The organism is Flavobacterium segetis, from assembly GCF_900129575.1.
GTDB lineage: Bacteria > Bacteroidota > Bacteroidia > Flavobacteriales > Flavobacteriaceae > Flavobacterium > Flavobacterium segetis.
The window spans coordinates 1-57,671 of sequence record NZ_FQWE01000006.1 but is presented as its reverse complement, the minus strand read 5'-3'; the positions used below and the strand labels follow the sequence as shown (position 1 = coordinate 57,671).

General features: G+C 32.6%; 41 protein-coding genes (1 of these 41 running past the window's edge). 29 read left to right on the top strand and 12 right to left on the bottom strand.

From position 1 onward, the window contains the following. From BUA99_RS09845 to BUA99_RS09820, 6 genes are all read right to left on the bottom strand, one after another. Window positions 1-125 carry the 5' portion of a glycosyltransferase family 2 protein gene (locus tag BUA99_RS09845; protein ID WP_159430942.1) on the bottom strand. 757 nt of this gene lie to the left of the window's left edge, so only the first 125 of its 882 coding nucleotides appear in the window; its start codon is at window positions 123-125; its stop codon lies off the left edge, out of view. Between the two features lie 94 nt (window positions 126-219). Then, window positions 220-1,479 (bottom strand): ABC transporter ATP-binding protein, encoded by a 1,260-nt coding sequence (locus tag BUA99_RS09840; RefSeq protein ID WP_072991588.1) that lies wholly within the window; start codon window positions 1,477-1,479, stop codon window positions 220-222. 50 nt (window positions 1,480-1,529) lie between these two features. Further along, complete coding sequence (locus BUA99_RS09835) at window positions 1,530-2,378, bottom strand: ABC transporter permease (RefSeq protein ID WP_072991585.1); 849 nt, start codon at window positions 2,376-2,378, stop codon at window positions 1,530-1,532. A 1,804-nt stretch (window positions 2,379-4,182) separates the two neighbouring features. Further along, complete coding sequence (locus BUA99_RS09830) at window positions 4,183-6,639, bottom strand: fibronectin type III domain-containing protein (RefSeq protein WP_072991582.1); 2,457 nt, start codon at window positions 6,637-6,639, stop codon at window positions 4,183-4,185. Next, entirely contained in the window at window positions 6,636-7,373 is a 738-nt protein-coding gene (locus BUA99_RS09825; RefSeq protein ID WP_143151744.1) for a hypothetical protein, read from the bottom strand. The genes BUA99_RS09830 and BUA99_RS09825 overlap by 4 nt, the downstream gene beginning before the upstream one ends. A gap of 4 nt (window positions 7,374-7,377) precedes the next feature. Next, on the bottom strand, window positions 7,378-7,803 hold the full coding sequence (locus BUA99_RS09820; RefSeq protein ID WP_143151743.1) for a T9SS type A sorting domain-containing protein: 426 nt from the start codon (window positions 7,801-7,803) through the stop codon (window positions 7,378-7,380). A gap of 659 nt (window positions 7,804-8,462) precedes the next feature. On the opposite strand from BUA99_RS09820, the gene BUA99_RS09815 reads away from it, so the two are divergent. The 16 genes from BUA99_RS09815 to BUA99_RS09740 all read left to right on the top strand — a co-directional run bounded on the left by BUA99_RS09815 (window position 8,463) and on the right by BUA99_RS09740 (window position 37,302). Further along, entirely contained in the window at window positions 8,463-15,101 is a 6,639-nt protein-coding gene (locus tag BUA99_RS09815) for a polyketide synthase (protein WP_317045035.1), read from the top strand. An 18-nt stretch (window positions 15,102-15,119) separates the two neighbouring features. Beyond that, the gene (locus BUA99_RS09810; protein ID WP_072991572.1) at window positions 15,120-16,031 is read left to right on the top strand and encodes a cupin-like domain-containing protein; all 912 of its coding nucleotides are present in this window, start codon (window positions 15,120-15,122) and stop codon (window positions 16,029-16,031) included. Between the two features lie 206 nt (window positions 16,032-16,237). Next, on the top strand, window positions 16,238-20,227 hold the full coding sequence (locus BUA99_RS09805; RefSeq protein WP_072991569.1) for a non-ribosomal peptide synthetase: 3,990 nt from the start codon (window positions 16,238-16,240) through the stop codon (window positions 20,225-20,227). Between the two features lie 85 nt (window positions 20,228-20,312). Further along, window positions 20,313-24,311 (top strand): non-ribosomal peptide synthetase, encoded by a 3,999-nt coding sequence (locus BUA99_RS09800; protein WP_072991566.1) that lies wholly within the window; start codon window positions 20,313-20,315, stop codon window positions 24,309-24,311. Beyond that, window positions 24,289-25,092 carry a 4'-phosphopantetheinyl transferase family protein gene (locus BUA99_RS09795; RefSeq protein ID WP_084673521.1) on the top strand — a complete coding sequence of 268 codons (804 nt, stop codon included), beginning with the start codon at window positions 24,289-24,291 and terminating at the stop codon, window positions 25,090-25,092. Before BUA99_RS09800 ends, BUA99_RS09795 begins: the two co-directional genes overlap by 23 nt. Window positions 25,093-25,120: 28 nt before the next feature. Then, window positions 25,121-26,257, top strand: coding sequence for an acyltransferase family protein (locus BUA99_RS09790; RefSeq protein ID WP_072991561.1), 1,137 nt, complete (start codon window positions 25,121-25,123; stop codon window positions 26,255-26,257). A gap of 179 nt (window positions 26,258-26,436) precedes the next feature. Further along, on the top strand, window positions 26,437-27,777 hold the full coding sequence (locus BUA99_RS09785) for a sigma-54-dependent transcriptional regulator (protein ID WP_072991558.1): 1,341 nt from the start codon (window positions 26,437-26,439) through the stop codon (window positions 27,775-27,777). Window positions 27,778-27,938: 161 nt separating this feature from the next. Then, window positions 27,939-28,220 (top strand): DUF7674 family protein, encoded by a 282-nt coding sequence (locus tag BUA99_RS09780; RefSeq protein WP_072991555.1) that lies wholly within the window; start codon window positions 27,939-27,941, stop codon window positions 28,218-28,220. 139 nt (window positions 28,221-28,359) lie between these two features. After that, a complete protein-coding gene (locus BUA99_RS09775; RefSeq protein ID WP_072991552.1) occupies window positions 28,360-28,650 on the top strand; it encodes a DUF7674 family protein in 291 nt (96 codons plus the stop codon). A 75-nt stretch (window positions 28,651-28,725) separates the two neighbouring features. After that, complete coding sequence (kdpF, locus tag BUA99_RS09770; protein ID WP_072992107.1) at window positions 28,726-28,803, top strand: K(+)-transporting ATPase subunit F; 78 nt, start codon at window positions 28,726-28,728, stop codon at window positions 28,801-28,803. Between the two features lie 35 nt (window positions 28,804-28,838). Further along, window positions 28,839-30,527: a potassium-transporting ATPase subunit KdpA gene (gene kdpA, locus BUA99_RS09765; protein ID WP_072991549.1), complete on the top strand. Its 1,689-nt coding sequence runs from the start codon at window positions 28,839-28,841 to the stop codon at window positions 30,525-30,527. A 12-nt stretch (window positions 30,528-30,539) separates the two neighbouring features. Continuing rightward, window positions 30,540-32,549, top strand: a complete 2,010-nt coding sequence (kdpB, locus tag BUA99_RS09760) for a potassium-transporting ATPase subunit KdpB (RefSeq protein WP_072991546.1) — start codon at window positions 30,540-30,542, stop codon at window positions 32,547-32,549. A 13-nt stretch (window positions 32,550-32,562) separates the two neighbouring features. Then, on the top strand, window positions 32,563-33,123 hold the full coding sequence (locus BUA99_RS09755) for a K(+)-transporting ATPase subunit C (protein WP_072992105.1): 561 nt from the start codon (window positions 32,563-32,565) through the stop codon (window positions 33,121-33,123). A 70-nt stretch (window positions 33,124-33,193) separates the two neighbouring features. Then, a complete protein-coding gene (locus BUA99_RS09750; protein WP_072991543.1) occupies window positions 33,194-34,279 on the top strand; it encodes a porin in 1,086 nt (361 codons plus the stop codon). 150 nt (window positions 34,280-34,429) lie between these two features. Then, a complete protein-coding gene (locus tag BUA99_RS09745; protein WP_072991540.1) occupies window positions 34,430-35,557 on the top strand; it encodes a histidine kinase in 1,128 nt (375 codons plus the stop codon). 17 nt (window positions 35,558-35,574) lie between these two features. Then, window positions 35,575-37,302 carry an ATP-binding protein gene (locus BUA99_RS09740; protein WP_072991537.1) on the top strand — a complete coding sequence of 576 codons (1,728 nt, stop codon included), beginning with the start codon at window positions 35,575-35,577 and terminating at the stop codon, window positions 37,300-37,302. 102 nt (window positions 37,303-37,404) lie between these two features. Here the strand turns inward: BUA99_RS09740 and BUA99_RS09735 are convergent, their stop codons facing one another. Further along, a complete protein-coding gene (locus BUA99_RS09735) occupies window positions 37,405-38,448 on the bottom strand; it encodes an NAD(P)-dependent alcohol dehydrogenase (RefSeq protein ID WP_072991534.1) in 1,044 nt (347 codons plus the stop codon). A gap of 336 nt (window positions 38,449-38,784) precedes the next feature. On the opposite strand from BUA99_RS09735, the gene BUA99_RS09730 reads away from it, so the two are divergent. Together BUA99_RS09730 and BUA99_RS09725 are read left to right on the top strand one after the other, a co-directional pair. After that, window positions 38,785-39,219, top strand: coding sequence for a DUF6526 family protein (locus BUA99_RS09730; protein ID WP_072991531.1), 435 nt, complete (start codon window positions 38,785-38,787; stop codon window positions 39,217-39,219). Between the two features lie 71 nt (window positions 39,220-39,290). Further along, on the top strand, window positions 39,291-39,860 hold the full coding sequence (locus BUA99_RS09725; protein WP_072991528.1) for a pentapeptide repeat-containing protein: 570 nt from the start codon (window positions 39,291-39,293) through the stop codon (window positions 39,858-39,860). Here BUA99_RS09725 and BUA99_RS09720 read toward each other — a convergent pair. The 5 genes from BUA99_RS09720 to glyA form a co-directional block, all read right to left on the bottom strand. Further along, window positions 39,857-40,537 carry an ABC transporter ATP-binding protein gene (locus BUA99_RS09720; protein ID WP_072991526.1) on the bottom strand — a complete coding sequence of 227 codons (681 nt, stop codon included), beginning with the start codon at window positions 40,535-40,537 and terminating at the stop codon, window positions 39,857-39,859. The genes BUA99_RS09725 and BUA99_RS09720 overlap by 4 nt on opposite strands. Window positions 40,538-40,539: 2 nt before the next feature. Further along, on the bottom strand, window positions 40,540-41,796 hold the full coding sequence (locus BUA99_RS09715) for an ABC transporter permease (RefSeq protein ID WP_072991523.1): 1,257 nt from the start codon (window positions 41,794-41,796) through the stop codon (window positions 40,540-40,542). Beyond that, on the bottom strand, window positions 41,793-42,890 hold the full coding sequence (locus BUA99_RS09710; protein ID WP_072991521.1) for an efflux RND transporter periplasmic adaptor subunit: 1,098 nt from the start codon (window positions 42,888-42,890) through the stop codon (window positions 41,793-41,795). The genes BUA99_RS09715 and BUA99_RS09710 overlap by 4 nt, the downstream gene beginning before the upstream one ends. Before the next feature lie 155 nt (window positions 42,891-43,045). Next, complete coding sequence (miaE, locus tag BUA99_RS09705; RefSeq protein WP_072991518.1) at window positions 43,046-43,639, bottom strand: MiaE family protein; 594 nt, start codon at window positions 43,637-43,639, stop codon at window positions 43,046-43,048. A 117-nt stretch (window positions 43,640-43,756) separates the two neighbouring features. Next, on the bottom strand, window positions 43,757-45,031 hold the full coding sequence (gene glyA / locus BUA99_RS09700; RefSeq protein ID WP_072991516.1) for a serine hydroxymethyltransferase: 1,275 nt from the start codon (window positions 45,029-45,031) through the stop codon (window positions 43,757-43,759). Between the two features lie 108 nt (window positions 45,032-45,139). Between glyA and fahA the strand changes: the two genes are divergently transcribed. From fahA to BUA99_RS09645, 11 genes are all read left to right on the top strand, one after another. Beyond that, complete coding sequence (gene fahA, locus BUA99_RS09695) at window positions 45,140-46,423, top strand: fumarylacetoacetase (RefSeq protein ID WP_072991514.1); 1,284 nt, start codon at window positions 45,140-45,142, stop codon at window positions 46,421-46,423. A 146-nt stretch (window positions 46,424-46,569) separates the two neighbouring features. Beyond that, on the top strand, window positions 46,570-47,754 hold the full coding sequence (locus BUA99_RS09690) for a hypothetical protein (RefSeq protein ID WP_072991512.1): 1,185 nt from the start codon (window positions 46,570-46,572) through the stop codon (window positions 47,752-47,754). 465 nt (window positions 47,755-48,219) lie between these two features. After that, window positions 48,220-48,843, top strand: a complete 624-nt coding sequence (locus BUA99_RS09685; RefSeq protein WP_084673520.1) for a GNAT family N-acetyltransferase — start codon at window positions 48,220-48,222, stop codon at window positions 48,841-48,843. Between the two features lie 68 nt (window positions 48,844-48,911). Beyond that, window positions 48,912-50,105, top strand: a complete 1,194-nt coding sequence (locus tag BUA99_RS09680; protein WP_072991509.1) for an argininosuccinate synthase — start codon at window positions 48,912-48,914, stop codon at window positions 50,103-50,105. A 156-nt stretch (window positions 50,106-50,261) separates the two neighbouring features. Next, on the top strand, window positions 50,262-51,239 hold the full coding sequence (gene argC, locus BUA99_RS09675; RefSeq protein WP_072992100.1) for an N-acetyl-gamma-glutamyl-phosphate reductase: 978 nt from the start codon (window positions 50,262-50,264) through the stop codon (window positions 51,237-51,239). A 75-nt stretch (window positions 51,240-51,314) separates the two neighbouring features. Further along, complete coding sequence (locus BUA99_RS09670) at window positions 51,315-52,466, top strand: aspartate aminotransferase family protein (RefSeq protein ID WP_072991507.1); 1,152 nt, start codon at window positions 51,315-51,317, stop codon at window positions 52,464-52,466. Between the two features lie 138 nt (window positions 52,467-52,604). Then, a complete protein-coding gene (locus BUA99_RS09665; protein ID WP_072991505.1) occupies window positions 52,605-53,801 on the top strand; it encodes a glutamate-5-semialdehyde dehydrogenase in 1,197 nt (398 codons plus the stop codon). Between the two features lie 92 nt (window positions 53,802-53,893). After that, window positions 53,894-54,655: a glutamate 5-kinase gene (gene proB, locus BUA99_RS09660; protein WP_072991502.1), complete on the top strand. Its 762-nt coding sequence runs from the start codon at window positions 53,894-53,896 to the stop codon at window positions 54,653-54,655. Window positions 54,656-54,657: 2 nt separating this feature from the next. Then, window positions 54,658-55,605, top strand: a complete 948-nt coding sequence (locus BUA99_RS09655; RefSeq protein WP_072991499.1) for an N-acetylornithine carbamoyltransferase — start codon at window positions 54,658-54,660, stop codon at window positions 55,603-55,605. Beyond that, window positions 55,595-56,380 carry an acetylglutamate kinase gene (gene argB / locus BUA99_RS09650; protein WP_072991497.1) on the top strand — a complete coding sequence of 262 codons (786 nt, stop codon included), beginning with the start codon at window positions 55,595-55,597 and terminating at the stop codon, window positions 56,378-56,380. The genes BUA99_RS09655 and argB overlap by 11 nt, the downstream gene beginning before the upstream one ends. 105 nt (window positions 56,381-56,485) lie before the next feature. Then, on the top strand, window positions 56,486-57,556 hold the full coding sequence (locus BUA99_RS09645; protein WP_072991494.1) for a M20 family metallo-hydrolase: 1,071 nt from the start codon (window positions 56,486-56,488) through the stop codon (window positions 57,554-57,556). Window positions 57,557-57,671 lie beyond the last annotated feature (115 nt).

The following is a 57,671-nucleotide window of genomic DNA, read 5'->3' as shown; positions in this document are numbered from 1 at the left end:
CTTCCTCCGTCATATATTATATATTCTAGGTTGGGATAAAACTGCCCTAGCACAGATAAAATTGTATCTTCTAGAAATTGTCCTTGATTATAGGAGGGAGTAACAATTGAAATTTTCGGAAACATCATATATTTTTTAAAAAACATTTATATAATAGAAAATATTTTGGATTTAAATTACCGAACAACATTTAAATAAAAATTTAAATTACATTAAAATTCATCGATTTCTCCATTCACAGTCAATAAAAACACATCCATAATCAGCACCTGAATATTGATAAAAATCTGTTCCTGTTTCTTCAATATTGAACATTACCTTTTCTTCAAGTCGAGAAATATAAGAAACATTAGGAATATGGAGGGCTGTAGTTATTTTATAAGTATTTGGTACTAGGATTGATTTTGGAATGATACATTCAACGTGAAAATTGTTGTTAGCATCTGGTAGAAAACTAGCTATTTTTTTGTTATTAGAAAAAACGATCCGATCTCTGTGGTCAATAACTTGAAATCCAAATTCTACTTTATCAACATAATTGCTCAAAAGATTGAAACTGAATAATAATTTGATAGATTCATTGAAATTAAAATTATTTCGCAAATTATCATTGCTATCTACTATTTGAATTTTATGTATATCATTATTATTTTTTGTGATCACTTCATAAAAGCTGGAAGAACTATTGCCAGAAGACACATAAAAATCTAAAGCTTTCTTAGAAGCTCCTTGATAATTAATAAGTCCGTTTTCTAATACTAGTCCTTTGTTACATAGAGTTTGAACTGCCGCTAAATTATGACTAACGAACAAAACAGTCCTGCCATCACCTTTTGAAACATCTCCCATCTTACCTAAACATTTCTTTTGAAACTCACTATCACCTACAGCTAAAACTTCGTCGATAATCAAAATTTCACTTTCGAGATGTGCAGCTACTGCAAAAGCTAGCCTAACATACATTCCTGAAGAATATCGCTTTACGGGTGTGTCAATATATTTTTCAACACCGCTAAAGTCAACAATCTCATCAAATTTGCGAGTAATTTCGTTACGGCGCATTCCCAATATTGCACCATTTAAATATATATTTTCTCTTCCTGTCATTTCTGGATTAAAACCAGTTCCGACCTCTAGTAAAGATGCTATTCTTCCATTAATTTTAAAACTTCCGGTGGTTGGTTTTGTAACCTTGCTTAACAATTTTAACAATGTACTTTTACCAGCCCCATTTCTTCCGATAATTCCAACTGCGTCGCCCTGCTCAATATTAAAATTAATATCTTTTAACGACCATACATATTCTCTTGAAGCTGTCAAAGAACGATCATTGATTTCTCCAATTTTTAAATAGGGATCTTCATTACCCCTAATTTTATGCCAAAAACGATTTAAATCATGACTTATAGTGCCTGTACCAACTTCACCTAAACGATATTGTTTAGAGATATTTGTAGCCTGTATTGCTAAATATTTCATTGAATAATTTTATGCTGTTATATAAAAATTAAATACGCCACCGTTATAATTTAAACAGTATCCATAAAGCTTTTCTCAACTTTATTAAAAATTACAACACCCACAATTAATATAATTAAAATATTTATCGTGCTCATAATTAAACTACTGAATTCAAAACTACCTTTTCCTAAAAAACCATATCTAAAACATTCGAAAATTCCAGTTAAAGGGTTTAACTTAAATATCCATTTAAATTTTTCTGGTATCGATGTAATTGAGTACACAACAGGTGTAGCATACATCAAAAGCTGTATTCCAAAGGTTAATAGAAAAACTAAATCTTTATATTTAGTCGTAAGTGCAGAAAAAATCATTCCCATGCCTAATGAAAAGCTAGCCATTAAAAGTATGAGAAAAGGTGTGATCAAAACCCAAACATTGGGACGAATTGATTCTTCAATAAAAGTAAAATACAGAATAACAACGATAAAAAGTCCAAACTGTATTGCAAATTTCATTAATCCAGAAAAAACAATTGAAAGAGGCATAATTAAGCGTGGAAAATAGACTTTCCCCATTATCGCGGCATGATCCCTAAATACAGAAGAAGTTTTGGTCAAGCATTCAGAGAAGTAATTCCAAAGTGTAATTCCAGAAAGATAAAATGCAATTTGTGGAGTACCATCAGTTGACAATTTAGCAATTTGACCAAACAACAAAACATAAATTAAAGTAGTCAAAATAGGCTGTATAAAAAACCAAATTGGTCCCAAAATAGTTTGCTTATAAAAAGTAATATACTCTTTTTTAACAAACATTATCAAGAGATCCCTGTATGACCAAACCTCCTTGATATTAATTGAAAACAGCGAATTACTTGATTTTATTTCCTCTGTCCATTGTTGTTCAATTTTCATAAGATCGTAATAAGTTTTTCATTTTTTTAAAATTTTAATTTTTAAAATTTAAATTATTATTATCAAGCCACTATCTTGAAAATGATTTTCATCCGATAAATGATGTTCACGCAAAAGGTATGGTAAGAACTATATAAGATCATATATAGAGAAACAAAAAAATGCTTTTTCAAATTTTTAGGTAAACAATTAATTTATCGCATGGATAGTAAATAGATTTAATATTGATTATCAATTACTGATTTTTATTCGTGCCAACCATCAAAGCCTCTTTAGACTGCATTATTGGATACTTAATTTGTCTTTAACTTTAATTTCTTTTTAATACTATCGGTAAAGAACTTATTTTACAATTCCGAAATTTTATAAGAATTTTTAACATTATATGTCTGTAGAAGGTTAGTGCAGTTAATTTTTTTAATCAGTATCCATGAATAGTAATAATAATAATAATAATAAAAAGTTGTTTAATTATTTAACGCTTCAGTTTATGAAAACAGTTAAAAATAGTAATAAATTAAACCTTAAAAATTAAATCTGGTAATATTTACTAGGTAACACAATTAATAATTTAACTTTGAACCTAAATTTATTAACTGATTGATAATTAGTTTAATATTTTTTTATGCTAAAAAATTTCAAGGGTACCCCAGCAGATAGTCACATCTTAAAAGCAAAAGATTAATTTTTTTTTAGTTCAAAGACATCATGTTCTAGATGAACTAACTAAAGTAATATAAGTCGCTAGAAATTTAAAAAACAATTTTCTCATCTGTTCTTTGCTACAGCCAAAAATATAAAAGGTGTTCAAATTTCAATAATAAATCTGTCTAAAAGATTGTTAATCCGATTAAATACTGATTGCAGGATTTTAGACACATTTCAAGACTTTAGAGCTTACGATAAAAAAAGTATTTTTTTTACAAATTGAGGCTTTTAACAAGTATTATAATTTTTTATTGAGCACTCTACGTTTAAAAAATATTCTAACTACTTTAAAAAAAAAGTAAAAATAAAGCTTCTGTTTTTTTTTTAAACATTGTCAAATCAATATAAAAATATGTTAGAAATGGAGCAAAAAATAGACCGATTAATAAAATTGTCATTTGAAACCACGATACAATAATGCAAAATTTTTCCGTAGCAGATTTTTAAAGTCTTAGAAATCGACATTAAATATGTTAAGTTTGAAAAGTAAAAATTATTATTAAGTTTTGAAAATAATAGATACTTTCAAAATAGTTCTAGTGCAAGGAACGTTCGCTTATTTTTTTTAAGAAAGAAGGTTTTAATATACTACATGGTGTATTTATTAATTATGGAGAACCGAATAAATAATATTCACGGAATGTGAAATCTGAAATTCTCTATCAAAATTAAAGTCTACTTCTTTTATTTCATATCTTAAAAATATAAGTTTTAAATTTAAAATACGATCAAAACTTATCAGATGGCTAAATAATTAGCCGAGTGTAAAAAGCGATGAAATAAAATGGAAATCAGCATTCAAACTATGATTACGCAATAATTAATTATCGAGTAATTTACGTCCAAAGTGAAGTTAGATGTAAAATTTAGTGATTCTGAATTTTTTTACAAGACACAAGAAAAATATATGTAAATTAACTAATAAGGCTTGAAAAGTATCTTTAAAGTCGAGGCAAAATTCAACTTGATTCACTCTTGTAAAACAAAAATAATTATTAATACCCTCTTTTTATAAAACTTGAAATGTTAACACCACACTATTATATTATTGTACAAAAGTTTAAGAATATATATATCTTTTTAAAAATATTTATTTTTATTGAGTAACTAAAAATTGCGGATAAGGATTTGGAAGTGAGTTAATCAACACCGTTGGTACCCCTTCCTTTACATTAACCAATAATTTGCTTAATGCAGAATTTGATTCCAAAATGCTATTAACATAAATAGCGGAAGACGCATAATAGCCACCACCTGGCTTGGGCAAGGTTATGTCTCCCGCAATTTTAGAGTTAATAATATATTGAAAAGTAGGATTATACAAGACAGGAGAAAACACTTTAGATTTATCTAAAAAATTGCAACCTTCAATATTAGAATAAATACACTTGATTGTAGATTCAGTTACGTTATTATTATAAATAAAAGTATTGTGCATATTAATATTATTACCGCTAATAATATTTTTACCGTCAAAGTTTGTGAAATCACAATTTGCTACTATCGGACCGTTTTGGCCGCCTATACTTAATGCTGTTTGGCCTCTATCAAATTTACAATCAACCCACGCATTACCATTATCTGCTCTCGTAGTAATCAAGGATACTGCCGTCTTACAATTGATGAATTGATTCTTATAGAACATCGTTTTATCAACAAAGCTTGAAAAATCAATATCAGAGGTAGTTGTAAGCGCATCCTGAAAAAATCCAACATTACAATCGATAAAGCTTATATTATCAAGAAAATTATTATCAAATCCTCTAATGTTTTTTAAATGAATTCCATATTTTTGATTTCTAAACACTACGAATTTCATTTTTTGATATGAAATGTGTTGGGTTCCAAAATCCTGCGAAGAAAAGATTCCCGTGTTTCCTCCTTGTAACGTTAAATAAGCTAACAAGAAATTATCATCTTGCCCGCCTAATAGGGATATCAGAGGAAAATCGTCTGTTACCCCCACTAAAACTGTCTTTCCTGTTCCTTTACCGATTATTCCATGCTTCCGGTCAAGAGGGATCTTAAGTGTGGAAGTAATATAAAAAACTCCTTCGGGCAGATTAGCAACTCCTTCTGTGTCAATTAAATTTTGAATAAAGGTTGTACTGTCAAATTTACCATCTCTTTCCAATTTCCAATTAGCACCTAGTGGGTCTGGCAATATTTCCCAATTAGGTCGTGCCCACGGAGTAAATTGTTTTCCAAGAATCATACTAGAAAGCGAAGTAATTGCTGAGCTATTTTCTATCTGTGCTTGCTGTATGATTCCGTCATAAGTAAACAAATTATTAAAATTTAAATTACCATATACTTCAAAGCCAGTTGGAGTTGTTCCAGATTTTCTAATTATTTTCTCGCCATCTCCTCCACTATTTATTCCAAATAAATTAGTCTTAGACGCTATTATACTTGCAGGCGTGGAATTGAAAGCGTTTAAAAAAAACACATTATCAGCAGTTATATCAAATGCCGGAGTTCTGATGGCTGAATAAGAATTTCCCCCGCCTACAGAAGCAAGTTTAACATCACCCATATTTTGGGCATAAAACATAGCTTTTTTACCTAATCCGTTAAGATTCCAGCCCTCAGCATCTACACCTACAAAGGTGGTTGATTGCAAACCATCAAGTTCTGTCGTGTCGCCGTGAGGTGTTAAAAAATTAGTATGTAAATGAACATTACCAAAGCTTGGAGTGTTTATATTCCCTTTCATGACAAGGAGATTAGATATCGTTCCTGCTTGATGTTTAATTATCTTATTGTTCCTGATATAACCTAACTGACTACAATCTATTCTTATAGGTCCACCATAGTCTATAAGTAAATTGTTTTCAAACTTTACGCCAGTTCCTACTAAAGGTCCATTTTTTATTGACTTGAAAGTGTTACCTGAAATAGTTTCTCCTGCTTGTAAAATTATACTATTTCCATCGATTATAGTCAAATTCTCTAAATATACATTAGTACTTCCAGCAGCAATTGTTACATCAGGGACTAGAGTAAAACTAGGATCTCCATACAGTCTTTGATTACTGCGCATTATTATACCCACACCTGAATAATTTCCTCGTTCCAGGCGTACTGCGCCGTAAGTGTCAAGAGCTTGTTGCAATGTTGCTTTCTTTGCCACTGGTAATAAATAAGCCTTAAAATATTCTATTTCTTCTAATTGATTGTTTACTCCTGCGTAGATAATACTAGTAGTAATTTGCTGCTCGTTGCTACTAGCAGATATCTTGCTCGAATTATTGACTGCTCTTACTGTTAGCTTATATTGTGTCTTAGGTAAAAGACCTAACAACTTATATTTTGTTACTATTCCAATTGATGTTGCTAAAAAAGTATCATTATTATAAATTCTGTATTCCGTAATTTTAGCGCGATCAGATGGAGCGTTCCAAGATAGTTCAACAGTACTTTCTGAAACTGAACTGGCTATTAAATTAGTTGGCGCACCTGTTTGTTTAGTTTGAGCCTCCTCAATACCGTAGTGATAATTCTGCGAAAGAACTACAGTAGAAAAGAAAAAAACATAAATTACATACTTCATTGTCCTGATATTATATAAGAATTTAATCCTGATTTTCTGAGCAATCCAAATCGTACATTTCCAGCGACACTAGTGAACTTTGCAATAACTGTATTATAGTTAATTGTCACCCCTGGGGAAGGAAATATCGTTAATTCAGCTCCGTTGTGCGCTTCTAAATTGATTGTATCACCTATTGTCATAGTGGTAAATCCAGAAGTTAAAGTTAACGTGGATGATGCTGTACATTCTATTGTATTATTAATATCTCCTACAGCTACATCTCTAGAACTGGTAAATGAACGTATTGCCGCTTTTGTCGAATTTGTTGTCGATGAACCAACTAATCGCTCAGCAGTTTTCGCATGTAAAGCGTATGGAACGCTTAGTAATTGTGTTATTCCTATAATATTATAATTAGAGCCACCATTTAGATCCACTTGTGTCTCTATGAAATAAGATCCGCTCTGCCATGATATTGTACTAAAACTACCGGTTACATTTTTGCCCATACCTATTTCAAGCGAGACTAATCCGTTATTATTAGAAATAATGTTGTGAGTCTCTTGGTAAACCGCCGTTCCGTTAGGATTGCCTTGATGAATGATTATTTTTATGCTTACATTAGAATTAATTAATAGGTTGTTATCTGGCGCACGAATTATTGCTTGATAACTAATTTTTTCTGGTGTCTGTGCAGAAGTCGCAACAGAAATAAACAGAAATATGAATAAGGTGATTAATGATTGCTTCATCATTTTATTGTTTTATTATTTTAAATATATTTACAACTTTTTTACCGTCGTACACACGAAGAACATAGATAGAAGAGTTTAGATTACTAAGATTAATTTGAATTTCAGTTTGATTAATGGTGTTTTGCTTTATCAATCTTCCTTGCAAATCATATAGTTGATAAAATTGTTCTCCTGGCTTTATATTGATACCATTTAAACTTACATTCACAAAATCTATCGCTGGATTTGGATAAATCAACACCTGAACCTTTGATTGAATATTCTCAATTATAGGATTATTAATAGTTGCTTCCTGATGCTGAATGCCCTGGGCCACATTGTAAATAGATTGAATTCCAATATAAGTGTAAAATACTTGTCCTATTGAATAGGATATCGTTCCAGTACTCCCAGTTGAATTACTTCCAGAGGAAATTAAAGTTTCCATAACGCGATTGGTAAAGGACTGATTGTTTTGACTAAATCCTTGAACGAAAAAAAAAAACACGATAATTATTGACAATAGGTCAAGTTTACTTAAATACTTGAATTTCACAGTTTAAAAATCTTTTAAATTTATTTTACAAAAATATTTAATTGCAAAATATAATCGACACATATACCATTATATCTGATAAAATACATAAAATCAATGACTTTAGTGATTTTTTACTTACGTTAATTTTATTTTATAAATTTAAAGACACTATTTATTAATATTTATGACCTTAAATTATTTAGAAATTTACTCTTACAATAATTAGAATCCACAGCTAACGTAATTTTTTATTCTAAATTATGTAGTTACTATTAGCATTGCAATTTGCTTCATTGCTCTTACACAATTTTTTTTTATTTCACAATCTTAAAAATACTGCACTACGTCGACGATTATCGCTTTACAAAGAAGATGTATATTTATGTTCTTTTTTTTTACTTTTTTTGGTTAAACTTTTGATTATTGATTAATAGTATAAGTGTTTTTGAAACAATTCATGATTTTAACTTAAAATATAGTTTTTATTCAAAAGATATAAAGAACGTAATTAAATAATTACAAAATAAGTATTATATAGTTACTGATTTTAAAAAAAAACTTCAGTAACAATGTGTTTTATAAATCTACAATTAATTATAAAAACGTTAAAAATGTACGCTAAAAATAATACATATTTGCTTTTTGAAAAATCCGCCAGACTTTATCCGCATGTACATTGTTTATTTTGTGAGGATAAAATTATGACATATAGTGAACTAGAAAAAGAAGTATCAAAAGTGCATCTTGACGTTCTAGAATTTGCTAATAACGAAAGAATAATTGGATTATCGGCTACGCGAGGCGTTGATCAAATAATTTCCATGTTAGCGATTTTAAAATCTGGTAAAGCTTATCTGCCAATTGATTTTAGCTATCCAAAAATTGTGTTACAAAAAATTATTGCAAATTCTAATTTAAAGTTTTGCTTATCAAATAAAGTACAGGAGCCTATAGTTATAGAGATGGGACTTAGATTATTAAAAAAAAGCAACAAACCAAACATAACTGAAAGTAGACAGGATTTGATGTCTGAAAATGGAGCCTATATATTATATACTTCTGGCACGACAGGTGATCCAAAAGGTGTTTGCATGGGACAAGATGCGATTATAAATCTTATTCATTGGCAAAATGAAAACTCAATAAGTAAAAAAGGAACAATTACTTTACAATTTGCACCCCTAACATTTGACGTTTCTTTCCAAGAAATAATGGCTACTCTAAGTACTGGAGGCACTCTCGTATTGATTGAGGAATCCATCAGACTTGATATGCGCGCACTTTTATATTTTTTAAAAAAGCATCAAATCAATCGTATTTTTTTACCATTTGTTGCGCTACAAGCTTTAGCTGAGGCTGCAATAAATAATAAAGTTTTTCCATATTCACTTAAAGAAATAATGACTGCAGGAGAGCAACTAAAAATTACACCTACAATAAGATCATTTTTTGAAGCTTTGAATAATTGTATTCTTTATAATCAGTACGGTCCTACAGAATGTCATGTGGTAACTCAATTAAAATTAGTGGGTAATCCTGAATTGTGGCCAGCATTGCCCTCGATAGGTAAGCCAATTACAAAAACCTCAATATTTATCCTTAATCAAAATCAAGAAATTGTGGCTGATACAGAGATTGGAGAACTGTATATTGCTGGAGTGTGTTTAGCCGAAGGATATTTAAATAACAAACAACTAACCGAGAAAAGCTTTATTGACTGGAAATTACCTGAAGGTAAAAACATTCGATTATATCGATCTGGAGACATCGCTCGCTATTTAGAAAACGGAAACATAGAATTTCTAGGTAGAAAAGATGATCAAATAAAAATTAGGGGACATAGAATCGAGTTAGCTGAAATAGAATTAATAATAAATTCTTTAAACTCTGTTAAACAAGCAGTTGTATTATCCTCTAATCATTTAGGAGAAAGTCAAATAGTAGCCTATATTCAAGTAAAAGATTTAAGTATAGATATTACTAATATTCGCAATGAAGTTTTGAAATTACTTCCGGTATATATGGTTCCATCATACTTTATATTGATTGAAAATCTTCCATTCACTTCAAGCGGAAAGATTGATAAAAAGGCATTACCAATTCCGCAATATATTAGGCCTGATTCAGCTCCCATATTAAGAAAACCTGCTACAAAAATAGAGCATGATATTGTAAAAATTTGGCACGAACAACTACAAATTCCAATAATCGGAATTGACGATAATTTTTTTGAGATGGGCGGTTCATCGCTGTTAACGCAACGTTTAGTGTTCCAGTTAAACAAGCAAATGAATTTGAATGTATCGGCTACAAATATTTATCAATACCCAACTATATCCTTGCTAATTAAATATTTAGAAGAACGTGATACTATTCCTTTACATGTTGTTCCGAAATCAAAAGTTGGAAAAAAGTCACTAGATGTTGCTATTATCGGCATGGCAGGAAGGTTTCCTGGAGCAGATACAATTGATGAACTATGGGATGTTTTAAAAGAGGGTAAAGAAACTATTCGTTTTTTTCATAAAGAGGAACTTGATTCAAGTCTACCCGATTCTTTACGAAACGACCCTCTTTATGTTGGAGCCCGCGGAATCATAGCATCTGCAAATACATTTGATGCTTCTTTTTTTGGAATAAATCCAAAACTGGCTGAAGTAATGGATCCTCAAATACGTTTATTTTTAGAAATTGCTTGGGAAGTTCTTGAGCAAAGTGGTTATCTACCTAGATATTATAACGGGAGTGTGGGTGTTTATGCGGGTGTTGGAACCAATACTTATTATAAAAAGAATATTTTACCTAACACAGCTGTATTAGAAAGTGTTGGTTATTTTCAAGCCGAGACCGTCAATGAGAAAGATTACATAGCATCCCGAACGGCTTATCATTTAAACTTAAAAGGCCCAGCAGTAAGCATCCATTCGGCATGCTCTACCTCGTTGCTAGCAATAGCAGAAGCTGTAGAATCCATTAGGAATGGCAATTGTGAAATTGCACTAGCAGGAGGATCTAGTGTAACTGCGCCTATTTTTAGTGGACATCTCTATCAGGAAGGCTCCATGTTAAGTCCTGATGGACATTGTCGCTCCTTTGATGCTGCAGCTAAAGGAACTGTTTTTAGCGACGGCGCTGGTGTAATACTCTTAAAAAGTTTAGAAACTGCTCAAAAGGATGGAGATAGAGTATATGGTCTTATAAAAGGTATTGGAGTTAGTAATGATGGCGGAAACAAAGGTAGTTTTACAGCACCAAGCGCTGAAGGCCAAGCTATTGCTATCAAAAAAGCAATTCAAGATGCTCAAATTGAACCCAGTACTATCAGTTATATTGAAACTCATGGAACTGCCACGCCCCTAGGAGACCCAATTGAAATTGAAGGACTAAAATTAGCATTTGGCTCTCAACCTAAAAATGGTGTTTGCGCCCTAGGATCAATTAAAAGTAATATGGGGCATCTTACCGCTGCCGCTGGTGTTGCAGGATTGATTAAAACAATCTTAGCCATGAATCATAAACTAATTCCTCCATCACTAGGATTCAAAAGAGCTAATCCAATTATTGATTTTGAAAACAGTCCATTTTATGTAAATTCGGAATTAATTAATTGGCAATCAAATGAACTAGTTAGAGCAGGAGTTAGTTCCTTTGGTGTTGGAGGAACAAACGTTCATGTAGTACTCGAAGAATATGTTGAAGGGCCAAAAATTTCTGGTTTAAGTAGACCATTTCAACTTTTAAAATGGTCAGCTAAATCAGAACATAGTTTAGCTTGTTATAAAACTAAATTAGGAAATTTTTTAAAAGATCATCAAAATTTAAAACTTGCTGATGTTTCATATTCACTAGACCAAACGAGAGATAGCTTTGCCCATCGAAGTTTTCTCGTATCGAGCAATTGTATTGAAGCGCAGAAAGAGTTGCTTTTGATTGAAAATAAAAATATAAAAATATCGCATTTAGCAATAGCACCTAGTGAAATTGTATTTCTTTTCCCCGGTCAAGGTTCTCAATTCTCTCAAATGGGTTGGGATTTTTATAAAAACGAGTCTGTTTTTAAAAAAGCAGTAGATCAATGTGCAGAGATCTTACTTGAAAAGATACATATAGACATTCGTAAAATTCTATATCCTGAAAAAGTCACTCTTGAAACAGAAGCTAAATTAAAAGACACTCGATTCACTCAGCCCGCTTTATTTGTAACAGAATATGCATTAGCTCAGCTTTGGTTAAGTTGGGGAATTAAACCTACTCAGCTATGTGGACACAGTATTGGTGAATTTGTTGCGGCACATCTTGCAGGGGTATTAAGTTTAAAAGATGTATTGCATTTAATTGCTTTAAGAGGTCAATTAGTAAGTCAACTCCCAACAGGAAGTATGTTATCCATAAGAATGACCGAAGACAAATTAATGGAAATTATTCCAACTACTCTTTCACTGGCTGCAATTAATTCTAAAGCGTTATGTGTTGTTGCAGGTGAAGATCTCGCCATAAGAAATTTTGCGGAGTCGCTAGACCACCTGGAAATAGCAAATAAATTACTAGCAACCAGCCATGCCTTTCATTCAGCAATGATGAATCCTATTTTAGAAACATTTGAAGCAGAAGTAAAAAAGATAACGTTGAATAAGCCCAATATACCAATAATTTCAACAGTTACAGGATTAAAACTTACTGATGGTGAAGCTTCTAGTTCAAGATATTGGTCTGATCACTTACGCCAAACAGTCAAATTTGCTGCAGCAGCTGATACTTTACTAAAATTAGATAATCCTATATTCCTAGAAATTGGTCCTAGTCAAACATTAATTACTTTAACCAAACAACAAGGAGCTGGAAAAACAGTAGCAGCATTTGCAAGCTTACTTCAAACAAAAGATGACCAAAATGAATATACAACTATACTTACGTCTCTAGGCGAGCTATGGCTTAGAGGAGTAGAATCTCAACCGGATATTTTTTACAATGATCAACAAAGACACCAGATTGAATTACCCAGCTATGTTTTCGATCGTAAATTTTGTTGGATTGATCCGCCTGGTACTTTACATCAAGACCACCCATCTAAAAATAACGTTGCAGAATATTCATTTACCAATCTCAAGAAAAATAATGATATGAGAAAAACTACTATTCTTAATAAAATTTCTTCCATTGTTAATCAAACATCAGGTATTGATTTTCCTGTTGATACTTTTTCTCAAAGTTTTCTTGATCTTGGATTAGATTCTTTATTACTCACTCAGCTTGCCATAAGGTTGAAAAAAGACTTTAAACTCCCTATTACATTTCGTCAACTGAATGAACAATTTAATTCACCACATCTTTTAGCAGATTACATTCATCAGAATATTTCCGAAGAAGAGCAGCCTCACAAAATGATTAATGCACCAGTTAAGGACATAACTGAAAATTTATTTATTACACCAAAACAATCGATACCTATTCCACAGGATCACAACACTGCGACTTTAGGATTAATAGCGCAGCAACTTCAGCTTTTAGGCAAGCAAATGGAACTTCTTCAAGTAAATACCTTAGCTCAGTCTACAGGAATACTTTATAAAGAAATAAATAATTCTATAGCAGAATCTTCTTTTCCTAAAAATACAACTCAAGATAGTAGAACAGCTGAGGAAATTATGGAGCATCAAAAACCTTTTGGTGCATCTCCAAAAATCGAAAAGCAAATAAAAGAAATGAGCTATTCTCAAAAGCAATTTCTTAATGAGCTAATAAATCGGTACTCAAAAAAAACAGCTGGCAGTAAATCGTCTACCCAAAAAAATAGAAGTTTCATGGCAGATCCTAGAGTAGTCTCAGGATTCAAACCTTTAACAAAAGAAATTGTGTATCCAATTGTTATTGAAAAATCAAGCGGTAATAGACTGTGGGATATAGATGGTAATGAATATATTGACGCTCTTAACGGATTTGGATCTTGCATTTTTGGTCATCAACCTGATTTCATTAAAGAAACATTGCATAATCAAATTGAAAATGGATTTGAGGTAGGACCTCAACATCCACTGGCAGGCGAAGTTTGTGAATTACTTTGCGAATTCACTGGCCATGAACGTGCTGCGTTATGTAATACAGGCTCTGAAGCTGTATTAGGAGCCATTCGAATTGCAAGAACGGTCACTGGTCGCTCATTGATCGTTGCTTTTTCTGGTTCTTATCATGGAATAATAGATGAAGCGCTTGTACGTGGCTCAAAGAAATTAATAACATTTCCTGCAGCTCCAGGAATTATGCCTGAATCTGTTCAAAACATGTTGATTTTAGAATATGGAACAGAGGAAAGTCTTCAAATAATTGCTGCACGAGCAGATGAATTAGCTGCTGTACTAGTTGAGCCAGTGCAAAGCAGAAGACCAGAATTTCAGCCAATAGAATTTTTACATAAATTACGCTCTCTAACTACACAATCTGAAATAGCACTTATTTTTGATGAGGTTATTACTGGATTCAGAGTTCATCCAGGTGGTGCTCAAGCGCTTTTTGATATTCACGCTGATATAGCAACTTATGGAAAAGTGATTGGTGGTGGACTATCGATTGGTGCTATTGCTGGCAAACGAAAATATATGGACGCTTTAGATGGTGGGCAATGGCAATTTGGCGATGATTCTATTCCAGAGGTAGGGGTTACTTATTTTGCTGGCACCTTTGTAAGACATCCTTTAGCTTTAGCTGCTTCAAAAGCCTCTCTAATCCATCTAAAAAATAAGGGTTCAATGTTGCAAGAAAAACTTAATGAAATGACAACTTGCCTGGCATCTGAATTAAACATTGAATTTACAAATAGAAAACTGCCAATGAGAATCAATCATTTTGGTTCATTATGGAGACTTAAATTTGATGATGACGTTCAATATGGCGAATTGTTGTTTACTTTACTTCGTGAAAACGGAATTCATATTTGGGATGGCTTTCCATGCTTTTTAACAGAATCTTACACAAAAGCTGATATTCATAAAATTATTAATTCATTTGTATTATGCCTTGACAGCATGCTTTCAGTAGGATTTTTTACCAAGATAAAAATTAACAATGATTTATCAACTGATAGTAGTAAGCTAAAAAATATTAACACGCCGCCCATAGCTGGAGCAAAATTAGGAAGAGATGAAGAGGGAAATCCAGCATGGTTTATACTCGATACTAATATCAATGGCGATTACTTTAAAATTGATTTATGAAAAATTAATAAATTCATTATGGCTACAAAAACAGTCGAATTAGTTCGTGAAAGAGGTCTCAAAGTCGAAAAAAAATACGGCATGACATACGATGAATTTTCCAAAGACCATTTATTTGCAAATTATCCTGTAGTTATAGGTGATGCGTGTAAAGATTGGAAAGCGAAGGAAAAGTTTACACTAGAATTTTTTAAATCTAACTATGGAGATAAAGAAGTTATAGTGGAAGGTCAAAAATTTATGCTTAAAGATTATATTACTTTAATGGAAACTGCAACTAATGAAAATCCTGCGCCATATCCATGTAAACTTCAAATAGATAATGACTATCCAGAACTTATACCTGACGTTTCACCTCGCTTTAAATATTCTATGCCTGACTGGACGAACAGCAAATTAATCCCTAAAAAATTTATTGGTGGAGCTAATACTTTAGAAATATTTTTTGGAAGTCCTGGAGGTCAATTTCCCTATGTTCATTACGATTATTTATGCTTGCATGCTTTTATAACACAACTACATGGAGTGAAAGAATTTACAGTTATTCCTCCTAACCAAACTCCTTATATTTATCAAAAAAAAGATAATTTATGGGTTTCAGAAATACCAAATATAAAAAATATTGACTTTGAGAAATATCCACTCTCTAGGAACTTAACCCCAATTACTTTTACAATTTTTCCTGGAGAAACATTATTTATACCTTGTGGTTGGTGGCATACGGCACAATCTTTAACATCAACTGTTTCAATTGCACAAGATTGTTTAAATACATCAAATTTTTTTCAATTTAAAAAAGAAGTGTTTTTAAACTTATCGAAAAGAAAAAGCATTAAAGCATATTTGGGGAAAATCTATCTGACAATAATAATAGCTCTGATAGAAATTTTAGATCGATTCAAAATCAAAATAATTTCTATTATTGATTGAAATAATTTTCGCATTAATCAAATTTAATATTTGTATTTACAGCATTTATTAAAAATTCATTGGAAATCAAAAATTTGAAAAAAAAATATCATCTTAAAAATTTCGCAATAAATTCTCAATATTTTACATGATCTCTTTTTATTAGAAGATCAGAAATATAATTTTAAAGATATAGTAGGAATCAAAAATAAAATAGTGTCAAAATCATGTTGAATATAAATACTAAATATAATCCTTTTGAAGGTCCTGAAATAGAAAAGGTCGTTTTTACTACGATGGCGCAGTCTGAAATTTGGACTGCCTGTTTTTTAGGAGAAAAGGACGCATCACGAGCGTACAATGAATCTATCACAGTAGAGTTTATAGGATTATTGGACTCCAAGGCGATGCTTAGGGCTATTCAAACTTTGGTTGAAAGACACGAATCGCTTCGTGCTACATTTAGCACTGACGGTGTTTATATGTCAATCTACAAGAAAATTACAATCAAACTTGAAACAATAGATATATCTACTTTAGAACAAGTTGAGCAGGAGAAGGTATCGACTCAATATATCAATGATCATACTAATTTTTTATTTGATCTTGTAAATGGACCACTAATAAAAGTTGGATTAATAAAACAATCTAGTAATCTTCATAGTTTGGTTATTACAGCACATCATATTATTTGTGATGGATGGTCCATTGGGATATTACTTCAGGATTTAGGATCTATTTATACAGGTTTCGTTGAAAATAAAGAAGCTAAATTACCAGAGCCAGTTTTATTTAGTATTTATGCAGATGAAGAGAAAAAATTTTTACTAAGTGAGGAAAGTAAAGCAATTGAAAAATTCTGGTATGCTATTTATGAAAATTCAATACCTGTTGTAAATTTACCTATTGACAATCCCAGACCAGCAATTAGAACTTATAAGGGTCATCGTCTTGATTTTGCTTTAGATCTCTCTTTGGTAACTAACCTCAAACAATTAGGTTTAAATAATGGATCAAGTTTAGTTACCACTTTACTATCTTGTTTCGAGATTTTTTTATATCAGCTTACTCGTCAAGATGATCTTGTAATTGGACTTCCCTTTGCAGGACAACCAGTTAAAGGAATGAATTATCTTATTGGACATTGCGCTAACTTGCTTCCATTACGAAGTATTATAGATCCTAAATTATCGTTTGTTGATTACTTAAAAAAAAGAAAGTCAGAACTTTTTGATTGTTATGATCATTACCAGTTAAGTTTTGGACAACTTTTACAAAAATTGAATATTGCTCGCGATCCCTCCCGAGTTCCATTAGCTCCAGTTGCTTTCAATATAGACATCGGAATGATTGAGGGTGTTCACTTCAAAAACTTAAAATTTGATTTAAAAAGTAATCCCAAAGCTTTTGAAGCTTTTGAAATATTTCTCAATATTAGCGGTACCGATAAAAAACTAAGTTTTGAATGGTCTTTTAATCAAAATCTTTTTAAAACAGAAACCATTAAAAAAATGATGGATTCATTTGAGAAAATAGTACAAAAAATTATTGAAGATCCTGAACAGAAAATCGAATGTATTATTTTTCAAGATTTTTTAAAGCAATACAAAAACTTAAACGATACAAAAAGCGATTACCCGAAAAGCACACTACATGACCTTTTTGATGAACGTGCTCGATTGACACCAAATGCAATTGCGATACAGTATCAAGATGAAAAAATATCATATTGTCACTTACAAAATAAAATCAATCAAATAGCTAACTATCTGCGCTCTGAAGGTTTAAGACCAGGACAAGTGGTTGTTGTTTCTCTAAATCGAACACCTGAGTTCATTGCCTGCCTTTTTGCAATTTTACAATGTGGTGCTTCCTATGTTCCAGTTGATCCAGTGTATCCTGATGCCAGAGTAAAATTAATTATTGAGGATTGTAATGCTATACTTTATATTGGTTTAAAATCGAAAAAAAACGTAACTGAAAAAGTAATTTCAGTTTCGATTGATGAGATTTTAGATGGGATAAGCAACTTGCCAACAGAAGCTTTACATTTAGATATCCCTACAAATTATGTTGCTTACATTATTTATACCTCTGGATCTACTGGTATTCCAAAAGGAGTTCAAGTTGCTCATTGTAATGTGATCAACCTTGTCTATTCTATGGCTGTAGCTCCCGGAATTAGCGAAAAAGATAAAATATTTGCCGTGACAACTATTTCATTTGATGCTATGGTAATGGAAATATACTTTCCATTATTGTTTGGAGCTTGTGTAGTACTTGTAGATGAAGTCGTCCGCTCAGATGGAGCTTTATTACTTAAAAAAGCAATCTCTGATAAAATTACAATCTTGTGGGGAACTCCTATTATTTGGCAAATTCTTCTTGATTCCGGTTGGGAAAAACCATTAACTATTAAAGCTTTAATTGGTGGAGAACCTGTGCCTAAAGCTTTAGCACAAAAATTACTTTCCTTATGTGATGAATTATGGAATATTTATGGTCCCACTGAAACCACTGTTTGCTCTGTACTAACGCAAATTAATAGTACGGATGACCCAATAACCATTGGAAAACCTATTGCAAATACTAAAATTTATTTATTAGACAAACAAGGAATTTTAGTACCTGAGGGTGCCCTTGGAGAAATTGCTATTGCCGGAGATGGGGTATCGCTTGGCTATCTCAATCGACCTGATCTCAACGTTGAGCGTTTTATATTGAATCCCTTTGAAAAAGACTTAGCTAGTAAAATGTATCTGTCTGGCGATTTAGGCAAGATTTTACCTAATGGGCAGCTACAATGTTTAGGCAGAATCGATCAACAGGTTAAAGTGAGAGGTTATCGCATAGAATTAGGTGAAATAGAATATTTTTTGAGTAAAATTCAAAATATTAGTGTAGCGGTTGTGATAGCTAAAGTTGATATTCTTGTTGCATTCATTGTTTTGGAAGTTAAAAATAACGATCAAGTTACTAATGTACAATCATGGCGTGAAGAGCTAGCTACTCAATTACCACTTTTTATGATACCCAATATTTTTCATGTTATATCCCAAATGCCACTTACAGTCAATGGTAAAATCGATAGAAAAACATTGTTAGAATATGAATCTATTTCAGAGCTCAAAACAGAGCACACAGCACCACGAACTGAAGAAGAGGAAACAGTAGCCTCCATTTGGGAAGAAAATTTAAATATTAGTAACATAAATATTTACGATAATTTTTTTGAAATGGGCGGACATTCCATTAGTGCAATCAAAGTTATGCTAGAAATTGAAAAGCAGACAGGCATAAAAATTCCTTTATCTTCACTATTTGAGCATTCTACAGTAGAAAAATTTGCCAAATTATTACAAAAAGAAAACAAAATTACACATGATTATTTAGTACCAATCAAGCCAGATGGTACAAAAACACCGCTTTTTATAGTTCACGGTGGAGGACTCAACATTTTAAATTTTGCTAATGTAATTGCTAATTTCGATCAAGATCAGCCGGTTTATGGTTTACAAGGAATAGGCCCAAACGGTTTTGAAAATTGGTTTGAATCCATCGAAGATATGGCTACTCTTTACATAGAATGTATCGAAAAAATTCATGTTGGAGGTCCATATGCGCTTGCAGGTTTTTCTTTTGGAGGTGTTGTCGCTTTTGAAATGGCGAAACAATTAAAGATAAAAGGTAAAACAGTAAGCATTATTGCTGCATTAGACACTTATATCGACTCCTCATATTTTTATTCTAAATATTCCCACAAACAAGTAATAAGGTACTTAGATGTTACAAATCGTAGGCTACATTTTCTAAAAGAAATACTCTTTAGCTGGAAGGCTTTTAAACTGCGGACTAAAGCTAAAAAGAAGCATCTCTTGAAAAGGTATTTTGGTTTAAAAGATAGTTTGACAGAACAGGATGCTCTAGCACTTGAGCAATACGTGCAAGCTAGCGCTATGGTAAATAAAATAGTTGATCGTTATCATCTAGTTCCACAAGATTTTGAAGTAGAATTATTTAGAGCACAAGATGATGAATATTACAAATCAGATCCAGAACATCTAGGGTGGAAAAAAGCGGCTTTAAAAGGTGTTAATATTCATAATATTCCAGGAAATCATTTAAGTATAGTATCGCCTCCAAATGATAAAATCTTAGTTAAACTTCTTCAGAATCTTTTAGATGAAAAGCATCAAGAATACAGAGTAAAACAATAACGAATTAGCATTTGATTAAAATTCGATACATAATAACTAATAATAGAATCCGATTTAATTCATCCCTACCTAAAATCAATAGACAATGGAAGAAACATCACATCAAGAAAAAAAATTAGAAAATCTATCTGTGTTATCTGAAATTGAACTCTCAATTGAAACAACTAAAACACAGTTAGAAATTTGGACCGACTGTTTAATTGGAGGTGATAATGCAAATAAAGCCTATAATTTATCATATTCTATTAAATTATCGGGAGAATTTAATTTTGACATATTTAGAAAATCCTTTGATGCACTAATAGTGCGACATGAAAGTTTGAGATCCTCATTTAGTTCAGATGGACGCTACATGAACATTCTTAAAAAGCTTGAAATTAATATACCCATAAGCGATATATCCGAACTGTTAGGCGTTGAAAAAGAGGAAATCAAAAAAAATATTATAGATGAAGAAGTAAATTCTTATTTTAATCTTGTTTCGGATCCGCTAATAAGGGTAAAATTAATAAAAGTAGATATTCTAGAAAATATAATTATCATTACTCATCATCACATTATTGGAGATGGGTTGAGTATTACAATAATTCTTGAAGATCTAAGTGTATTATATTCGGCATTTATCGGAAACACAACTGCACAACTAAAAACGCCAACGAGATTTAGTGAATATGCTGCAAAAGTGAATTTATTATCAAGAACAGTTGATTATAAACAAACAGAAGATTTTTGGCTAAATATTTATAGTGATTCAGTTCCTCAAGTCGAATTACCGATTGATCAACCAAGGCCTGTTTTACGCACTTATGAAAGTCAGCGTTTGGATCTTCCCATTGATAGCTCAGTAATCAATTCTCTTAAACAGTTAGGAAAAAGTGCGGGTTGTAGTTTAACATCAACTATTTTAATAGCACTAGAAGTTTTTCTATACAAAATTACAGGTCAAAATGATTTAATCATTGGTTTTCCAACATCAGGAAATAGACGCTATGATATGACACATTTAGTTGGCGACTGTGCAAATCTTCTACCATTACGGACTAAAATAAATTCTAGTAATAGTTTTTTAGAATATTTAAAAGTAAGAAATCCCCAATTATTAGAAAGTTATATCAACAACCAAGTAAGTTTTGGACATCTTCTTCAAAAATTGGCATTAGCGCGCGATCCTTCAAGAGTTCCAATGGTGCCAGTAACTTTAACAGTAGATTTGAATAGAAATATTGAAAGTGAATTTTCATTTATCGGACTTACTTATGAGTTTGAAATTAATTCTAGAAAATATTCATCTTTTGAGCTTCAATTGCATTTTTGTATGTTTAAAAACAAACCTACTATTCAATGCTCTTATAATTCAGACCTTTTTAAAGAAAAAACTATAATTCAAATGCTATTGTCATTTGAAGAAGTCTTAAAAAAATTAATAACAGAACAAAATAGCGCAATAGGCACTATTATTAAAGATAACTATTTATCAAATTATTCTAAATTAAATAATACCAAGACCCCATACCCTCAAATTTCATTGGCCGAACTATTAAGTACACAGTCAGTAATCACCCCTAAAAATATCGCTATTGAATTTCATAACACTAAGATATCATACCGAGATTTACATATTAAAGTCAATCAATTTGCTCACTATCTAGTAGCTAATGGGGTTCAATCTGGTGATTATATAGCTGTTTCTTTTCCCAGAAGTCCTGAATTGGTATATTCAATTTTAGCAATTATTCAATGTGGAGCCGCTTATTTACCTCTTGATCACGAATATCCCATAAAGCGTATTGAGTATATGATGGAAGATTCTGGAGCAAAATTTTTATTAACTGGTAAAGCTTTGTCTCTGTCATTACCAAAATGCTCGAATACAATTTTAATTGATGATGCCATGAAGTCATTAAACCAATATCCATCATCAAAATTAGATAGATATGTTGATCCTGAGGATGTACTGTATCTTCTATATACTTCTGGCTCTACTGGTAAACCAAAAGGAGCAAAAATAACTAATAGAAATTTAGTGAATTTATTTTGCTCATTAGAGAATGAACCGGGTATTGAAGTAACGGATAGAGTTCCTTTTATTTCAACTATCTCTTTTGATATTGCAAGCTTTGAATTATTTTTTCCGCTTTACAAAGGAGCAGTTTTAGTCATACCAAGCCACGAAACAGCAAGTGATGGTAGATTACTCAATGAAATGCTAGAAAAAGAAAAAATTTCATTGATAATAGCCACACCTACAACTTATCAAATGCTTATTGACGCTGGATGGAAAAACAAATTACCAATAAAAATTTGGTGTTGCGGAGAACCGCTACCTGCCAAATTAGCTAAAGAACTTATTGAAAGATCTAAAGAACTTTGGACTTTGTATGGACCTACAGAAGTAACTATTTTCTCTTCGTATAAGCGCATAAAAACTGAAGATACAATAATTTCAGTCGGCAGTCCCATTGCAAATATGCAATATTATATAGTTGATGAACACATGAATTTATTGCCGCCAAACACAATTGGGGAAATTGCAATTGGGGGTGATGGTGTAGGAAAAGGTTATTTAAACAGAACAGAGTTAACTGCAGCAAAATACATTCCTAATATCTTTTCTAAAGATAAAAATGCAATTTTATATCTTTCAGGAGATTTAGGTAAATTACTACTCACTAATGAAGTGATGTGTTTAGGACGTGTTGATCATCAAGTAAAAGTGAGAGGGCACCGCATTGAAATTGGAGAAATAGAACACGTTTTGATGTCAATAGATAATATAAAATCAGCAATTGTGCTTGCAAAAGCTGATATTCTCGTTGCTTTTCTTGTGCTAAATTATAAAAATACAAAGCAAATAGAGCAAATTAGACAGTGGAGAAATTATTTGTCTTCACAGTTGCCAAATTTTATGGTACCGCATGAATTTCATATTCTTGATAAAATGCCAACTACATTAAATGATAAGATAGATCGAAAAAAATTATTAGATTACAAATCCGTTTTAAAGATAGAAGAAAATTTTACAGCACCCAGAAGCAGTGAGGAAAAGTTAGTAGCAGAAATTTGGCAAGAAAGTTTAAAAAAAGAAAGAATTGATATTTTTAGTAACTTCTTTGAAATGGGGGGACATTCGATAATGGCGGTAAATGTTATGATGAAAATAGAGAAAAAAACTGGAATAAGAATCCCGCTATCAACACTGTTTCAATATTCAACAATTGAGAAATTTGCTAAGTTGCTAATTAAAGATAATCAAATTTCAAGTAACCATTTAGTCCCAATGAAACCTGAAGGTATTAAACCGCCTCTATTTATCGTACACGGAGCTGGATTAAATATTTTGAATTTTGCCCATCTCATTAAGCATTTTGATCAAGAACAACCAATATATGGTTTTCAAGGAGTTGGACCTGAAGGATATGATAATTGGTTTACATCTATTGAGGCAATGGCGGCTGAATATATTCGGTTAATTATCAAGATAAATCCCAGTGGACCCTATGCTCTAGCTGGTTTTTCTTTTGGTGGTGTTGTTGCTTTTGAAATGGCTCGCCAACTTGAGGAAAAAGGTAGAAAAGTAACAATGATTGCACTATTAGATACCTATGTAGATTCATCCTATTACTATAAATTTTATTGGCAAAAAGTAATAATAAGATATATTGACCGCACTTACAGACGGATTGATTATTTAAAAGAAATATTAACGAGCTGGAAATCTTTTAAAAAACGAGTCAATTCTAAAAAAATATATTTACAAAAAAAATATTTTGGTCTAAAAGAGTGTATCACGGATCAAGATGCAATAGCCCTACAGCAATTTAGTGAGGCTGATTTTATGGTTAATAAAATAGTCAATTATTATCAATTATTACCTCACAATTTGGAAGTAGATCTATTTCGAGCAAAGGATGATGATGATCATAAATTAGATCCAAAACATCTAGGCTGGAAAAAAGCAGCATTAAAAGGTGTTAACACTCACATTATAAATGGTGATCATCTCAATATTGTAGCCCCTCCAAATGATATAGTATTAGCAAATATGCTGCAAAATATCTTAAATGAGAGACATGGAAACTGCTAAGGTTACTATATCGTCCCAAAAAATTAAGGAATCAAAGTTGACTCCCATTAATGATAATTTTTTAAAAACTCAAGATATTGTTATTTATACAATTTATCTTACTGAATTTTATGATTTACAAAGTGAACTATTAAAATTATTAAATGAGAAGGAAATTAAAAAAGCCAGGCGTTTTTATAAAGATATAGATAAAAAGCAATTTATAACATACAGAGCAATTCTCAAATATATTTTAGCTGCATATGCAAAAATTGATGTTAAAAACATCCATTTTGGTGTCTCGCTAAATAATAAACCATTTTTAATTTCACATCCATGGTTACATTTTAATATTTCACATTCTAAAGATTTTGCAGTTATAGCAATATCACTTAAAAAAGTTGGAATAGACATTGAATACATGTCTGAAGATTTTGATTACACTGAACTGCTTCCAGATATTTTTGACTACGAAGAAATATTATCTATTGAAAATTCAAATGATAAAAAACATGCTTTTTATACAGCTTGGACACGCAAAGAATCTTTCGTAAAAGCGCTGGGAAAAGGAATCGACGAGGACTTTAAGTACATACCATGTTCCGATGGTCAACATAATATTAATTTAACATTACTGAAAAATAATGAAAATTGGCAAATTGTCAGTTTTAATTTAAAATTCGATTATGTAGGTTCAATAGCTTTTGAAGAATTGGCAGCAATTACGCACAACATAAAGTTTCAGAAGATACCAAATAATCTGCATGAAATAAAAAATATGACGAGATTAGGCAATAAATAAAAATTTTAACTTTTAGACCGTGCGATTTATGATAGAGAATAAAAATCGGATTCAAATTTTTGACATCGCGAAAGGTATAAGTATAATATTAATGACAATTAGTCGCTATGATTTTACTGAAATTTACCCCACTTTATTGTCCTTTCAAAATATAGTAATGGTTTTTAAAATGCCCTCCTTTATATTTATATCAGGATATCTAATGAGCAGTAGACTCAATTTTAGAACTTTTTTGTATAATAAAATAGATGGCTTACTTAAACCATTAATCAGCTTCGCATTTAGTTTAACGCTTCTATACATCATCTTGTATATCGCTGCTTCAAATACAGTCACCTTAAACGGTTGCTTAAATTACATTATTAATTTGGCTAGAGCATTCTATCACGGAAGCTTTGATATGATAAATGTTTCATTTTGGTTCATAGGTGGCTTATTCTTAGGTCAAATTTCGCTTAAAGGATTTTTAGTAATTTTCAAATCAAAAAAACCTTTAAACTATATATTTTTGACCATTTTTTTTATTGTTCTTTTTATTTTATCTTCAATCAATATTAAATTTTATTGGACAGAGTACATACCTATTTTTTTTACTTACTTACTTTTAGGTTATACTTTTAAAATACTATTTGCACGATATTTAAAGGGAACTAATTTCTTCTATGGTAACAAAATGATTATTTTTCCATTGCTGTATGCTGTAACCGTTATAGTTTTTACAAAATTAAATATTGAAATAAATTTAAATATCGCAGGACTTCACTTCAATTATCATTATCTTCTATTACTATCAGTTGTTGGCGTTTTCTCTTTACTATATGTTTGCAGATATATTGAAAAAATTCCTATAGTTCGTTCACTTTTAATCTATTGTTCTAGAGCTAGTTTTTTTATTTTGGCATACCATATATTTATAAAAGATGTATTTGCTATCATGTTCGATTTAGAAAATTACAATCCTCTATTACATACTATTTTATTTTTTTTAAATATCATGTTATGTTGTACAATTTATATGTTTTTAAAAAAAGTCACAGTTATTCGTATCTTCTTTTATCCCATTAAAACCATCGAACTAAGTGAAATTGAAATCAAAATAGTAAACGTGATATATATCAATAAATATATTCCGAAAGAATTTTTATTAAACAAGAACATGACATAAGCAAAAATTATAATATTTGCTAAAATGTACTTTATTGAATATTACAAAAAAGACAGTTAGAAACTTAACTATAACTGTAACAATAATAAAATCATAATTTATAAAATTAATATAATTTATAAAATTATATCTGATCGATAAATAAATTCTAATTTTACAAAAATTAAATTTAAATCGAATTGAGAAATATTCTAATAATCGACGACGAAGAAAAGTTAAGAGGTCTTCTTGCTCGAATTGTAAAGTCAGAAGGTTTTGTGGTACTTGAAGCAGCCGATTTGAAATCTGGTTTCAAGAAATTAGAACAAAATGAAATTGATGTTGTCCTTTGTGACGTAAAACTCCCTGATGGCAACGGCGTTGACTTTCTCGAAAAAATTAAAGCTAGTTTTCCTTTAACAGAAGTAATTTTGTTAACCGCCTACGGTAAAATCTCCGATGGTGTGCAAGCCATGAAAAATGGTGCTTTTGATTACATTGTAAAAGGGGATGATAATGACAAAATAATTCCTCTTCTATACAAAGCAATTGAGAAGGTTACTCTTCAGCAAAAAATTAAGCAGCTAGAAAAACGAATTTCAAAAAAGTATTCCTTTGATGCTATTATTGGAAAATCAAAAGGATTAGAACAAGTTATAGAGTTATCCAAAAAAGTGGCAAATACGGATTCTACCGTGCTTTTAACTGGAGAAACTGGAACGGGTAAGGAAGTTTTTGCACAAGCGATTCATGAGAACAGTACTAGAGCAGGAAAATCATTTGTGGCCTTAAATTGCAGCACCTTTAGCAAAGAACTTTTAGAAAGTGAATTGTTTGGTCATAAACAAGGCTCATTTACTGGCGCTATTAAAGATAAAAAAGGTTTTATAGAAGAAGCCAATGGCGGAACCTTATTTCTAGATGAAATTGGCGAAATGCCAATAGATTTACAAGCTAAATTACTTCGTGTTCTTGAAACGAGTGAATACATTCCTGTTGGAGATTCTACACCAAAAAAATCAAATTTCCGCTTGATTGCAGCTACCAATAGAAATTTGAAAACAGAAAGTGACGAAAAACGCTTTCGTCAAGATTTATACTTTAGATTAAATATTTTTGAGATTACTATTCCGCCTTTACGAGAACGAATCAAAGATATCGAACCATTGACTCATTATTTTGTAAGTCAGTTTGCTGAAAAAATGAATCGACAAACATTACAAATTGATAGTGATTTTTTGCAAAAATTAGAAGTCTATCAATGGCCTGGAAACATTAGAGAATTAAAAAATGTAATTGAGCGCACTGTAATTTTATGCAGTGGAACAGTTTTAACCATAGATTTACTTCCTTACGAAATGCAGCAAGAACAAAGTAAAAATATTAAAAGCTTATCGGCGTTTTCTATGCAAAGTGTCGAAAAACTACATATCCAAAAATTATTAAATTATACTAAAGGTAATAAAGCCGAAGCAGCTCGTTTACTCGAAATTGGTATTGCTACCTTATATCGAAAATTAGAAGAATATAACATTCAATAAAGACCTATCATTTCAATAAAAGTCTATCATTATGATAGGCTTTTTTTATGTCTTTTTTTTAAAGGAACTAGTTAAAACCAACGCTAGTAATGCTTTACGGAAATCGATATTTATTGGAACAGGATTTGGCATGGGTGAGGAGAACATAAAAATTCATCCTTATGAAAAATCAAGTCATTACAATTTACAAACAAGCAGAACGTTTCGCAGAAATCACAAAAAAAGCGATTAGTGCTGGAAATATTGCTAGAGCTAAAAAATGTCTAGCACACGCAGAATACTTATTCAACAGCGGAAGCAACGAAACTAAAAGTGTCATTTCTAATATTTATGTTTTTTCAGTTTCTTCTTTTATGGAACTCCGTCATTGTAGCATTTCTAATCTCTTCCCTAAAAATTTGAAATTAGAGTATAACAAGCAAATCAATTCTTTAGGAGTATAATAACCAATGATACTCTTCCTATTACAATTTTAATTCACTTAGATCCATTTATTATGTTAACACTTATCCTTTTCGCTCTCGGTTTATTATGCTTTTGGCTGCTCTATCTCTCTATCAATTATTTTGACAACATCTAATAATGAAAACAAAAATCTACGAGGCTATCCAGCAATGGATTCCCGATTCCAAAAACTGGACTGATTTTCCATCTACTAATGATGAAACCATTAATCAATATGCACTATTAAAAAGTATTGCTAGATTTTGTGTGGAGAAAATGGATTCATTTGATGAATCTGAGTCAGAATCAGCAAGAGAAATTATTAGAGTGATCAACATGTTGTATGAAAGTGGCAATCAATACACTAGAAATGCAATTGAGAACGAATTCTTTACTGAATTAAGTGCTCAAGAAAATCCAGCAAGTTAAAAGAAGCATTAGGATTTTCTTTCAAAAGAATCAAAACAAGGCTATTTAAGAACACTATTAGAAAACTAAAAAATTATGACCGCATTATTTATTATAGCAATTGCAGTTTTTATCTACATCTGTTATGTACTATTAAAACCTGAAAAATTTTAGGAACCAAAGAATTATTTAACCCTTAATACTAAAAAATGAATACAGAAATATTAGGAATTATAGCGATGTTTTTGCTCACCTTAGCACTCGCTATTCCGTTAGGAAAATATATTTCCAAGGTTTACGGAATGGAGAAAACTTGGCTGGATTTTATATTTAATCCACTTGAAAAGTTATTTTTCAAATTAAGCGGTGTCAATCCAGCCGAAGAAATGAACTGGAAACAACACATGAAAGCGTTACTAACCATAAACTTAATATGGTTTGTCTTGGGAATGATTATTCTGATGACTATGGGAAGTTTACCCCTAAATCCCGATGGAAATCCAAGTATGTCCGCTGATTTAGCTTTTAACACTGCTATTTCATTCGTGGTCAATTGCAACTTACAACACTATTCAGGAGAAACTGGAATAAGTTATTTAGGACAATTTTATTTGATGTTCTTGCAATTTGTAAGTGCAGCAACGGGAATGGCAGCTGCAGTAGTGGTCTTTAGAGCTTTTAGAGATAAAACAACAACGGAACTAGGGAATTTTTATACCTATTTCATGAAATCTTGCACTCGCATATTGTTACCACTTTCTTTTGTTGTAGCAACTCTTTTGGCTTTCCAAGGAACACCCATGACATTTGAAGGAAAAGACAGCATTACTACTTTGCAAGGTGATGCACAAGAGGTTTCTCGCGGACCAGCAGCAGGATTTGTTGCCATCAAACACATTGGAACAAATGGTGGAGGATTTTTTGGAACTAACGGAGCGCATCCTCTAGAGAATCCAACTTATTTCACCAATATGTTAGAAATGTGGGCTCAAATGATTATTCCGTTTGCTATGATATTTGCCTTTGGATATTTCATTAAAAGAAAAAAGTTCTCATGGATGATTTTCGGGGTTATGACTATTGGCTTCTTGGCTTTGGCGATTCCAAATGTGATCGGTGAAATGCAAGGAAACCCAATGATTGAGAAAATGGGAATTGATACTTCACTTGGTGCCATGGAAGGTAAAGAAACAAGGATTGGCGCGGCAGCTACTGGTTATTGGAGTATTGCTACTACGGTAATATCAACAGGATCTGTCAATTCTATGCACGACAGTACGATGCCACTTTCTGGAATGAATGAATTGCTTGCCATGATGATAAACAGTTTTTATGGTGGAGTTGGAGTTGGAATTTTAAACTTTTTTGTCTTTATCATTTTGGCTGTTTTCATTAGTGGATTAATGGTAGGAAGGACACCCGAATTCTTTGGTAAAAAAGTGGAAGCTCGTGAAATGAAAATAGCGATGATTATTGCATTAATGCATCCATTCTTAATCTTAGTGGGAACCGCATTAACAGCAGCAATGCCAGAATATGGTACGGCAACTTTAAATAATCCTGGATTTCACGGTTTGAGTGAAATGCTTTACGAGTTTACTTCTGCATCAGCAAATAACGGTAGTGGATTTGAAGGTTTAGGAGACAACACAGTTTGGTGGAATGTTTCTACGGGAATTGTTTTAATTCTAGCACGATTTTTACCCATAATCGGACCTGTAGCCATTGCTGGACTGTTAGCACAGAAAAAATACATACCTGAAAGCGACGGAACGTTAAGAACTGATACAGGAACTTTTGGTGTAGTAACATTGACTGTAATAGTGATTATTGCCGCGTTAGCCTTTTTCCCTGTATTAGCCTTAGGACCGATAGCTGAATATTTTACCATTTACTAAAAAGAATTTAAAATGAATAAAGATCAATCCTTATTTCAAAAAGACATCATGCAACAAGCATTGGTTAAATCTTTTGTGAAATTGAATCCGAAACTTATGTTTCGAAATCCTGTGATGTTTACGGTAGAAATCGGAACATTTGTAATGCTTGTTGTTTCTATTTGGACTTTGACAGGCGAAACTTCACAAGGTAGTTTTGGATATAATTTTGTTGTATTCCTAGTCTTATTGTTGACGTTGTTGTTTGCCAATTTTGCCGAAGCCATTGCCGAAGCAAGAGGAAAAGCACAAGCCGATAGTTTAAGAAAAACAAGGGAAGAAACTCCTGCAACTTTAAAAAGCGGTGAAAAAATATCATCCTCTGAACTTAAAAAAGGCGATTTATTTGTGTGCGAAGCCGGCGATATTATTCCAACTGATGGAGAAATCGTAGAAGGTTTGGCCACCATTGATGAAAGTGCCATAACAGGTGAATCTGCTCCCGTAATTCGAGAATCTGGTGGAGATAAAAGTTCCGTTACCGGTGGTACAAAAGTACTTTCTGACCGAATTGTTGTAGAAGTTACTAATGAACCAGGCGAAAGTTTTTTAGATAAAATGATTGCTTTGGTAGAAGGAGCTTCACGCCAAAAAACACCAAATGAAATCGCCTTAACCATTTTACTTGCTGGGTTTACCTTAGTATTCATCATTGTTTGTGTGACTTTAAAACCATTAGCAGATTATTCGAATGTAAATATTACAATAGCTTCTTTTATTGCCTTATTTGTTTGCTTAATTCCAACAACCATTGGAGGACTTTTATCAGCAATTGGAATTGCAGGAATGGACCGCGCTTTGAGAGCGAATGTAATCACGAAAAGTGGTAGAGCGGTTGAAACTGCTGGAGATATTGATGTATTACTGTTGGATAAAACCGGAACAATTACGATTGGGAACCGAAAAGCAACTCACTTCTACCCTGCTCCTGGAATTACAGAAGCACAATTAATCAAAGCGGCATTTTTAAGTTCTATTTCTGATGAAACACCAGAAGGAAAATCGATTGTTGAATTGTCAAAAATAGATCCTTTAACTTTTCAAAATAGTAACGCACAATTTATCAAGTTTACTGCCGAGACGAGAAGTTCAGGAATCAATTTTGACAGTACTCGTATTAGAAAAGGAGCTACAGATGCCATTAAAAACATGGTGACAAATGCTGGAAATACTTTTCCAACCGAACTTTTGGATCAAGTAAAAGTAATTGCTGAAAATGGAGGTACGCCTTTAGTAGTTTCTGAAAATGAAGTGGCTCTTGGAGTAATCGAATTGCAAGACATCATTAAAACTGGGATGTTCGAGCGATTTGAGCGCCTTCGCAAAATGGGAATTAAAACGGTAATGGTAACAGGTGATAATCCTTTGACTGCCAAATTTATTGCTGAAAAAGCTGGTGTTGATGACTTTATTGCCGAAGCGAAACCAGAAGATAAAATGAATTACATCAAGCAAGAGCAAATGGCTGGACGACTTGTTGCTATGATGGGAGATGGTACGAATGATGCTCCTGCCCTTGCCCAAGCTGATGTTGGTGTTGCCATGAATAGCGGAACACAAGCGGCTAAAGAAGCAGGAAATATGGTCGATTTAGACAATGATCCAACCAAATTAATTGAAATCGTGGAAATTGGCAAACAGTTATTAATGACTCGCGGTACGCTTACCACGTTTAGTATTGCCAATGATGTGGCCAAATATTTTGCTATCATTCCAGCTTTATTTATCACTGCAATTCCCGCACTTCAAGGATTAAACATAATGCATTTACACAGTCCTGAAAGTGCAATACTTTCAGCAGTAATTTTCAACGCGATCATTATACCGTTCTTGATTCCATTGGCTTTAAAAGGAGTGAGTTACAAACCAATTGGCGCTAGTGCTTTATTGAGAAGAAATTTATTGCTGTTTGGTGTTGGTGGAATCATCGTTCCCTTCATCGGTATCAAATTGATTGATATTGTAGTTGCATTATTTATTTAAAAAAATAGAAATTATGAAAGATAATTTAATAAAAGGAATAAGAATGACCGTGGTGTTGCTGGTGCTTTTCACAGTAATTTATCCACTATCGGTATGGGCAGTTGCTCAATTAGCGCCTAACAACGGAAAAGGCGAAATCGTGTCTTACAAACAAACCAAAGGATACGCTAACATTGGACAAAGCTTTACGAAAGACGAATACTTCTGGGGACGACCATCAGCGGTAGACTATAATGCTGCTGGATCAGGAGCAAGTAATAAAGGAGCTTCAAATGAAGAATATCTAGCCGTAGTTCAAGGTCGAATTGATACTTTTTTACTTAAAAATCCAAGTGTTAAAAAATCGGAGATTCCAGTTGATTTAGTAACAGCCAGTGGAAGTGGATTAGATCCGAATATTTCAGTAACAAGTGCTAAAATTCAAATCTCTCGAATTCAGAAAACAAGAAATATAGATCCTGAAAAAGTAAACACCTTGATTGACGCCAACACAGAACAACCTTTATTAGAGATGTTTGGACCAGCAAAAATTAATGTTCTAAAACTAAATATTGCTCTAGACCAACTAAAATAAAGCCGTAATCAGAGCTAGGGAGGTTTTGCCATACCTCCCTTTTTTTAAAAATCAACTTAATGAATACAAAATGAATACAAAAATAAGTCTAGCTGCTTTAACTTTATGTTTTTCAGGAGTAGCTTTTGCGCAAGAAGAAAAATCTGAAAATCCATTGAAAATAAGTGGATATGCTGAAACCTATTTTCAATATGACGCTAATAATCCCGACAATAATTCGCGTCCAGGATTCATATACAGCCACAACCGTAACAATGAGGTAAGTTTGAACCTTGGATTTGTAAAAGCCAATTTCGAAACTGAAAAGGTACGTGCCAACATAGCTATTGCGGCGGGTTCCTATATGAATGCCAATTATGCAGCAGAACCCGGAGTTTTAAAAAATGTTTATGAAGCAAACATAGGTTTTAAATTGGCAAGGAACCAAAACTTATGGATCACAGCAGGAATTTTACCTTCGCATATCGGTTATGAAAGTGCTATTGGAGCCGATTGCTTTACCTTAACTAGAAGTATTATGGCGGAAAATTCTCCTTATTTTGAGGCTGGAGCCAAAATTACGTACATTTCGCCAAGTGGACAATGGGAATTGACGGGATTGTATCTTAACGGATGGCAACGAATTGAGCGTGTCGATGGTAATACAACACCGAGTTTTGGTCATCAAATTGTGTACAGACCTTCATCAAAATTTTCAATAAATAGTAGCTCTTTTATAGGAAATGATAAAGCGTATAACGTACGTCAAAAACGTTATTTCCATGATTTATATGCTGCTTATGATTTAACCAGTAAAGTAAAACTTTTAGCGGGATTTGATATCGGTTGGGAACAAGCCGCACTTCAAAGTGATGAGTATAACAAATGGCACGGAGCTTCTGTAATGGCGCAATTGATGGCAACTGATAAATTAAATTTTGCAGTAAGAGGAGAATATTACCAAGATAAAAAAGGAATAATAATTGCATCAGGAACCTCAAATGGTTTTGAAACCTACGGCGTTTCATTAAACGCGGATTATAAAATATATCCAAATTTAATGTGGAGAACTGAAATTAAAAATTACACTAGTGAAGATGCCGTTTTTGCTAAAAACACCGCTGAAGTATCAGATACTAGTTTTTCTATAGTTACTGCTTTGGCTATCAAATTTTAAATTAAAAGTTTTGCCGTGAAGGCACAAAGACTCAAAGTTTTCTTTTCTAAAAAGTAATGAAAAGATCTGTTTTTCAAGAAGTATTTTAAATTTTGTTACAAAAAACTCTTAGTGACTTTGTGCCTTAGCGGCAAAAATAATTTAACCGAAATGGACAACGAAAAAGAAAATAATGTCAAGCACTTTCTAGATTTAATTCAGAAATCTCGCAAAGGAAAGTTTAAAATCTACATTGGGATGAGCGCTGGTGTGGGAAAAACGTATCGCATGCTTCAAGAAGCGCACACCTTATTAAAGAACGGTATTGATGTTAAAATTGGATATATTGAAACCCATAATCGCAAAGAAACGCATGAATTATTAGCTGGTCTTCCTATTATTCCGCGCCGTACTATTTTCTATAAAGGGAAGCAACTGGAAGAAATGGACGTTCAAGCGATTATTAATTTACGTCCAGAAGTGGTGATTGTCGATGAGCTAGCACATACGAATATAGAAGGAAGTAAAAATGAAAAACGCTGGCAAGATGTTTTAGAAATTCTAGAATCTGGAATCAATGTAATTTCGGCAGTAAATATTCAGCATATAGAAAGTTTAAATCAAGATGTAAAACGAATTACTACTATTGATGTACAAGAGAGAATTCCAGATCATGTGTTGCGAATGGCAGATGAAGTGGTGAATATCGATTTAACTTCAGAGGATTTGATTGCACGATTGAAAGAAGGCAAAATTTATACGGCTGATAAAATACCAACCGCATTGAATAACTTTTTCAAATCAGATCAAATTTTACAATTACGTGAATTAGCTTTGAAAGAAGTGGTGAATCAAGTAGGTCGCAAAGTAGAAAATGAAGTCCCTAAAAATTTAGCGCTTAAACCTCAAAAAATAGTCGCTTGCATCAGTAGTAATGATAAAATGGCTAAAATTGTGATTCGGAAAACAGCGAGATTAGCAAGTTATTACAATTGCAAATGGTATGTTTTGTATGTAGAAACTCCGAAAGAAAGTTCCAATAAAATAGCCTTAGATAAACAGCGCCATTTAATCAATAATTTCAAATTAGCGTCACAATTAAATGCTGAGGTTATCAAAGTAGAAAATAATAGCATTACCGATGCGATATTAGAAATTGTTGAACAGAAAAATATTACAACTGTTTGTATTGGGAAACCACATTTAAATTTATTTAAAGTAATTTTATCGACTACTATATTTAATAAATTACTGAATAATCTATCTTCATCAAATATTGACTTAGTAATTTTGTCATAACATTTATTTCTAGCATCATGAAAATAAAAACCAAATTAAATCTAGGGGTAGGATTACTATTCTTAATGATTATTATTCTATCGTTAATTAGTGCCTACTCTGTTTTCTTGATAAAAATAGACACACAAAATATATTAAAAGCCAACTATAATACGTTAGAGTATTCTCGTAATATGCTGCTTTCGCTTGAAAAAACTGGAGAAGATCGAAAAATTGATATTGCTTTTTTCGAAAAAAACCTTAAAAGTCAAATGGAAAATGCAACTGAAATTGGAGAAGCAAATGCTAACATTATACTTGAAAAAAAGTTTACAGAGCTTAAAATTGATTTTAGTAATGAAACAATCAAAAATCAAATTCGGCAAGGTATTTTTGAGATAATGAAGTTGAATATGAATGCTATTAAACAAAAGAGTGATGTTGCAACGCACACAGCGGAAACTGCTAATTTATGGATTGCCATTACTGGAACACTTTGCTTTTTAATTGCCTTTAATTTATTAGTTAATTTACCTAATAATATTGCCAATCCTATTAAAGAACTGACAGATAGTATCAAGGAAATTGCAAACAAAAATTATTCGCAACGAGTGCATTTTATGAACCATAATGAATTTGGAGATCTAGCAAAATCATTCAATTCAATGGCAGAGAAATTACAAGAATACAGCAGCAGTAATTTGCATAAATTATCATTCGAGAAAAGAAGATTAGAAACATTGATAAACAACATGCACGATCCTATTATAGGTTTAGACGATAAAGGAAGCGTATTATTTGTGAACAACGAAGCTTTAAAAATTATAGGATTAAAATCAGAAGAAGTTGTGGGACAATTAGCTACTACTCTTGCGCTGAAAAACGATTTAATGAAATCATTGATTATCAGTACTTTTAAAGACGATAAGAAGAAAGCAGAACCAATGAAAATTTTTGCAGATAATGTAGAAAGTTATTTTGAAAAGGAAATAGTTAGTATCACGATTAAACCAACAGGCGAAGACCGAACAATTGATATAGGTGATGTAATTATTCTAAGAAATATTACAGTATTCAAAGAATTAGATTTCGCAAAAACAAATTTTATAGCTACCGTTTCGCATGAGTTAAAAACACCTATTTCTTCTATAAAAATGAGTTTACAATTACTGGAAAAAGAAGATACTGGCACAATCAATGAAGATCAGAAACAATTAATTTGTAGTATTAAGGAAGATAGCGAAAGACTACTAAAGATTACGGGAGAACTACTCGATTTATCACAAGTGGAAACTGGGAAATTACATCTTACGATCGATAATACTAGTGCTTACGAAATTATAGATTACTCAATTGCAGCTGTAAAAGTAAAGGCTGAACAAAAAGGAATCCAAATTATCATCGTTGCAGAGGAAAACTTACCTTTGGTAAAAGCAGATAACGATAAAACCTCTTGGGTATTAATTAATTTTTTAACAAATGCTATTACCTACTCCTCTGAAAATAGTAAAATTATTGTCAAAGTAAAAGGGGATAAAAACACAATTGTCTTTGAAGTTATAGACAAAGGAAAAGGAATTGACAGCCATTATAAAAATAAAGTTTTTGATAAATATTTCCAAATCCCAGGAAGTCATAAGTTAGGAACTGGTTTAGGCTTAGCCATTAGCAAAGAATTTATTGAAGCTCAAAATGGTACAATCGGTGTGAAAAGTGAGTTAGGTTTGGGAAGTACTTTTAGTGTAGTATTACCGGCTGTTTCCTAAGAATGGAAACTACTTTTTACCTAAAAACATAACTCTAATAAAACAAAAAACGCTGCAAGTAATTACAGCGTTTTTTTTTTGATAAACATCTAAAATCTAATTTTACAGGGTTGCCATATCAATTACAAAACGATAGCGCACATCTCCTTTGATCATTCGATCGTAAGCTTCATGAACATTTTTGATATCTATCATTTCAATATCTGAAACGATATCATGTTCTGCACAATAATCAAGCATTTCTTGAGTTTCTGGCAGCCCACCGATAAGTGAACCCGCTAAACTTTTTCTTCCTCCTATCAAACTAAATGCATGAATTTCATAAGGTGTTGGTGGCACTCCCACGCAAATGTGAACTCCGTTTACTCGTAATAAAGAAAGATATAAATTCAAATCATGTGGCGCAGAAACAGTATCCAGAATAAAATCAAAATAGCCAGTTACACTTTTTAATTGTTCTGCATCTTTAGTTACAATAAACTTATGTGCTCCTAGTTTTTTAGCATCTGCCTCTTTTTCAGGTGAAGTACTTAGTACAGTGACTTCTGCTCCAAATGCAACTCCAAATTTTACTGCCATGTGCCCTAAACCGCCCAAGCCTAAAACGGCTAGTTTATGCCCTTTCCCAACTTTCCAATGTCTTAATGGAGAGTACGTTGTAATTCCTGCACAAAGCAGCGGAGCAACAGCAGCTAAATCTAATTTATCTGAAATGTGAAGCACAAAATCTTCATGAACTACAATTGTATTCGAATAACCTCCGTAAGTTGGAGTTTTTCCATCCTGTTCTAAGGCGTTGTAGGTTCCCGTACTTCCATTAGAACAAAATTGCTCTAAGCCTTCTTTACAGTTTTCGCATTTTCTACAAGAATCAACTAAACAGCCCGTTCCCGCAAGGTCACCAACTTTAAATTTTTTGACATGACTTCCGACTTTCACAACTTTACCAACAATTTCATGACCAGGAACCATAGGAAAAATAGATCCGCCCCAATCATCTTTTATCTGATGCAGGTCGCTGTGACAAACCCCACAAAATTGAATGTCAAATTGTACATCATGTGGTCCTACCTCTCTGCGCTCGAAACTCCAAGGAGCTAAATCTGTTTTTTTATCCTGAACGGCATATCCCTTCGTTTGTATCATAATTTTAATTTTTACTAAAATTAAGAAATTATTATACCTTATACTGATTTATGACTCACAATAATTATATAATTTTATTTGAAATAGTTCTATAACTAATCAAAAAATAACGCGAATTATAAGACCTGTCTTCATAAGTGTTCTATATCTTAAAGTAAAATTCTCTTTAGATTTAAAAACATTGATTGCTTTTAGCATAAAATCTAAGAATTATTCATTGGTAAATTATCTTAAAAATAAAAACATATTTTTTAATTTATCTCGGCAAAACTTTTTCAACTCAACTCTTTTATATAAATTATAAGTTTTTGAGTATCTTTAGAAAAACAATAAAAAATGAAAACGCAATCTTACAAAAATCATATCCGCTTTTATCCTCCGCATCATTTTGTTTACTATCCCGTAATAATGGCATTTTTATCCTGCAGTATTTATTTTGCCCTTACAACTTCAGATACAGTAATATGGTCATTTATAAGTGTCGTCTTTGCTGTACTTTTTTGTTTAGCGTTTATGCTTCGTCAACATTATGCCTTAACACTTCAAAACCGAATTGTACGGATAGAATTACGATATCGTTATCTCGCCGCAACGGGAAAACGATTTGAGGAAATCGAAAATAAACTTACTGATTATCAAATATTTGCGTTACGATTTGCACCCGATGAGGAACTTCCTGATTTAACTCAAAAAGCACTAATCGAAAATCTTTCAGGTGATGATATAAAAAAATCAATTAAAAACTGGAAAGGCGATTACGAAAGAGTTTAATCATAAGTAATTATTATATAATAGCCGTTTAGAATTTGTTTCTTTGCTGCTATTAAATTTAAAATTACAAAATGCCAGAATATTTTCTTGATATTGAATACAAAAACATTACTTACACTGAAGAGGAAGTCAACTTTAAGGAATTTGAATCTTGTACGTTTTCCAATTGTAATTTCTCACATTGCGTTTTTGTGGCAGTTACTTTTATTGATTGCACATTTAACGACTGTATTTTTAGCGAGGCCAAAATTAATTATGTGGCCTTTAGAACGGTAATATTTAATCATTGCGAAATCAAAGAGGTGAATTTTGCAATGTGCGATAAGCTGATTTTCGAAATTGCATTTAATGATTGTATTTTAGATTTCTCCAAATTTTATACGCTAAAAATAAAAAGAACATCTTTCACTAACTGTAGTTTGATTGCAGTGGATTTTATGAATACTGATTTAACAGAAGTAGTTTTTGACAATTGTGATTTGTACCGAAGCGAGTTTGCAAAAGCGATAGCTAATAAAGCTAATTTTCAAACGAGCTACAATTACACGATTGATCCCACCAAAACAAAAATTAAGAAAGCAATTTTTTCTTTAGAAAGTGTAAAAGGATTGCTTTACAAACATGATATTATAGTGAACTAGGAAATTATTTTCCCATCTTCCATGGTTATAATTCTATTAGTTCTTTCAGCAAAGTCGTTATCGTGGGTTACCACTAGCAAAGTCTGATTTTCCTCTTGTGTCAATTTATTAAAAATATCAAAAACCAAGTCACTATTTTTTTTGTCTAAATTGCCTGTAGGTTCATCGCCCATAATTAAAACAGGATCATTGATTAAAGCTCTCGCAATCGCAACACGCTGTTTCTGTCCGCCACTCAATTGATTAGTCATTTTAAGAGCTTGATCGCCCATGTCTAAGGTTTTTAAGTGTTCCATAGCTCGATGCTCTAATTCCTCATTTGAATATTTACCTAATTTCATTCCAGGAAGCATCACATTTTTCAATGCAGAGTATTCAGCTAACAAGTAATGAAATTGAAAAACAAAACCTATTTTTTCATTTCTGATAATTGCTAATTCCTTATCCGTTTTTCCTGTCACAAGTTGGTTATCAATCAAGATCTTACCTTCATAATCAGTATCCATAGTAGAAAGCAAATACAACAAAGTTGATTTTCCACAACCTGATTTGCCGACTACAGAAATAAATTCGCCATGATTTATTTTCAAGTCAATTTCTTTTAGTACCTGAAATTTCACAGGGTCATAAAAATATTTGCTTAAGCCAATTGTCTCTAAAATTGTGTTATTTTCCATATTTATTTACCTCGAATAATGGACACTGGATCTACTTTACTCGCTTTTAAGGCTGGAAAAAGTCCGGCAATGATTGTTGTAAATAATGCAAACACAATTCCTATTACATAATAAATAGGGTTATAATCTATTGGATAAGTTGTTACAGTAGGCAATGAAGCTGTTTTAAAAGGAATTAAATCTATGATGGAGGAGAAAATATAACCAAATACTAGACCTAAAGTTCCTCCAGCAAGTCCGATAATTACTGACAGCGATATAAAAATCCATTTTACGTCATTTCCTGAAAACCCAGTCGCTTTTAGTATTGCAATACTATCCATTTTTTCATAAATCATCATGTTTAAAATATTGTAAATTCCAAAACCTGCAACGGTCAAAAGCACGAATCCTACTGCATAAGAGATAATGCTTCGCACTGAACTTCCTGTTTCAAACTGAGAATTAGCCGTTTTAAAATCAATCGCATCAACCACAAATTTGTCTTTAAATTCTTTCGAAACAGTGAGAGCCGATTCGATATCGTACAAATTAACCTGAATATCGGTGATATAATTGGTGGGTTCACCTAACATCTTTTGAGCAGTGTTTAATGATGTGTAGCTCATCGTATTATCAATTTCTGCTATTCCAATTTCTGAGATACCTACAATTTTAAGTGAAGCTAAATTCCCTTTAGCAGTCGTAATTTTAATAATATCGCCTATAGTAAGCAACATTTTATCTGATAAACCTTTTCCAATAATAATACTATTGTTTTGCAGCAAGTCGGCAACTTTTCCTTCTATAATATTATCGCTAATTTTAAATAATTTATCTTCTGATAAAACATCAATACCATTAATAATACCAGATATTTCGATAGTTCCCGTATTGAAAAAAACGGGTAAAGTAACCTTCGGTGCCACATCAATAACTCGGGAATCTTTTTTTAAAACAGCAATAATAGTTTTACTATTGTAAATGGATAAACCGATGTTTTTTGGTTTAATGGAACCTAAAAAATTTGTTTTATCCTTAAATTCCTTGGATAAAAATATAGGTTGATTCTCTGATGGTTTTATTTCGTTATAGAGTAAAACATGAGGAGTTCTATTCATCATTAATCCATCTAATAAACCGTTTAATCCATTCATAAAACCTACTAAAGCAATAAACATAGCAATACTAAACGTTACTCCAACTGCTGCAACAATGGTTTGTTTTAGTCGAGCTCGAAGCAAATGAAGGGCTATATTTAAGATTAGCTTTGTATTCATTGTTTAGCTTTATAAATCATTTCATCGGCTTTTAATCCGTCTAAAATTTCTACTTTTTCATAGTCGCTTAAACCAGTTTTCACCTCTCTTTTCTCCTTTTCATTTACTAACACATATTTGCCGTCAATTAAATAGGCCTTTGGAATGGTGATAGCATTTTTCTTAATTTGGATAATAATATTGGCTTCAGCAGTAAGATTTGGGTATAATTTTACTGGTGGATAAATAAAGTGCGCTTCAATTTTAAATGTACGGGAACGCTCATCCATAATAGGATAAATTTTATCTACATTGGCCTCAAAAACTTTTCCTTTATAGCTGTCCATAGTTACAAGTACTTTTTGTCCAAGTTGGACACGAACCATGTCGTTTTCATCTACTTCGAGTTCTAATAAAAAAGAATTCGTTTGACCAATAATTGCTAAAGGAATTTGTGGAGTGATCAAAGTACCTTCCTTGACTAAAATATCGAATAATTGTCCAGAGAATGCACTTTTTATAAAAAAATCATTTTGGGATTGCTGGTTTAATCTGAGATTATTTGCATTTCTGCTCTGATCATTTTTCAACTGCGCTCTTAATTGCGTCAATTGTTTTTGAGAAGATTCGTAATTAATTTTCGAACTTTTATAACTAAGTTCCACTCTTTCAAAATCAACTTGAGAAATACCACCTTGTTTGATTACATTTTTATTTCGGTTGAAAATAGATTCATCTAATGCTAATTTATCTTTAGCAGATTGAACTTTCAGTACCATTTCAGCGATTTTATCTTGGATGAATCTGCTACTTTCTAAACTTAATTGATAGGCCAATTGAGCATTTTCTGTATTGATTTCTGCTTTGTCACTTTCTAATTCAAAAAGCGTTTGACCTTTATTAATAGATTGACCAACGATGACATTTACTTTTTGTAGTGTTCCGTTAACAGTAGCATAAACGGTGTATTGACCTTCCGCTTTTACAACTCCCGATGCGTAAACACTTTCTGTAACATCGCCGATTGTTGGTTTGATTTTTTCCGATTCCTTTTTGGAACAAGAATATATAGAGACAATTACCAAAACCACTAATGATGCTATTCTAGAACTCATTTTACTCCTTATTTAACTTTAGAAATTCAAATTAATTGAACTATAAATATACAAAAATAAGAAGTGTAACTTTGGTTTTATTCTTACATAATTCCGTTGAATAAATAAAAGACTTAAGGTCAAGCATTATCTTTCTATCAGGAATGTAAAACTAATTATCCGTGAATCGTTTCGCTTTTACCATAATTTTCGATCACAGAAGCTTCAAATTCAATCCATTCTCGCCATCTTTTTTCTACGTCAATTCCATTTCCGTATTTTCGAGCATAAGTAATAAAAGTAGTGTAATGTCCCGCTTCACTTTCCATCAATTCTCTGTAGAATACTGACAACTCTTCATCTTGAATGTTTTCAGAAAGTACTTTAAAACGTTCGCAACTTCTGGCCTCAATCATTGCCGAGAAAAGTAAACGCTCTACTAAACTAGAAACTCGGCTACCATTTCCATTCTTTTTCATGTACAAATACAACTCATTTACATAATCGTCTTTACGTTCTCGTCCTAGCTTTAGTCCACGTTTGATGATTATATTATGAACTTGCTCAAAATGATCAATTTCTTCTTTGGCTAAAGCCAATAAATCCTGAACTAAATCTTGATGCTCAGAGTTATTAGTGATAATTGTAATTGCGTTTGTAGCTGCTTTTTGTTCACACCAAGCGTGATCCGTCAATATTTCCTCAATATTTTTTTCTACAATATTCACCCATCTAGGATCTGTTGGCAATTTTAATCTAAGTACAGACATTGAAAATTTGTTTAAAGTTTCAGGTTAATGTAAAAATAAAAAAGTTTAAAGTTTAAAATTGCGTCATACATTACTGCAAAACACCACTTTAAACCTTAAACTTTAAACAAAAGTTATTTAATATACGAAAATAGCTCTTTCGCTCATCATTTCGTTAACTTCATTAGCAACCGCCTCGATAACGTCTTCATTAGTATGATCTACTAAAACCCTGTCGATTAAATCAACAATAGTTTCCATGTCTGATTCTACAAGACCACGAGTAGTAATTGCTGCAGTACCTACACGAATTCCCGAAGTAACAAATGGAGATTTATCATCAAATGGAACCATATTTTTATTTACTGTGATTTCTGCTTTCACTAGTGCGTTTTCAGCATCTTTACCAGAAATATTTTTATTTCTTAAATCGATCAACATCATGTGATTGTCAGTCCCGCCAGAAATAATTTCGTATCCTCTTTTTACAAAAGCATCTGCCATAGCATTTGCGTTCTTTTGTAATTGTAAAGCATACGTAAAAAATTCATCTTTTAATGCTTCACCAAAAGCTACAGCTTTAGCAGCAATAATGTGCATTAATGGACCACCTTGATTTCCAGGGAAAACAGCTAAATCTAACAATGAAGACATCATTCTTATTTCTCCTTTTGGAGTTGTTGCACCAAATGGGTTTGGAAAATCTTTCCCCATCATGATTAAACCACCACGAGGACCACGTAATGTTTTGTGAGTTGTTGTTGTTACAATATGACAATGTGGTAAAGGATCGTTCATCAAACCTTTAGCAATAAGGCCAGCCGGATGAGAAATATCAGCTAATAATATAGCACCTACACTGTCAGCAATTACTCTAAAACGTTCAAAATCCATATCACGAGAATAAGCCGAAGCTCCAGCAATAATTAATTTTGGTTGCTCTCTAGTTGCTATTTCTTGAATTTTGTCGTAATTTAATAATCCAGTTTCTTTGTCAACACCATAAAAAGATGGCGTGTACAAACGTCCTGAAAAGTTGACGGGAGAACCGTGAGTCAAGTGACCACCGTGAGCTAAGTCAAAACCTAAAATTTTATCACCAGGTTTAATACAAGCATGGTAAACTGCAGTATTAGCTTGAGATCCAGAGTGTGGTTGCACATTAGCATATTCAGCACCAAATAACTCTTTGGCTCTATCTATAGCAATTTGCTCCACAACATCAACTACTTCGCAACCTCCGTAGTATCTTTTGCCAGGATATCCTTCAGCATATTTATTAGTTAGCACTGAACCAGCCGCTTCCATTACTTCGTCACTTACAAAGTTTTCTGAAGCGATAAGTTCTAATCCGTGAATTTGTCTTTCTTGTTCTTCTAGAATAAGGTCAAAAATTTGTTCGTCGCGTTGCATTTTTTTGATTTTCGTTAATTTGATGCAAAAATACGAAAAAACGTTTGGTTAATAGTTAGATTATAATATATTTGATGAGTTATTTTTTAACAAATTAATTAACAAGATATGCCAATAACAGCTAACGATACAAACAGAAAATCATGGTTAGAAGTCCCTTCAAACAGTGATTTCCCAATACAAAATATACCCTTTGGAGTTTTTCTTACAAGAGAAAATATAGTAACTGTGGGAACTAGAATAGGCGATTTTGCTATTGACCTTGGAGCACTGCAGCAATTAAATTATTTTGAAGGAATTGAATTGACAGATGATATGTTTATGCAAGATACTTTAAATGATTTCATTTCAGATGGTCAAAAAACATGGCGATTAGTTCGTAATCGCATTGCAGAACTTTTTGATGTAGAAAATCCTAAATTGCAGGAAAATAAAAAGGATTGTGAAACGATCATTTTTAAGATGGATGAAGTAGAAATGCAACTACCTGTTCTTATAGGTGATTATACTGATTTTTATTCTAGTAAGGAACATGCAACTAATGTTGGGACCATGTTTCGCGATCCAGACAATGCATTATTACCAAACTGGTTGCATATTCCAGTAGGTTATCACGGCCGTAGTTCCACAATCGTTCCATCTGGAATTCCAGTACACAGACCTATGGGTCAAACCTTGCCTGCTGGTGAAACAACGCCAGTTTTTGGTCCTTCACGTTTAGTTGATTTTGAACTAGAAACTGCCTTTATTACAACTGATGTAAACATTATGGGCGAGAATATTTTAATTACCGAAGCCGAAGAATATATTTTTGGAATGGTTTTGCTAAATGACTGGAGTGCAAGAGATATTCAAAAATGGGAATATGTGCCACTAGGTCCATTCTTAGCTAAAAGTTTTGCCTCATCAATATCACCTTGGATTGTTACGATGGATGCTCTAGAACCTTTTAAAACCAAAGGCCCTAAGCAAGAACCAACACCACTGCCCTACTTACAACAAAAAGGAAAACATTCTTTCGACATTCATTTAGAAGTTGCTATTCAGCCAGAAAAATCAGAGCCAACTGTGATTTCACGTTCCAATTTTAAATATATGTACTGGACTATGAGTCAGCAATTAGCGCATCATACCTCTAATGGTTGTCGTGTAAATTCAGGCGACATGATGGGTTCAGGAACTATTTCAGGGCCTACTCCTGATAGTTTGGGATCTATGCTAGAATTAACATGGGGAGGAAAAAATCCTGTCAAATTAAATAATGGAACTGAACGTAAATTTATAAATGACAATGACACTGTTATTATGAAAGGTTATTCTCAAAATGAAAATGTAAGAATCGGTTTTGGAGAAGTGTCTAGCAAACTGCTTCCTACATTCGTGCGAAAATAAAAATGATAAAATAATTACATTTAAACCTAGCAACTATTTTATATTTGTTAGGTTTTTTTATGGCATTATTTTTGGCTTAGTAAAATATATAAATTGTCGAAGTAATCGAATAATAATTACAATAGAACCTCTTAACAATTGCGCTTATGAAAAAAATTACTCTACTTCTATCCTTTTTTATTATCGCCAGCGGCTGTGGTGTAAAGCAAACACAAAATTTATTAAGCTCAGGAAATTATGATCAGGCAATTGATAACGCAATTTCTAATTTGCGAACTAATAAAGACAAAAAAGGAAAACAAGATTACGTTTATTTATTAGAAGAGGCTTTTGCTAAGGCTCAAGAGCGAGATTTAAATTCTGTTAATTTGTTTGCAAAAGATGCTAATCCTGCACAATTAGAAAAAATATATAACACTTATATTCAGTTAAATCAGCGACAAGAAGATATAAAACCCATACTTCCGTTAAAACTTCTAAGAGAAGGAAGAAATGCGATTTTTCCTTTTGATAATTATAATGATAGAATAATAAGTAGTAAAAATGCTTTATCATCTTATCTATACACGAATGCAAAAAATTTAATGAATTCAACTGATAAATTAAATTTCAGAAAAGCATTTGATGATTTAGAGTATTTAAATAAAATAAATCCAAACTATAAAAATGTTCTTCAATTGATGGATGAATCTAAATTTAAAGGATCTGATTTTGTTTGGGTTTATACTAAAAATGAAACAAACATGATTATTCCAGTACGATTGCAAAACGATTTATTAGATTTTGGTACGTTGGGACTTAATGACAGATGGACCGTTTACCACAGTTCAAAACAAAAGGGTACTAATTATGATTACGGAATGATTATTAATTTCAGACAAATATACATTTCACCAGAGCAAATAAAAGAGCGCGAATTTGCAAAAGAACGAATTGTTAAAGATGGTACTAAAAAACTTATTGACGCCAATGGAAAAGAGGTTATTGATGATAAGGGAAAAGTTGTCATGGTCGATGATTTAAAAAAAGTAAACGCTAGTATTTATGAATTTAGACAATTTAAATCTTGCCAAATTACAGCTAAAATTGATTATATAAACCTCAGAAACAATCAACTGATAAAAACTTTTCCCTTAACGAGTGAGTATGTTTTTGAAAACATTTATGCAACTTATAAAGGAGATCGAAGAGCATCAGACGATAATTACTTTTCGTATTTTGATAAAAGAGCGATTCAATTTCCTAGTAGTGAGCAGATGGTTTATGACACCGGTGAAGATTTAAAAGCAAAATTGAAAGGAATAATTACCCAAAATAGATTTAGAAATTAATTAAATCACTCAATTAATATAAAACTCCTTGATTTAAAACGATCAAGGAGTTTTTTTAAGCAAAAATCGAGAATACCATAAAAATATATTACAAATAACTATTTAAGTAGCTCATTTCAAAAATTTGTTTACTTTTGACCTAATGAAAAATCAAAATTTAAATATAAATCCAATTCTACGGACAAACAAACGGACTACTTCTCCCGAAGTACGGACACTATTAGTATAGTTTCCACGATTGTTTACTTATATTTTTATTTATTTTCATTTTTTCTATTTTGAATTCGACCCTATTTTTTATTGGATTAATCTTTCCTAAAACTGCTATCCTTTTTTTGATCAGTTTCACTATTTCTATACGCGTAATTATTCTCAGCTGCATACATAATGTATTGACATGCAATTCTGTCTTTTTAGATCAACAAAAAAATCTCCTTTTACCTAACTCAAAATTAAAATCTTGAAATGAATATTTCTATCATAACAACTCAGGAAGATCATTATAAATATTCACAAGAAATATGTGATACTATAGAATTGTCCGCCCTTTTGAGAGGTACTGGAATTGCTAAAAGAACTCCAGAATACATCAAAAAAAAGATGGAAAGTAAAGATGCAGTGATTGCGTTAGACAATGGAAAGTTCGCCGGTTTTTGTTATATCGAAAGTTGGCAACACGGAAAATTTGTTGCCCATTCTGGACTAATTGTGCATCCAGATTATAGAAATTTAGGTTTAGCCAAAAAAATTAAATCCTTTGTATTTGACTATTCCTTAGAGAAATATCCACAAGCAAAAGTATTTGGGATCACTACAGGCTTAGCAGTAATGAAGATCAATTCCGATTTAGGCTATAAACCAGTTCCTTTTTCAGAGTTGACCAGCGATCCAAGTTTCTGGAATGGATGTCAAACTTGTACTAATTATGAAATCCTAAAAAGTAAAGATAATAAATTATGCTTGTGCACTGGGATGCTTTATGATCCTCAAGAAAAGTCTAAAAATCCTGTCAAACACCCATTCAATATCCGGATCTGGAACCGATTGAGAAAAATTAAGCAAGCCATTTTCTTAGAAAAAGTAATATAAATTATAAATTCATAGGTCTCTAAATATGATACGAGGTATCATTTAAGTTGATCGATAAAAAAAATAAAATGAAAAAAGTAGTATTAGCTTACAGCGGCGGTTTAGACACCTCTTATTGCCTGAAATATTTAAAAAACGATAAAGGATACCAAGTTCATACCGTTCTTATCAATACAGGAGGATTTGACGAAGCGGAACTAGTCGCAATTGAAGAAAGAGCCTACGAATTAGGAAGTGCACAACATACCAACCTTACCATTGTAGATAAATATTATGATAAAGCGATCAAGTATTTGATCTATGGTAATGTGCTAAAAAACAATACGTATCCACTCTCTGTGAGTGCTGAGCGTGTGTTTCAAGCTATGGAAGCGATAAAATATGCCAAATCGGTTGGTGCTGATGCAATTGCTCACGGAAGCACGGGTGCAGGAAATGACCAAATCCGTTTTGATTTAATTTTTCAAACCATTGCTCCCGAAATTGAAATCATCACTCCTATTCGTGATTTAAAATTATCCAGAGAAGAGGAAGTAGCTTACTTACAAGCAAATGGCGTAGAATATTCATGGGAAAAAGCGCAATATTCGATCAATAAAGGACTCTGGGGAACTAGTGTTGGCGGTAAAGAAACCTTGACTTCAAACCTTCCTTTACCTAGTGAAGCGTATCCCTCACAATTGCAAAAAGAAGGAGAAGAAAAAGTGACTTTAGAATTTAACAAAGGAGAATTAATTGCCGTAAATGGCAAGAAGGATAAACCCTCAAATAATATTGTTGCACTTGAAAAATTAGCGAGCGCTTTTGCCATTGGGAGAGACATCCATGTTGGCGACACGATAATTGGGATTAAAGGAAGAGTTGGTTTTGAAGCTGCTGCACCCTTAATTATTATCAAAGCACACCATTTATTAGAGAAACACACCTTGGGCAAATGGCAACAGCATTGGAAAGAACAGCTAGGAAACTGGTACGGAATGCTATTTCATGAAGGTCAATTTCTGGATCCAGTGATGCGAAATATCGAAACTTTTCTGGAAGACACACAAAAAACAGTGAATGGAACGGTGACCGTGGCGTTAAAACCATATCATTTTACGTTGGACGGAATCGAGTCGGACAATGATTTAATGAACACTAGTTTTGGTCAATATGGCGAAATGAACAATGCCTGGACCGCTGACGATGCTAAAGGATTTAGCAAAATTTTAGGCAATGCGCAAAACATATTTTCTGCGGTAAATAAGGAAACGTACATATAATAATTATAAGTGTTTGGGCGTGACCCTTCGTAAAAACTGCGGGTCGGGCTATTAGCTGTATCTTTTGTTCCGCTAACGCTTCACAAAAGGATGCCGCATCTATCCCTCACGCAAGAAAACACAGTAAATACCAATTCTCAAAAATTAAATAAAATTATGATCAACGTTGGAATAATAGGTGGTTCAGGATATACAGCAGGAGAATTAATCAGAATATTGATGTTTCATTCTCATGCAACTATTGATTTTGTTTACAGCACAACTAATGCTGGAAAACCACTATCAGTGGCACATCATGATTTGCTGGGTGATATTGAAATGAATTTTACTGATACTGTGAATCCAAATGTGAATGTTGTTTTCCTGTGTTTGGGTCATGGTAAATCGAAATCATTTTTAGAACAAAATCAATTTGCCACGGAAACTAAAATTATCGATTTAGGAAATGATTTCCGTTTGGCAAAAGACGCAACATTTAAAGGAAATTCATTTGTTTACGGTTTACCAGAATTAAATAAAGTAGCTATTAAAAATGCTCAATATATTGCCAATCCAGGTTGTTTTGCTACCGCTATTCAATTAGCATTGTTGCCTTTGGCGCAAGCCGGAATACTAACTACTGATGTTCATATAAATGCCACAACAGGAAGCACTGGCGCTGGAGTTTCTCCCTCAGAGACAACGCATTTTAGTTGGAGATCCAATAATATGTCGCATTACAAAGCATTTGATCACCAACATTTAGGAGAAATAAATCAAAGCGTCAATCAATTGCAAGCTGATTATAACAACGAATTAATTTTCGTACCCAACAGAGGAGATTTTGCCAGAGGAATTTTTGCCACATTATATACCACAATAGAAGAAAGTTTAGAAGCTGTCGCTGCAAAATATGATCATTTTTACAAAGACCATCCTTTTGTAACAATCACCACAATTGACATCAATATGAAACAAGTGGTCCAAACTAACAAGTGTATTATTAGTTTACTAAAAAAAGGAAATCGGTTGTTGATTACCTCCGTAGTTGATAATTTAGTAAAAGGCGCTTCTGGCCAGGCGATTCAAAACATGAATTTAATGTTTGGATTGGAGGAAACAACAGGATTACATTTGAAACCGAGCGGATTTTAAAAACGTGTATTCAATTAAATAAATTAGAAGTTTAGGCAAATCATTCACTAAACAATTAAACAAAAATAATTAAAAATGAACTTATTTAACGTTTATCCATTATACGATGTCACCCCAGTAAAAGGACTGGATTGCATCATTACTGATGACAAAGGAATCGAATATTTAGATCTTTATGGCGGTCATGCTGTCATTTCAGTTGGTCATACACACCCAGAATATGTCGCCAAACTAAAAGATCAATTGGATCATTTAGCCTTTTATTCCAATGCAATTCAAAATCCAATTCAAGAAGAATTAGCAACTAAGCTTGGAAAACTTTCCGGCTGTGAAAAGTATGATTTATTCTTGTGTAGTTCTGGAGCTGAGGCCAATGAAAATGCGTTGAAACTAGCTTCTTTTGTTAATGGCAAATCAAGAGTAATTGCCTTCAAAAACTCTTTCCACGGAAGAACTTCTGCAGCGGTTGCTGTAACCGACAATGAAAAAATTAATGCGCCTTTAAACAAGCAACAAAAAGTTACATTCTTAGCATTCGATGATGCTGCTGCTTTAGAAAATGAATTAAAAAAAGGAGATGTATCCTCAGTCATAATTGAATCTATTCAAGGTGTTGGCGGTTTAGATCAAGCTTCAACCGCGTTTTTTCAAACGCTTGAAAAGTTGTGTAAAACCTACGATGTAGTTTTAATCTTGGATGAAGTTCAAGCTGGATATGGCAGAACAGGTGCGTTTTTTGGTTTTCAGCATCATAACATCAAACCCGATATTATTACCATTGCAAAAGGTATGGGAAATGGATTCCCTATTGGAGGCGTTTTAATTAGTCCTCATATTCCAGCGGTATATGGAATGTTAGGAACGACTTTTGGCGGAAATCATCTTTCCTGTGCGGCGGGAATAGCCGTTTTAGATATTATCGAAAAAGAGAAATTGATGGATAATGCCATCGCTATTTCTGCCTATTTTCAAGAACAAATAAAAAGTGTTCCCGAAGTTATCCAGGTAAAAGGAAGAGGCTTAATGCTGGGTGTCGAATTCGATTTTGATGTAAGTGCCTTGCGAAAAAAATTAATTCTTGAAAAACATATTTTTACAGGAAGTGCCAGTAATAAAAATTTACTGAGAATCCTGCCACCACTGACAATCAAGAAAGAAGCGATTGACACTTTTATTAGAGCTTTAAAAGAAAGTTTAGCTGAATTAAGACACAATTTAACTGCGTAAGGGATTGCAGTGGAGCTCTTTTTAGGATTAGCTTTTTAGATAATTATAAAAAAGCGGGAACGAATAGCTCGCCCCTAAGTTGCGAGGAGGAATAACGAAGCAATCTGCAAGGTCACGCCTAACTAAAAAAATGAGAAGATGAAAACACTATTATCCATAACCATAAGAAATTCAGTTTTAAGCAAAATGGCAGCACTTTTAGAGCAAGAAAGAGCCATTATAAAGACAGTAAATCAACAGGATTTAAGTAATTATTCTGGAGCTGACCTAGCAATGGAGAAACGTTTGATAGTTGATGATGCAAAGATTGACAGTATGATTTTATCTTTGAATCAATTGACTGATCAAGATGATCCTGTTGGAGTGGAAAGATTTCGTTTTACGCATGAAAACGGTATGAAAATTAGTAATAAAACAGCCGCTTTTGGAACTATCCTGATAATTTATGAATCCAGACCAGATGTTACAGTTGAAGCCGGCGGAATTGCCTTTAAATCAGGTAACAAAATTCTGCTAAAAGGTGGAAAAGAATCTTTACTGTCCAATTTAAAAATTATCGAATTATGGCATCTAGCATTAAAGGATAGTGAAGTGGCTACTGATTGGGTAGAATATTTGAATTACAACCGAGAAGAAACGCAAGCATTCTTAGAGCATCCAACACAAAAGGTCGATTTAATTGTTCCTCGTGGTGGTGAAAACCTTATCAACTTTGTTAAGAAACACGCTACTTGCCCAGTGATTGTAAGCGGTAGAGGAAATAATTTTGTCTACGTAAACAAAGATGCTGATTTAGATAAAACATTGGCTATTATCATCAATGGAAAAACATCTAATATCTCTGTTTGTAATGCATTGGACAAAGTACTTATTGATGCTAATTTACCTAATTGGGAAATTTTTGCCAAGCAAATTATTAATGAACTTCAATTATTTAACGTTGAGGTACTAGGAGACGAGGCCGTAGTACAAGCAACTGGAGTGAAAGCAATTGAATCTGATTTGATTTGGTACGAAGAGTTCTTAGAGTACAAAATCGTTATAGGAACAACTAATTCTGATCAAGAAGCAATTGAAAAAATTAACAAATATTGCGGTGGTCATTCTGCTTCCATAATAACAAAAAATGATAGTATTGCGCAAGAGTTTATGGAAAATGTGGATACGGCAGCCGTCTATCATAATGCATCCACTCGGTTTACTGATGGAGGACAATTCGGTCTTGGTGGGGAACTAGCTATTAGCACGGACAAACTGCATCAAAGAGGACCAATAGGACTACAGCATCTCGTTACTAATAAATGGTACATTTACGGAGAGGGACAGATTAGATAGAAATTGAAATATTAAAAGATTGAAGTATTTGAGGGATAAAAACAACGAAATTTTTAAATTTTTAAATCTTTCCATTTTGAAATTAAATTATAATGGCGAAAAAAAGAATATTACTAAAAATAGGTACCAATACACTAACCAGAGAAACCAATCATATTTCAAGAGGCAAGATTGAGGATATTGGAATGCAAATAGCCGGTTTAAACGACGAATATGAATTTATTATTGTAAGCTCAGGCGCTATTGCTGCTGCAAAACAGTTTGTAAAACTGGAAAGTAAAGGCAAAGAAATTGTAGTTAAACAAGCGTTGGCTTCTATTGGACAACCGCATTTAATGCGGATTTTTCATGAAAACTTCAGTGATTTAGGATTGCTCACTTCACAGTGTCTACTCTCCTATTCCGACTTTGAAAAAGAGCAATCAAAAGTCAATATCGTTAATACGATCAATGTATTAGTAGAAAATAATTATATCCCGATTATTAACGAAAATGATACCGTTGCAACTGATGAAATTCAGTTTGGTGACAATGATAAATTAGCAGCATTAGCAGCTGTTTTATTAAAAGTTGATGTATTAATCATAGCAACCAATACAAATGGAATTTACACTAAATCATCTATCTACGATATAAAACCTGAAACAATTACTTTAGTTGAAGACCTACAATCTCTTCAAAAAGAAGTAGGTGACAATAAATCTTCTCACGGAACTGGTGGTATGCAATCTAAAATTGAAGCGGCAGCAATTGCCAAAGCTGCAAACATAGAGACTTGGATTGTAAATGGTTTAAATGATAATTTCATTATGAATGCATTAGAAAACAAAATTCCTTTTACCAAAATAATATAAAGATGAATTACACTTCAATAAAAGATATTGATTCGCTCTCTAAATGGGTGAAATCAGCAATTAAAATTAAAAGCAAACCACTTAAAAATAAAAAACTAGGAAAGAACAAAACCCTAGGGATGTTATTTTTTAATCCAAGTTTAAGAACGCGTTTGAGCACCCAAAAAGCAGCGCTGAATTTAGGAATGAACGTTATAGTCATGAATTTTACTAGTGAAGGTTGGACATTAGAATTTGAAGATGGTGCTGTCATGAATTCAAGTGCATCAGAGCATATTAAGGAAGCCGCTGAAGTCGTTTCTCAATATTGCGATATTATTGCTATTAGAGCCTTTGCAGGATTGACAGACAAAGAAAAAGACAATGCCGAAACCGTACTTTCTGGATTCTTAAAATATGCTACAGTACCAATTATAAATATGGAAAGTGCCACAGGACATCCCTTGCAATCGCTTGCTGATGCTATCACCATGGAAGAGTTCAAAACAGAACATAAACCGAAGGTAGTTTTGTCTTGGGCTCCACATCCTAAAGCTTTACCTCAGGCTGTAGCCAACTCCTTTGTGGAAATGATGCAGTTGCAAGATGCAGACTTCGTAATCACGCATCCTGAAGGGTATGAATTGAATCCTGAAATCACGAAAGGTTCCAAGATTGAATACGACCAACAAAAAGCGTTTGAAAATGCTGATTTTATCTATGCTAAAAACTGGAGTAATTACAAAGAATATGGTCAAATTACAAATTCTGATCCTAATTGGACGGTAATAGCAGATAAAATGGCCCTGACCAATAATGCAAAGTTTATGCACTGTTTGCCTGTACGACGTAATATAATTGTAACGGATGAAGTGCTAGATAGCGAAAATTCGATTGTGATTGAACAAGCAAATAACAGAACGTATGCAGCGCAGTTAGTCTTACAAAAAATCTTGAAAAATGAAAAATAAAAAATCACTGCAGGTCATTAAAATAGGAGGAAACATTATTGATAATCCAAAGGAATTAAAACAATTTTTAACTGATTTTTCTGCGATTGAAGGGCTCAAAATACTAATTCACGGTGGCGGAAAATCCGCAACTAAAATGGCCAAAAGTATTGGTTTACTGCCGCAAATGATCGACGGACGTCGTGTTACCGATGCCCGAATGCTTGATGTGGTAGTAATGATTTATGCTGGTCAAATTAATAAAAATATCATTGCACAATTACAAGCTCATAATACTAATGCGATGGGATTTTCTGGAGCAGATGGAAATTTAATTAAATCTAGTAAAAGAGACCATCCTACAATTGATTACGGCTTTGTAGGGGATGTAAAATCAATAAACACTCCGTTATTAGAGACTTTGCTTTCTATCGGAATCGTTCCTGTTTTTTGCGCAATTACCCATGATAAGGACGGACAATTATTAAATACAAATGCAGATACGATTGCAAGTGAATTAGCTATAGCCTTCTCAGACGTCTTTGAAGTAACTTTGAATTATTGCTTCGAAAAACCGGGCGTTTTATTCGATTCAGAAGATGATTGTTCTGTAATTTTAAACATGAACGCCGAATTATATTCAAAATTAAAAGAAGAAAAAGCTATTCATTCCGGCATGATTCCTAAATTAGACAACTGTTTCAATAGTTTGTCCAAAGGCGTTAAAAAAATAAAAATTGGTCATCACAACCTGTTGCAAAACGAAAATTCAGTTTGCACGACTATACAACTATAAAAAATTGAACCATTAACAAATTTAAGTTTCATTAAGAAATAAAAAACTTAATTATCTTAATTCCCTTAATGGTTTAAAATAACTTTTACGCTTTTGTAAAAAAATATGAAAAAAATTCAAACCCTTACACAAGAAGCCATTGCGCTACTAAAAGTACTAATTAAAACGCCTTCCTTTTCAAGTGAAGAAGATAAGACAGCACTTTTAATCGAAAATTGGTTTACACAAAATAACATTCCTTTCAAAAGAGAAAATAATAATGTTTGGGCTTTTAATAAACATCTTGACGCCAACAAACCAACACTTTTACTCAATTCGCACCACGATACCGTAAAGCCTAACCAAGGTTACACTAACCATCCTTTTGAAGCCATCGAAAAAGATGGTAAATTATTTGGTTTAGGAAGTAATGATGCTGGCGGTTGTTTAGTTTCTTTGCTAGCCACTTTTGTTCATTTTTACGATAATGAAAATCTGCCTTACAATATCGTAATGGTAGCTTCAGCCGAAGAAGAAAGCAGCGGTAAAAAAGGCTTAAATAGTGTTCTAAAACATTTACCGGCTCTAGAATGTGCTATTGTGGGCGAACCTACCCTTATGCAATTGGCTATAGCTGAAAAAGGTTTATTGGTGCTCGATGTTAAAGTAAAAGGAACGCCAAGTCACGCCGCACATCAAAATGACGACAATGCAATTTACAAAACGATTCCCATTATGGAATGGTTTAAAAACTATAGTTTCGACAAAATATCAGAGCAATTAGGCCCTGTAAAAATGACCGTAACACAAGTCTCTGCTGGAAAACAACACAATGTAGTTCCTTCAGAATGTGATTTAGTTATCGATATCCGTGTCAACGATCGTTATACGAATCATGAAATTTTACAGATAGTAAAAGACAATGTGAATGCAGAGGTTACGCCACGTTCTATGAATTTAAGTTCGTCTTCTATTCCAGAATCGCACGGATTAGTAAAAGCCGGAATTGCTTTAGGATGCTCGACTTATGGCTCTCCTACCCTTTCTGATCAATCGGTTTTGAGCTGTCAATCCTTGAAATTAGGACCTGGAGATACGCTGCGGTCACATACTGCGGACGAATTTATCTATTTGAACGAAATCGAGAAAGGAATTGAATTGTACATAAGGATTTTAAGCAATTTTTTTAAACAGTAAATTGATTTGGAGCTATTCCTGCTCATATCTTTGCTTTGAATAGAAATATATGAAATACTTAACTTTGAAATATTAATCAATAACAAAACAAAGTTGCATAATCGTGGTCGTGCTA

What these genes read in the sequence shown, in the direction of transcription:
- BUA99_RS09750 (WP_072991543.1), top strand. Translation starts at nt 33,194, where the DNA reads ATGAATACAAAAATAAGTCTAGCTGCTTTAACTTTATGTTTTTCAGGA.
- kdpF (WP_072992107.1), top strand. Translation starts at nt 28,726, where the DNA reads ATGACCGCATTATTTATTATAGCAATTGCAGTTTTTATCTACATCTGT.
- BUA99_RS09830 (WP_072991582.1), bottom strand. Translation starts at nt 6,639, where the DNA reads ATGAAGTATGTAATTTATGTTTTTTTCTTTTCTACTGTAGTTCTTTCG.
- kdpA (WP_072991549.1), top strand. Translation starts at nt 28,839, where the DNA reads ATGAATACAGAAATATTAGGAATTATAGCGATGTTTTTGCTCACCTTA.
- BUA99_RS09795 (WP_084673521.1), top strand. Translation starts at nt 24,289, where the DNA reads ATGAGAGACATGGAAACTGCTAAGGTTACTATATCGTCCCAAAAAATT.
- proB (WP_072991502.1), top strand. Translation starts at nt 53,894, where the DNA reads ATGGCGAAAAAAAGAATATTACTAAAAATAGGTACCAATACACTAACC.
- BUA99_RS09725 (WP_072991528.1), top strand. Translation starts at nt 39,291, where the DNA reads ATGCCAGAATATTTTCTTGATATTGAATACAAAAACATTACTTACACT.
- BUA99_RS09745 (WP_072991540.1), top strand. Translation starts at nt 34,430, where the DNA reads ATGGACAACGAAAAAGAAAATAATGTCAAGCACTTTCTAGATTTAATT.
- BUA99_RS09645 (WP_072991494.1), top strand. Translation starts at nt 56,486, where the DNA reads ATGAAAAAAATTCAAACCCTTACACAAGAAGCCATTGCGCTACTAAAA.
- BUA99_RS09710 (WP_072991521.1), bottom strand. Translation starts at nt 42,890, where the DNA reads ATGAGTTCTAGAATAGCATCATTAGTGGTTTTGGTAATTGTCTCTATA.
- BUA99_RS09800 (WP_072991566.1), top strand. Translation starts at nt 20,313, where the DNA reads ATGGAAGAAACATCACATCAAGAAAAAAAATTAGAAAATCTATCTGTG.
- BUA99_RS09655 (WP_072991499.1), top strand. Translation starts at nt 54,658, where the DNA reads ATGAATTACACTTCAATAAAAGATATTGATTCGCTCTCTAAATGGGTG.
- glyA (WP_072991516.1), bottom strand. Translation starts at nt 45,031, where the DNA reads ATGCAACGCGACGAACAAATTTTTGACCTTATTCTAGAAGAACAAGAA.
- BUA99_RS09735 (WP_072991534.1), bottom strand. Translation starts at nt 38,448, where the DNA reads ATGATACAAACGAAGGGATATGCCGTTCAGGATAAAAAAACAGATTTA.
- BUA99_RS09805 (WP_072991569.1), top strand. Translation starts at nt 16,238, where the DNA reads ATGTTGAATATAAATACTAAATATAATCCTTTTGAAGGTCCTGAAATA.
- BUA99_RS09755 (WP_072992105.1), top strand. Translation starts at nt 32,563, where the DNA reads ATGAAAGATAATTTAATAAAAGGAATAAGAATGACCGTGGTGTTGCTG.
- argC (WP_072992100.1), top strand. Translation starts at nt 50,262, where the DNA reads ATGATCAACGTTGGAATAATAGGTGGTTCAGGATATACAGCAGGAGAA.
- BUA99_RS09670 (WP_072991507.1), top strand. Translation starts at nt 51,315, where the DNA reads ATGAACTTATTTAACGTTTATCCATTATACGATGTCACCCCAGTAAAA.
- kdpB (WP_072991546.1), top strand. Translation starts at nt 30,540, where the DNA reads ATGAATAAAGATCAATCCTTATTTCAAAAAGACATCATGCAACAAGCA.
- fahA (WP_072991514.1), top strand. Translation starts at nt 45,140, where the DNA reads ATGCCAATAACAGCTAACGATACAAACAGAAAATCATGGTTAGAAGTC.
- BUA99_RS09840 (WP_072991588.1), bottom strand. Translation starts at nt 1,479, where the DNA reads ATGAAATATTTAGCAATACAGGCTACAAATATCTCTAAACAATATCGT.
- BUA99_RS09720 (WP_072991526.1), bottom strand. Translation starts at nt 40,537, where the DNA reads ATGGAAAATAACACAATTTTAGAGACAATTGGCTTAAGCAAATATTTT.
- BUA99_RS09780 (WP_072991555.1), top strand. Translation starts at nt 27,939, where the DNA reads ATGAAAAATCAAGTCATTACAATTTACAAACAAGCAGAACGTTTCGCA.
- BUA99_RS09685 (WP_084673520.1), top strand. Translation starts at nt 48,220, where the DNA reads ATGAATATTTCTATCATAACAACTCAGGAAGATCATTATAAATATTCA.
- BUA99_RS09790 (WP_072991561.1), top strand. Translation starts at nt 25,121, where the DNA reads ATGATAGAGAATAAAAATCGGATTCAAATTTTTGACATCGCGAAAGGT.
- argB (WP_072991497.1), top strand. Translation starts at nt 55,595, where the DNA reads ATGAAAAATAAAAAATCACTGCAGGTCATTAAAATAGGAGGAAACATT.
- BUA99_RS09665 (WP_072991505.1), top strand. Translation starts at nt 52,605, where the DNA reads ATGAAAACACTATTATCCATAACCATAAGAAATTCAGTTTTAAGCAAA.
- BUA99_RS09835 (WP_072991585.1), bottom strand. Translation starts at nt 2,378, where the DNA reads ATGAAAATTGAACAACAATGGACAGAGGAAATAAAATCAAGTAATTCG.
- BUA99_RS09810 (WP_072991572.1), top strand. Translation starts at nt 15,120, where the DNA reads ATGGCTACAAAAACAGTCGAATTAGTTCGTGAAAGAGGTCTCAAAGTC.
- BUA99_RS09775 (WP_072991552.1), top strand. Translation starts at nt 28,360, where the DNA reads ATGAAAACAAAAATCTACGAGGCTATCCAGCAATGGATTCCCGATTCC.
- BUA99_RS09730 (WP_072991531.1), top strand. Translation starts at nt 38,785, where the DNA reads ATGAAAACGCAATCTTACAAAAATCATATCCGCTTTTATCCTCCGCAT.
- BUA99_RS09690 (WP_072991512.1), top strand. Translation starts at nt 46,570, where the DNA reads ATGAAAAAAATTACTCTACTTCTATCCTTTTTTATTATCGCCAGCGGC.
- BUA99_RS09820 (WP_143151743.1), bottom strand. Translation starts at nt 7,803, where the DNA reads ATGGAAACTTTAATTTCCTCTGGAAGTAATTCAACTGGGAGTACTGGA.
- BUA99_RS09680 (WP_072991509.1), top strand. Translation starts at nt 48,912, where the DNA reads ATGAAAAAAGTAGTATTAGCTTACAGCGGCGGTTTAGACACCTCTTAT.
- BUA99_RS09825 (WP_143151744.1), bottom strand. Translation starts at nt 7,373, where the DNA reads ATGAAGCAATCATTAATCACCTTATTCATATTTCTGTTTATTTCTGTT.
- BUA99_RS09715 (WP_072991523.1), bottom strand. Translation starts at nt 41,796, where the DNA reads ATGAATACAAAGCTAATCTTAAATATAGCCCTTCATTTGCTTCGAGCT.
- miaE (WP_072991518.1), bottom strand. Translation starts at nt 43,639, where the DNA reads ATGTCTGTACTTAGATTAAAATTGCCAACAGATCCTAGATGGGTGAAT.
- BUA99_RS09815 (WP_317045035.1), top strand. Translation starts at nt 8,463, where the DNA reads ATGTGTTTTATAAATCTACAATTAATTATAAAAACGTTAAAAATGTAC.
- BUA99_RS09740 (WP_072991537.1), top strand. Translation starts at nt 35,575, where the DNA reads ATGAAAATAAAAACCAAATTAAATCTAGGGGTAGGATTACTATTCTTA.